At 68.9% G+C, this 55,201-nt stretch carries 57 protein-coding genes, 1 pseudogene and 1 riboswitch (2 of these 59 only partly in view); of the genes and pseudogenes, 28 read left to right on the top strand and 30 right to left on the bottom strand.

The features are described from left to right. The 8 genes from A6A40_RS27160 to A6A40_RS27125 all read right to left on the bottom strand — a co-directional run. Positions 1-946 carry the 5' portion of a glycosyltransferase family 4 protein gene (locus A6A40_RS27160; RefSeq protein WP_108548924.1) on the bottom strand. The gene continues 203 nt to the left of window position 1, outside the view, so the window shows 946 of its 1,149 coding nt (coding positions 1-946); its start codon is at positions 944-946; the stop codon falls past the left edge of the window. Between the two features lie 2 nt (positions 947-948). Beyond that, a complete protein-coding gene (locus tag A6A40_RS27155; RefSeq protein ID WP_108548923.1) occupies positions 949-2,190 on the bottom strand; it encodes a glycosyltransferase family 4 protein in 1,242 nt (413 codons plus the stop codon). Next, complete coding sequence (locus A6A40_RS27150) at positions 2,187-3,482, bottom strand: glycosyltransferase family 4 protein (protein ID WP_108548922.1); 1,296 nt, start codon at positions 3,480-3,482, stop codon at positions 2,187-2,189. The genes A6A40_RS27155 and A6A40_RS27150 overlap by 4 nt, the downstream gene beginning before the upstream one ends. A 7-nt stretch (positions 3,483-3,489) precedes the next feature. Further along, a complete protein-coding gene (locus A6A40_RS27145; protein ID WP_108548921.1) occupies positions 3,490-4,455 on the bottom strand; it encodes a GDP-L-fucose synthase family protein in 966 nt (321 codons plus the stop codon). Positions 4,456-4,529: 74 nt separating this feature from the next. Then, the gene (locus tag A6A40_RS27140) at positions 4,530-5,525 is read right to left on the bottom strand and encodes an NAD-dependent epimerase/dehydratase family protein (RefSeq protein WP_108548920.1); all 996 of its coding nucleotides are present in this window, start codon (positions 5,523-5,525) and stop codon (positions 4,530-4,532) included. A 33-nt stretch (positions 5,526-5,558) separates the two neighbouring features. Further along, positions 5,559-6,914 (bottom strand): nucleotide sugar dehydrogenase, encoded by a 1,356-nt coding sequence (locus A6A40_RS27135; RefSeq protein WP_108548919.1) that lies wholly within the window; start codon positions 6,912-6,914, stop codon positions 5,559-5,561. Positions 6,915-7,331: 417 nt separating this feature from the next. Beyond that, entirely contained in the window at positions 7,332-8,795 is a 1,464-nt protein-coding gene (locus tag A6A40_RS27130; RefSeq protein WP_108548918.1) for a flippase, read from the bottom strand. A gap of 132 nt (positions 8,796-8,927) precedes the next feature. Beyond that, positions 8,928-11,084, bottom strand: a complete 2,157-nt coding sequence (locus A6A40_RS27125) for a GumC family protein (RefSeq protein WP_236784075.1) — start codon at positions 11,082-11,084, stop codon at positions 8,928-8,930. Between the two features lie 392 nt (positions 11,085-11,476). Between A6A40_RS27125 and A6A40_RS27120 the strand changes: the two genes are divergently transcribed. From A6A40_RS27120 to A6A40_RS27115, 3 genes are all read left to right on the top strand, one after another. Further along, positions 11,477-12,184 (top strand): Crp/Fnr family transcriptional regulator, encoded by a 708-nt coding sequence (locus tag A6A40_RS27120; RefSeq protein WP_108548916.1) that lies wholly within the window; start codon positions 11,477-11,479, stop codon positions 12,182-12,184. Positions 12,185-12,277: 93 nt separating this feature from the next. After that, positions 12,278-12,454 (top strand): hypothetical protein, encoded by a 177-nt coding sequence (locus A6A40_RS30840; RefSeq protein WP_158279380.1) that lies wholly within the window; start codon positions 12,278-12,280, stop codon positions 12,452-12,454. A gap of 125 nt (positions 12,455-12,579) precedes the next feature. Then, on the top strand, positions 12,580-12,768 hold the full coding sequence (locus tag A6A40_RS27115; RefSeq protein ID WP_236784074.1) for a YgaP family membrane protein: 189 nt from the start codon (positions 12,580-12,582) through the stop codon (positions 12,766-12,768). Between the two features lie 79 nt (positions 12,769-12,847). Here the strand turns inward: A6A40_RS27115 and A6A40_RS27110 are convergent, their stop codons facing one another. Then, on the bottom strand, positions 12,848-13,417 hold the full coding sequence (locus tag A6A40_RS27110; RefSeq protein ID WP_108548915.1) for an ActR/PrrA/RegA family redox response regulator transcription factor: 570 nt from the start codon (positions 13,415-13,417) through the stop codon (positions 12,848-12,850). A gap of 36 nt (positions 13,418-13,453) precedes the next feature. Continuing rightward, the gene (locus tag A6A40_RS27105; RefSeq protein ID WP_108548914.1) at positions 13,454-14,845 is read right to left on the bottom strand and encodes an ActS/PrrB/RegB family redox-sensitive histidine kinase; all 1,392 of its coding nucleotides are present in this window, start codon (positions 14,843-14,845) and stop codon (positions 13,454-13,456) included. Between the two features lie 78 nt (positions 14,846-14,923). Here A6A40_RS27105 and A6A40_RS27100 point away from each other — a divergent pair, with 78 nt between their 5' ends. Genes A6A40_RS27100 through tenA form a run of 3 tightly spaced genes read left to right on the top strand, consistent with a single transcriptional unit; the run spans position 14,924 to position 17,307 of the window. After that, positions 14,924-15,733, top strand: a complete 810-nt coding sequence (locus tag A6A40_RS27100) for an ABC transporter ATP-binding protein (protein WP_108548913.1) — start codon at positions 14,924-14,926, stop codon at positions 15,731-15,733. Continuing rightward, entirely contained in the window at positions 15,720-16,571 is an 852-nt protein-coding gene (locus tag A6A40_RS27095; protein WP_108548912.1) for an ABC transporter permease, read from the top strand. The genes A6A40_RS27100 and A6A40_RS27095 overlap by 14 nt, the downstream gene beginning before the upstream one ends. Before the next feature lie 49 nt (positions 16,572-16,620). Next, on the top strand, positions 16,621-17,307 hold the full coding sequence (tenA, locus tag A6A40_RS27090; protein ID WP_108548911.1) for a thiaminase II: 687 nt from the start codon (positions 16,621-16,623) through the stop codon (positions 17,305-17,307). A gap of 33 nt (positions 17,308-17,340) precedes the next feature. Here tenA and A6A40_RS27085 read toward each other — a convergent pair whose 3' ends face one another. From A6A40_RS27085 to A6A40_RS27070, 4 genes are all read right to left on the bottom strand, one after another. Then, positions 17,341-18,291 (bottom strand): lipid II:glycine glycyltransferase FemX, encoded by a 951-nt coding sequence (locus A6A40_RS27085; protein ID WP_108548910.1) that lies wholly within the window; start codon positions 18,289-18,291, stop codon positions 17,341-17,343. Between the two features lie 64 nt (positions 18,292-18,355). Further along, on the bottom strand, positions 18,356-18,934 hold the full coding sequence (locus A6A40_RS27080; RefSeq protein WP_108548909.1) for a manganese efflux pump MntP: 579 nt from the start codon (positions 18,932-18,934) through the stop codon (positions 18,356-18,358). Between the two features lie 82 nt (positions 18,935-19,016). Further along, a riboswitch (yybP-ykoY riboswitch) is annotated at positions 19,017-19,143 on the bottom strand. 26 nt (positions 19,144-19,169) lie between these two features. After that, positions 19,170-20,516: a guanine deaminase gene (guaD, locus tag A6A40_RS27075; protein WP_108548908.1), complete on the bottom strand. Its 1,347-nt coding sequence runs from the start codon at positions 20,514-20,516 to the stop codon at positions 19,170-19,172. Positions 20,517-20,565: 49 nt separating this feature from the next. Next, a complete protein-coding gene (locus A6A40_RS27070; RefSeq protein ID WP_108548907.1) occupies positions 20,566-21,753 on the bottom strand; it encodes a urate hydroxylase PuuD in 1,188 nt (395 codons plus the stop codon). Positions 21,754-22,376: 623 nt separating this feature from the next. On the opposite strand from A6A40_RS27070, the gene A6A40_RS27060 reads away from it, so the two are divergent. From A6A40_RS27060 to A6A40_RS27050, 3 genes are all read left to right on the top strand, one after another. Next, positions 22,377-22,733 (top strand): Hpt domain-containing protein, encoded by a 357-nt coding sequence (locus tag A6A40_RS27060; protein WP_236784073.1) that lies wholly within the window; start codon positions 22,377-22,379, stop codon positions 22,731-22,733. A 137-nt stretch (positions 22,734-22,870) separates the two neighbouring features. Beyond that, on the top strand, positions 22,871-23,251 hold the full coding sequence (locus tag A6A40_RS27055; RefSeq protein WP_108548906.1) for a hypothetical protein: 381 nt from the start codon (positions 22,871-22,873) through the stop codon (positions 23,249-23,251). A 159-nt stretch (positions 23,252-23,410) separates the two neighbouring features. Then, positions 23,411-23,785, top strand: a complete 375-nt coding sequence (locus A6A40_RS27050; RefSeq protein WP_108548905.1) for a response regulator — start codon at positions 23,411-23,413, stop codon at positions 23,783-23,785. A gap of 13 nt (positions 23,786-23,798) precedes the next feature. Here A6A40_RS27050 and A6A40_RS27045 read toward each other — a convergent pair whose 3' ends face one another. Continuing rightward, positions 23,799-25,001, bottom strand: a complete 1,203-nt coding sequence (locus A6A40_RS27045; RefSeq protein ID WP_108548904.1) for an NnrS family protein — start codon at positions 24,999-25,001, stop codon at positions 23,799-23,801. Between the two features lie 133 nt (positions 25,002-25,134). Here A6A40_RS27045 and A6A40_RS27040 point away from each other — a divergent pair, with 133 nt between their 5' ends. After that, positions 25,135-26,364 (top strand): winged helix-turn-helix domain-containing protein, encoded by a 1,230-nt coding sequence (locus tag A6A40_RS27040; protein ID WP_108548903.1) that lies wholly within the window; start codon positions 25,135-25,137, stop codon positions 26,362-26,364. A 144-nt stretch (positions 26,365-26,508) separates the two neighbouring features. Here A6A40_RS27040 and A6A40_RS27035 read toward each other — a convergent pair whose 3' ends face one another. Further along, a complete protein-coding gene (locus tag A6A40_RS27035) occupies positions 26,509-26,988 on the bottom strand; it encodes an Lrp/AsnC family transcriptional regulator (RefSeq protein WP_014189594.1) in 480 nt (159 codons plus the stop codon). Between the two features lie 137 nt (positions 26,989-27,125). Here A6A40_RS27035 and A6A40_RS27030 point away from each other — a divergent pair, with 137 nt between their 5' ends. Together A6A40_RS27030 and A6A40_RS27025 are read left to right on the top strand one after the other, a co-directional pair. Next, the gene (locus A6A40_RS27030) at positions 27,126-27,743 is read left to right on the top strand and encodes a DedA family protein (protein ID WP_167562535.1); all 618 of its coding nucleotides are present in this window, start codon (positions 27,126-27,128) and stop codon (positions 27,741-27,743) included. Between the two features lie 121 nt (positions 27,744-27,864). Continuing rightward, a complete protein-coding gene (locus A6A40_RS27025; protein WP_108548901.1) occupies positions 27,865-28,554 on the top strand; it encodes an alpha/beta fold hydrolase in 690 nt (229 codons plus the stop codon). Here A6A40_RS27025 and A6A40_RS27020 read toward each other — a convergent pair. Continuing rightward, positions 28,551-29,291 (bottom strand): AraC family transcriptional regulator, encoded by a 741-nt coding sequence (locus A6A40_RS27020; RefSeq protein WP_236784072.1) that lies wholly within the window; start codon positions 29,289-29,291, stop codon positions 28,551-28,553. The genes A6A40_RS27025 and A6A40_RS27020 overlap by 4 nt on opposite strands. 184 nt (positions 29,292-29,475) lie before the next feature. Here A6A40_RS27020 and yddG point away from each other — a divergent pair, with 184 nt between their 5' ends. Beyond that, complete coding sequence (yddG, locus tag A6A40_RS27015) at positions 29,476-30,423, top strand: aromatic amino acid exporter YddG (protein ID WP_108549005.1); 948 nt, start codon at positions 29,476-29,478, stop codon at positions 30,421-30,423. On the opposite strand, the gene A6A40_RS27010 is transcribed toward yddG, so the two are convergent. Then, positions 30,420-31,787 (bottom strand): nucleobase:cation symporter-2 family protein, encoded by a 1,368-nt coding sequence (locus A6A40_RS27010; RefSeq protein ID WP_236784071.1) that lies wholly within the window; start codon positions 31,785-31,787, stop codon positions 30,420-30,422. The genes yddG and A6A40_RS27010 overlap by 4 nt on opposite strands. Positions 31,788-32,056: 269 nt before the next feature. On the opposite strand from A6A40_RS27010, the gene A6A40_RS27005 reads away from it, so the two are divergent. The 3 genes from A6A40_RS27005 to A6A40_RS26995 are packed head-to-tail and all read left to right on the top strand — an operon-like array spanning position 32,057 to position 34,413. Further along, on the top strand, positions 32,057-32,395 hold the full coding sequence (locus A6A40_RS27005; protein ID WP_108548898.1) for an acyl carrier protein: 339 nt from the start codon (positions 32,057-32,059) through the stop codon (positions 32,393-32,395). A 1-nt stretch (position 32,396) separates the two neighbouring features. After that, on the top strand, positions 32,397-33,758 hold the full coding sequence (locus tag A6A40_RS27000) for a GH1 family beta-glucosidase (protein ID WP_108548897.1): 1,362 nt from the start codon (positions 32,397-32,399) through the stop codon (positions 33,756-33,758). 55 nt (positions 33,759-33,813) lie between these two features. Next, entirely contained in the window at positions 33,814-34,413 is a 600-nt protein-coding gene (locus A6A40_RS26995; protein ID WP_108548896.1) for a class I SAM-dependent methyltransferase, read from the top strand. 141 nt (positions 34,414-34,554) lie between these two features. Here A6A40_RS26995 and A6A40_RS26990 read toward each other — a convergent pair whose 3' ends face one another. The 6 genes from A6A40_RS26990 to A6A40_RS26970 all read right to left on the bottom strand — a co-directional run bounded on the left by A6A40_RS26990 (position 34,555) and on the right by A6A40_RS26970 (position 39,237). After that, a complete protein-coding gene (locus A6A40_RS26990; protein WP_108548895.1) occupies positions 34,555-35,142 on the bottom strand; it encodes a HutD/Ves family protein in 588 nt (195 codons plus the stop codon). A gap of 58 nt (positions 35,143-35,200) precedes the next feature. Beyond that, positions 35,201-35,902 (bottom strand): hypothetical protein, encoded by a 702-nt coding sequence (locus A6A40_RS26985; RefSeq protein ID WP_236784070.1) that lies wholly within the window; start codon positions 35,900-35,902, stop codon positions 35,201-35,203. Between the two features lie 232 nt (positions 35,903-36,134). After that, positions 36,135-36,299 (bottom strand): hypothetical protein, encoded by a 165-nt coding sequence (locus A6A40_RS30835; RefSeq protein ID WP_158279379.1) that lies wholly within the window; start codon positions 36,297-36,299, stop codon positions 36,135-36,137. Between the two features lie 276 nt (positions 36,300-36,575). Next, entirely contained in the window at positions 36,576-37,625 is a 1,050-nt protein-coding gene (locus A6A40_RS26980) for a YihY/virulence factor BrkB family protein (RefSeq protein ID WP_108548893.1), read from the bottom strand. A 12-nt stretch (positions 37,626-37,637) separates the two neighbouring features. After that, positions 37,638-38,501, bottom strand: coding sequence for a DUF3618 domain-containing protein (locus A6A40_RS26975; RefSeq protein ID WP_108548892.1), 864 nt, complete (start codon positions 38,499-38,501; stop codon positions 37,638-37,640). Between the two features lie 136 nt (positions 38,502-38,637). Beyond that, the gene (locus A6A40_RS26970) at positions 38,638-39,237 is read right to left on the bottom strand and encodes a HupE/UreJ family protein (protein WP_108548891.1); all 600 of its coding nucleotides are present in this window, start codon (positions 39,235-39,237) and stop codon (positions 38,638-38,640) included. 227 nt (positions 39,238-39,464) lie between these two features. On the opposite strand from A6A40_RS26970, the gene A6A40_RS26965 reads away from it, so the two are divergent. The 6 genes and pseudogenes from A6A40_RS26965 (at position 39,465) to A6A40_RS26940 (ending at position 45,925) form a co-directional block, all read left to right on the top strand. After that, a complete protein-coding gene (locus A6A40_RS26965; RefSeq protein ID WP_108548890.1) occupies positions 39,465-40,661 on the top strand; it encodes a nickel-dependent hydrogenase large subunit in 1,197 nt (398 codons plus the stop codon). Positions 40,662-40,766: 105 nt separating this feature from the next. After that, the gene (hypB, locus tag A6A40_RS26960) at positions 40,767-41,837 is read left to right on the top strand and encodes a hydrogenase nickel incorporation protein HypB (RefSeq protein WP_108548889.1); all 1,071 of its coding nucleotides are present in this window, start codon (positions 40,767-40,769) and stop codon (positions 41,835-41,837) included. A 17-nt stretch (positions 41,838-41,854) separates the two neighbouring features. Further along, complete coding sequence (locus A6A40_RS26955) at positions 41,855-42,100, top strand: HypC/HybG/HupF family hydrogenase formation chaperone (protein ID WP_108548888.1); 246 nt, start codon at positions 41,855-41,857, stop codon at positions 42,098-42,100. Positions 42,101-42,301: 201 nt separating this feature from the next. Beyond that, positions 42,302-43,348, top strand: a complete 1,047-nt coding sequence (hypE, locus tag A6A40_RS26950) for a hydrogenase expression/formation protein HypE (RefSeq protein WP_108548887.1) — start codon at positions 42,302-42,304, stop codon at positions 43,346-43,348. Between the two features lie 259 nt (positions 43,349-43,607). Continuing rightward, positions 43,608-44,204, top strand: a pseudogene (locus A6A40_RS26945) (sugar transferase); the annotation flags it as partial. A gap of 293 nt (positions 44,205-44,497) precedes the next feature. Beyond that, complete coding sequence (locus A6A40_RS26940; RefSeq protein ID WP_108548886.1) at positions 44,498-45,925, top strand: S41 family peptidase; 1,428 nt, start codon at positions 44,498-44,500, stop codon at positions 45,923-45,925. Positions 45,926-46,003: 78 nt separating this feature from the next. Here the strand turns inward: A6A40_RS26940 and A6A40_RS26935 are convergent, their stop codons facing one another. After that, positions 46,004-46,768: a 4'-phosphopantetheinyl transferase family protein gene (locus A6A40_RS26935; protein ID WP_108548885.1), complete on the bottom strand. Its 765-nt coding sequence runs from the start codon at positions 46,766-46,768 to the stop codon at positions 46,004-46,006. Between the two features lie 103 nt (positions 46,769-46,871). Here A6A40_RS26935 and A6A40_RS26930 point away from each other — a divergent pair, with 103 nt between their 5' ends. From A6A40_RS26930 to A6A40_RS26915, 4 genes are all read left to right on the top strand, one after another. Further along, positions 46,872-47,852 carry a phosphoribosylaminoimidazolesuccinocarboxamide synthase gene (locus A6A40_RS26930; protein ID WP_108548884.1) on the top strand — a complete coding sequence of 327 codons (981 nt, stop codon included), beginning with the start codon at positions 46,872-46,874 and terminating at the stop codon, positions 47,850-47,852. 13 nt (positions 47,853-47,865) lie between these two features. Continuing rightward, the gene (locus A6A40_RS26925) at positions 47,866-48,819 is read left to right on the top strand and encodes a D-2-hydroxyacid dehydrogenase family protein (protein WP_108548883.1); all 954 of its coding nucleotides are present in this window, start codon (positions 47,866-47,868) and stop codon (positions 48,817-48,819) included. Positions 48,820-48,899: 80 nt separating this feature from the next. Continuing rightward, on the top strand, positions 48,900-49,598 hold the full coding sequence (locus A6A40_RS26920) for a phosphatase PAP2 family protein (protein WP_335645209.1): 699 nt from the start codon (positions 48,900-48,902) through the stop codon (positions 49,596-49,598). A gap of 108 nt (positions 49,599-49,706) precedes the next feature. Continuing rightward, entirely contained in the window at positions 49,707-50,183 is a 477-nt protein-coding gene (locus A6A40_RS26915) for a hypothetical protein (RefSeq protein WP_108548881.1), read from the top strand. A gap of 30 nt (positions 50,184-50,213) precedes the next feature. Here the strand turns inward: A6A40_RS26915 and lhpI are convergent, their stop codons facing one another. From lhpI to A6A40_RS26895, 4 genes are all read right to left on the bottom strand, one after another. Beyond that, the gene (gene lhpI, locus A6A40_RS26910; RefSeq protein ID WP_108548880.1) at positions 50,214-51,116 is read right to left on the bottom strand and encodes a bifunctional Delta(1)-pyrroline-2-carboxylate/Delta(1)-piperideine-2-carboxylate reductase; all 903 of its coding nucleotides are present in this window, start codon (positions 51,114-51,116) and stop codon (positions 50,214-50,216) included. A gap of 35 nt (positions 51,117-51,151) precedes the next feature. Next, positions 51,152-51,535, bottom strand: coding sequence for a dihydroneopterin aldolase (locus A6A40_RS26905; RefSeq protein ID WP_108548879.1), 384 nt, complete (start codon positions 51,533-51,535; stop codon positions 51,152-51,154). Between the two features lie 88 nt (positions 51,536-51,623). Continuing rightward, positions 51,624-52,706, bottom strand: coding sequence for a site-specific DNA-methyltransferase (locus tag A6A40_RS26900; protein ID WP_108548878.1), 1,083 nt, complete (start codon positions 52,704-52,706; stop codon positions 51,624-51,626). Between the two features lie 89 nt (positions 52,707-52,795). Next, positions 52,796-53,449 carry a ribonuclease HII gene (locus A6A40_RS26895; RefSeq protein ID WP_108548877.1) on the bottom strand — a complete coding sequence of 218 codons (654 nt, stop codon included), beginning with the start codon at positions 53,447-53,449 and terminating at the stop codon, positions 52,796-52,798. Positions 53,450-53,620: 171 nt separating this feature from the next. On the opposite strand from A6A40_RS26895, the gene A6A40_RS26890 reads away from it, so the two are divergent. Then, the gene (locus tag A6A40_RS26890) at positions 53,621-54,118 is read left to right on the top strand and encodes a YchJ family protein (protein ID WP_108549003.1); all 498 of its coding nucleotides are present in this window, start codon (positions 53,621-53,623) and stop codon (positions 54,116-54,118) included. Between the two features lie 256 nt (positions 54,119-54,374). After that, entirely contained in the window at positions 54,375-54,986 is a 612-nt protein-coding gene (locus A6A40_RS32285) for a cold-shock protein (RefSeq protein WP_108548876.1), read from the top strand. 87 nt (positions 54,987-55,073) lie between these two features. Here A6A40_RS32285 and A6A40_RS26880 read toward each other — a convergent pair whose 3' ends face one another. Beyond that, on the bottom strand, positions 55,074-55,201 hold the end of the coding sequence (locus A6A40_RS26880; RefSeq protein ID WP_108548875.1) for an ABC transporter ATP-binding protein. It continues 1,582 nt past the right edge of the window; 128 of the gene's 1,710 nt are visible here — the last part of the coding sequence; its start codon lies off the right edge, out of view; its stop codon occupies positions 55,074-55,076.

The raw sequence follows: 55,201 nt of genomic DNA, 5'->3' as shown, positions 1-55,201 counted from the left end.
CGAAATCGGCATTCTGCGGCACCAGCCCGTCGGCCGGGATGTCGGAGCCGATGCAGCCGCGCTCATAGGCCAGCACCGGCACACCGGCCGCCATCGCCTCGAACAGGACCAGCGGCTGAGCCTCGTTCCGGTAGCGGGTCGGGAAGACGAAGACATCGATGTCGCGGTAGAAGGCATCCTTGGCCTCGCCATGGACCGGGCCGTGATACTCGACCGCCCCGTCGAAGGCCATCAGCCCGGCGGCGATCATCGCATTGTCCTTCGGCTTCAGCCCCGGACCGGCCAGCACCAGCTTCGCGTCCACCCCGTCCAGTTGCAGGGCGCGCAGCAGCGCGAACAGCGTGTCCAGCCCCTTCTCGCTGCACAGGTTCGACAGATGGCCGATGCGGAGGGGACCGTCGCGCCGCGGACGCGGGGCGGCGTCGGGGGTGGAGAAGATGGCGTTGGACATGGTCATGCAGCTGCGCGCCGCCGGATAGATCGACTGGAAGCGCAGCTGCATCGCCGGGCACAGCAGCACATGGGTGCAGTCCGTCCCGGCGACCCTGGTCAGCAGCCGCATCCGCCATGTCGGTTTGCTGATGGTGGCGAAGGAATGATGGTGCAGCACACGCTCATAGCCGAACAGGCGCGCGGTGCCGGCGAGCGCGGCGGTATAGAGCGCCCCCCAGCCGGAATCGACCGGCATGTAGAAGCGCCGGTCGGCCTTCCCCACTCCGGCGGTGAGCCGGCCCATGGCGCCGAACACCCGCGTCATCTTGCGGAGATGATAGAGGGCGCCGCCGCCGTTCCAACCGGGCGACAGGTCGGCGACCTCCACGCGGCTGCGCCCCCGCATGCGGTCCTGCAGACGCTCCAGCACCAGGGCCGTCACCCGGCTCATCCCATCCACCGGCGGCGGCAGGCGCCCGGAGACGACCACATGGGTGCGCGCGTTCCGTTCCATCGTCAACTCCCGGTCAGGGCCGCTCCGGCGGACCGGCCATGCTGGCCACCCTCCGGGTCGGCGGAATAGTCGGACACATAGTCCCTGTCCGCGCTGCGCTCCGCCTTCGGGCCGCCCAGCGCCACCACGGCCTTCTCCACCGACCGGGCGAAGAAGCTGGCATCGGCCAAGGCCTGGAAGGGCCGCCCGTTCAGGCTCAGGCGGCGCCATTCCTCCTCGTCTCCCGCGACCGACAGCATGTAGCGCGCCAGCCCCTCGGGGTTGTCCGGCTCCACGATGTGGCCGTTCAGCCCGCTGCGGATCAGCACGTCGCGGGCGCCGCACTGGTCGGACAGGATGGTCGGAACCCCCATGGCCAATGCCTCGTTCACCACCAGGCCGAACTGCTCCTCCAAGGACGGCAGCAGCAGGCACAGCGTGGACCCCAGCGTTTCCGCGATCCCCTTCTCCTGCAGGAAACCGCGGAAGACGATCGATCCGTCCAGCCCGCGCCGCGTCACCTCGGCCCGCAGGTCCGGCTCCAGCGGACCGGATCCGCAGAGGTGGAGCGGTCGGGCGGCGGGACCGGCCAGCCGCCGGTAAATGTCGTAGGCTTCGACCGCCCGGAACAAGTTCTTCTTCGGGACGAAGCGCGCGATGATGGTGAAGTGGCGGTCGGCGAAGGGTACTCCGCCAGGGGCCGGCTCCATCCCGGACAGTCGGCGGATGCGGTCCAACGACAGCGTGTCGTACCCGATGTAGAGCCGGTCCTTCGGAAGTCCCAGCAGACGGAAGTAATCCACCGTGCGGTGGCTTCCGCCGATCCCCGCCTGATAGGGGGAGTAGAAGACGCTCTTGACCATCTCCCGCCACAGGATGCGCGGCTTGTCGTCATACTTGGACGCGTTCATGTTGATGACCTTGCGCCCCATCAACCGCATGGTCAGGGCAAGCGCGAAGACGTCCGGATCCTCGTAATGGCACAGGAAGACGAAACGCGCGTCGGCGCGCCGGCATTCGCGCAGCAGGGCGCGGTAGACCGCGGCCTTCGACAGGTCGGCCTTCGATTGGCCGGGGAACAGGGTGATCTTGCGGAAATTCTGCCCGGTTCCGGTCGAATCCCAGGCGTAGGTATGCGATTTCGACCCGACCTCCAGCCCGACCACGTCATAGACATGGCCCAGCCGGTGGCCGACGGCCTCCAGCCGGTCCATGTGGTAGGGGCCGAACATCTCCCAACTGAAGACCAGCACGGGCTTCTTCATGCTGCCTCTCCCAACAGAAGGCGGGCGTAGCGGTCGAGCGCCACCGCGCGGGTGGCATTGGCCTCCACCCAGGCACGGCCGCGGCGTCCCATCGCGGTGGCGCGGGCAGGGTCGGACAGCAGCGCCGCCACCGCCTCCGCCATCGCGCGCGGCTCCTCCGGCGGGGTGCACAGGAAGGCGCCGACCTGCGCCTCCAGCGTGGCAAGCGCCGACCCCGGCAGGCAGGTGCTGACGAAGGGCCGGCCGGCGGCGAGGATGGTCACCGCCTTGCCGGGCATGGCGAAGGCCGCGCCCTCGGGCCGCTGGGGCACGAGATGGACGTCGCCCTCCGCCATCGCCTCGTTGAGCTGGTCCTTGGGCGCCAGCGGCTGGAAGATCACGTTGCCGAGCCCCATGGTGCGGGCGCGCGACTTGAGCTCCTCCTCAAGGCCACCCTGCCCGCGCATCTTGATGCGGGCCTGCGGCATCAGCTCCGCGAGATGGCCGGCCATGTCCAGCACCTGCTCCAGCCCCTGCTTGCGGGCGAAGGCGCCGCTGTAGAGCGCCGTCGGCGGCTGGTCGGGGCGCGGCAGCGGGTGGACGGCGTCGGCATCGACATGGGGCGGGATCACATGGATCGGCTTGGTGACGCCCAGCTCCTCCAGCACGCCGCGCATCGGCTCCGACAGGACGACGATGGCATCGGCGCGGTTCAGCGCCGTGCGCTCCATGGCGCGGATCGCCCTGACCGCCGCCTTGCCGCCCATGCCGAGCGCGCCGGCAAGGCCGGACTGGATGTCGTGGACGATGGCGACATGGCGGCCGCCCGGCGTGGTCAGGCGGTCGGCGACGGCCACCGACAGGATCGACGGGCAGAGCGACAGCACCGCGTGGTGCCGCCCGACCCGGCCGCGGGCGAGTGCGGCGGCGAAGCCGGCATGCAGCACGCCCTCGTGGATCAGGCGGGCCTTCATGCCGCCGCCGGCCGGCGGGATGGTGGGCAGGCGCTCGATCAGCACCCCGTCCACCGTCCTGCTGTCCTGCGACCCGTCGGCATAGCCGTCATAGACCGTGTTGCCGGGATAGTTGGGCCGCGCGGTCAGCACGGTCGTCTCCGCCCCGGCCGCCGCGAAGGCGGTCGCGAGGTCGGTCATCATCGGCGCGCTGCCGGCCGGCTCCGGCCAATAGCTCTGCGCCACCAGCAGCAGCTCCTCCGGCACGGGCACGTCCGACAGGGAAAGCGAGCTGGGAGAGGCCTTGGAGGCTGGCCGGTCGGTGACCGGCTCCCGCAGATGGATGGAATCGTCCGGCATCGGGGCTTTACTCCGCAGCCTGCTTGGAAGCTTGGCGACGGTTCGGAGCGGCGTTCTCCAGGAACCAGTCGTAGGTGCGGCGCAGCCCCTCCTGCAGCGACACCTTGGGGCGCCAGCCGGTGGCGAACAGGCGCGACACGTCCATCAGCTTGCGCGGGTGGCCGTCGGGCTTGCTCAGATCGTGGGTCAGCGTGCCGGTGTAGCCGACGGTGTCGCGGATCAATGCTGCGAGATCGGCGATGGCGATGTCGTCGCCGGGGCCGACATTGATGATCTCCTCGCTCTCGTACCGGTCCATCAGATGCAGGCAGGCATCCGCCATGTCGTCGACATAGAGGAACTCGCGCCGAGGCGTGCCGGTGCCCCACAGCGTGACGGTCTGGTCGCCGGCCAGCTTGGCGTCATGGAAGCGGCGGATCATGCCGGGCAGCGCGTGGGAGGTTTCGGGATCGAAATGGTCGCCGGGGCCGTAAAGGTTGGACGGCATGGCGCAGATGGCGTTGAAACCGTACTGGCGCCGGTAGGCCTGGCACATGGTGATGCCGGCGATCTTGGCGACGGCGTAGGGCTTGTTGCTCGGCTCCATCGGGCCGGACAGCAGCGCCTCCTCCTTGATCGGCTGTTCCGCATGCTTCGGGTAGAGGCAGGAGGAGCCGAGGAAGAGGAGCTTCTTCACGCCGGCGCGCCATGCGGCGTCGATGACGTTGGACTGGATCAGCAGGTTGTCGCGGATGAAGTCGCCGCCGAAGCGGTCGTTGGCGAGGATGCCGCCCACCTTCGCCGCGGCCAGGATCACATGCTCGATCCCCTCGCGGTCGAAGAAGGCGCGCACCGCCGCCTGGTCGGTCAGGTCGAGCTGCGACCGGTCGCGGATCACGAGGTCGGTGTGCCCGGCCTCGGTCAGCCGCCGCAGAATGGCGGACCCGACGAGTCCCCGGTGGCCGGCGACGAAGATACGGCTGTTGCGGTCCATGCGGGCCGTCTCCTNCCTCGAAGAGGGGGAGGGTTAGGGAGGGGGCAGAGAACTGGAGGGGTCTAACGCCCCCCCTACTCCGCCGCCTGCCCTATGCGCCCCAGATCCGCCCGTGCGCGCTCGGCATACCACTCCACCACGCCCGGCAGGCCGGCGGAGAGCGGGATGCGCGGGGTGAAGCCCAGTGCGGTCAGCCTGGCGATGTCGGGGCTGCGGCGGTCGGTGCCGCCGGGAGCCGCAGGACCGGGCATCACCTGGGCCTCGCGGCCGAGGCAGGCGACCGTCTGGCGGGCGAGGTCGGCGATGGTGACCTCCTCCGGGTTGCCGACATGGTAGATGCCGAGATGCTCGCCCTTGTCGACCACCGTCACGATGCCGTCGATGGCGTCGTCGATGTGGACGAAGGCGCGGGTCTGGCGGCCGTCGCCCTGGATCTGGAAGGGCACCGGCCCGTTCGGATGGCCGGCGATGGCCTCCACCGCGCGGCGGGAGAATTCCGGCACCACATGCTCCCAGCCCATGTCGGCGCCATAGACGTTGTGCGGACGGAAGATCGCCACGCGGTCGAAGCCGCTGCGGCCCCAATTGACCGCCAGCAGTTCCGAGATCAGCTTGGAGCCGCCATAGCTGTAGCGGGCGTTCAGCACGTCCGGCACCACCAGCGGCACATCCTCCGGCGTCGGCACCATCGGCGGGGTCTGGTAGGCCTCCGAGGAGGAGGCGACGACCAGATCCCCCACGCCGTCGGCGCGGCAGGCGTCCAGCACGTTCAGGATGCCGCGCACGCCGACGTCCAGCACCACCTCCGGCTTCTCGTAGAAATGCCTGGTGCCGTTGACGGCGGCCAGATGCAGCACGCCGTCGACCCCCCGCACCGCCCCGCGCACGGCGTCGGCGTCGCGGATGTCGCCCTGGACGAACTCCACGTCGTCCAGCACGCCGGCCAGCCGCCCGGTATGCCCGCGCGAGTTGTCGTCCAGCACGCGGACGCGATGGCCGTCACGGACCAGACGCTGGACCAGGGCGGCGCCGATGAAGCCGCTGCCGCCGGTGACGAGATAATGTTTCATGTCGGTTCGATTCCTCTTCAGGCCCGGATTCCGTCAGGCCACATGCGCGTAGCGGGCTGCGCCATGGCTGCCGAGCGCCACGTAGGCGGTGCCGTCCGGCAGATCGACATCGCGGCTGTTGAAGTTGTTCCAGAAGTCGTAGATCACGCCCGGACGGTCCATCCGCTGGGCCAGATCCGGCAGCGGCATCGAGGTGAAGACCGGGTGGTTGTTCAGGATCACCGCCAGATTGGCGCCGGACACCGCCTCGGCCATGTTGGCCGCCGGCTCCAGCCCGAAGGAGCGGATGTCGTCGGGCCGCACCACCGCGTCGAAGCCGCGCAGGCGGGCGGTGGGGAAGCGCTGGCGCAGCTCCTCCAGCACCGGCTTGGCCATGGTGCCGCGCAGATCGTCGGTCGCCGGACGGCCCTTGAAGGCGAGGCCCATCAGGCTGATGGTCGGCACCTGCGGGAAGCCCTGCATCGAATTGGCGAGCTTGCCGAGGAAATCGGCGACCTCGACCGGCTGGCTTTCGTTGACCAGACGGCCGGCGGCGGTGATCGCCATCTCGACACCGACCTCGCGCGCCGCCTCGATCAGGATGTGGGGGTCCTTCTCCAGGCAGGGACCGCCGACCGGGCCGGGCAGCGGCAGGTTGGTGCGCGGATAGCCCAGCTTGCCGGCGCGCGCCACCTCGACCGCCGAGATCTCCATGGCGTTGCACAGCTTGGCGATCTCGTTGGAGAAGGCGAAGGTGACGTCGCGGTAGGTGTTGTCGACCAGCTTGATCAGCTCCGCCGTCTCCAGGGTGGAGACCTTGACGGTGGTCGGCGTCAGGATGCCGAAGATCTGCGCCGCGCGGGTGGCGACGTCCAGGCTCTCCGCCCCGATGATCTGCGGCAGCTGGTTCAGCTCCAGCAGCGCCTGCCCTTCCAGCGTGCGTTCCGGGCAGAAGGCGATGTCGAACTGCTTGCCGGTGGCGCGCAGGATCGGCGCCACGATGTTGCGGGTGGTGCCCAGCTTCACGGTGGAGCGCAGGATGACCAGATCGCCGTCATGCAGGCAGCTGGCGACCTGACGGGTCGCCGCCTCGATCATGTCGGTGCGGACCCGGCCGTCCTTGCCGAGCGGCGTACCGACCGTGATGATGAAGACGCTGGCCTTGCTGCAATCCTGCTGGTTGCGGCTGAAGGTGAAGCGGCCGCGTGCGATGACGTGGCGCAGCTTCTCCGTCAGGCCCGGCTCGTGGAAATGCGGGTTGCCCTGGCCGAGCTTGTCGAGCACGTCCTGCCGCACCTCGACTCCATGCACCTGGAAGCCGGCGTCCGCCATCGCCACCGCCAGCGTCAGGCCGACATAGCCGAGCCCGAGGACGCAGACGTTACGATCGGAAAAAGTCTTGGGAAGCATCGTCGCTCCTGCCGTTTGCTGAGCCCCCGCCACCGGCGGCGGGGCCTTGGAGTTTGGAGACGCCCCGACTGCCCTGCCCTGTCTCCAAGGATGCAGACGGAGAAACCTCGAAATTCGAAATTGTTTTCTTGTTGTGACTTCGCCGTGACGATGAAGTACCTCGTTACCGGCGTTGTGCAGCGCGAAGTGTTTCAGAAATCGCCATCAGATGAAAAGACCATGATTGCAGATCACAGCCGTATTAATGGTACTAACCCCCGCCGCGCGCGAATGAATGCTTGGAGGCACCAACAGAGACGTTCGAAAGTGGTGCAATAGGCACTTTCCATTCCAGCGTCCGAAAAGCGAAGGCCGGCATTGCAAACTTGTCGGGTTCGATCGCCGGAGCGGACAACCGGACCGTCACGCCCCCCTCCCTCATGCCGTGGCGCTGGTCAGCCGGCGCAGCCTCTTCGGGCGCACCAGACCGGTCAGGACCGACACCAGCGCATAGACCGCGACCATTGCCGCGCTGCCGGCGGCGAAATGCACCAGCGCCGGCATGCGGTCGAAGAACGGAGCGCCGACATGGGCCAGGGCGAAGGCCGTCGCAATGGCGGCACCGGCGCACAGCATCGCCCGCGCGGCGATACCGGCATACAGTTCGCCGACCGCCCGACGATGGATCCAGGCGATGGCGACGGTGGCGGCCAGTTCCGCGGTGAAGGTTGCCATCGCCGCGCCCTCGATGCCGTAGCGGGGGATCCACCAGATGTTCAGCAGGGCGTTCAGCGCGCCGCCCGACAGCATGGCGACCATGTAGCCGGTCTGCCGGTGCCACACGAGCAGCGGATTGCCCAGGATCATGTTGGCGTAGACCACCGCCGAGGCCAGCATCAGCAGCCGCAGCGCCAGCGTCGCCGGGGCGTAGGCGTCGCCGAACAGCGTGCCGAGGATGGACGGCGCCAGGGCGAAGCCACCGGCGATGACCAGCCCGCCGACCGCCAGCATGACCCCGGCATAGGCCCGCATCCGGTCGCGCATCGGCCCGATCTCGCCATAGGAAGCGGCCAGCTGCGGCAGGAAGGCGTTCATGACGATGTTGCCGACCAGATTGGCCAGGGTCTGGATCTTCACCGCCGCGCTGTACCAGCCGACCTCGGTGTGCGGAGCCAGGAAGCCCAGCATCACCACGTCGAGATGGGTGAAGATCGCCCAGGCGAAGACGCCGACCGCCATCGGCGCCGCCGCCGTCAGGATCTCGCGCCACACTGTCAGATCGATCCTCGGACGCAGCCTGCCGAAATCGCGGCGGAAACGGCCGATCATGATCAGCGCGTTGACGGTGATGGATCCGCCGGTGATGGCGGCCGCGGTGATGGCGTCCTCAGGGCCACGCACCAGGAGGAAGACGAGAAGCATGGAGCCGATCGAGGTCCCGATCTCCCGCGTGGCGATCACCCCCATCTTCTCCGTCGCCTGGTAAACAAAGTCGAGCACCAGGGCGTTCCCGAGCAACTGGACCGCCTGCACCAGAAGAACCGCCTTCACCTCCATCGGCTTGTCCAGCGACAGGATGAAGACTGCGTAGACGGCCCCCACGACCAGGGCCAGCACGGTGCGCAGCGTCAGCACATGCTCCGACAGTTCCGCTGCCCGGTCGCGATGGTCGTTCCGATCGCGGTCGCGCGCGATCTCGCGGATGGCGTAGGTGGACAGCCCCATGTTCACGAACAGGGCCGCATAGGCCATGAGCGACGTGCCGAACCCCAGAACGCCGAAGCTGTCCGGCCCCAGCACCCGCGCGGTCCAGGCGGCGGTGACCAGCCCGCTCGCCATCGTCGCCGCCTTCGCGGCGGCAAGGGCGCGGATGTTCCGGAAGATGCGGTGGCCAGCGGACATTCACAGGCTCTTTTGTGGTGGAAACACTTTTCGAGACGCAAGGCGGAACGGCCTCTCCCGCTCTCGGTCGGCCGATCGGACCGGCCTTCGACCGGCCGAGGGGCGGTCCGATTGCGGGAGAGGGGGCGTTCCTCAGTTCGCGTAGTAGCGGCGGTAGCCGTGATACCGGCCGCTGTCGGGGAACTCGTACTGGGCATGGCGCCGGGTATCGACCTGACTGAACAGGACGCCCACCACCTCGCCGCCGGCCTCGACCACTTCCTTCAGGCCGGCCATGGCGGTGCCGCGCTTGGTCAGGCCCCAGCGGACGATGAAGACGGTCTGGTCGGCGAGAGCCGCCAGCAGCTTGCCCTCCGACACCGCCAGGACCGGCGGCGAATCCAGCACCACGCGGTCGTAATTGACGGACAGGCGCGACAGCAGCTGGTGCATGCCGGACGAGCCCAGGGCATCCTGCGGCAGCGACCTGCCATGGCCGGCGGAGATGACGTGCAGGCCGGTGCGCGGATCGACCTGGATCGCGTCCTCCAGCGCCGCGGTGCCGGCCAGCACCTCCGACAGGCCAAGGGTGTTGGCCATGCCCAGCATCTCGTGCAGGCACTTCCGCCGGAGGTCGCAGTCGACCAGGATCGTCCGCTGGCCGGCGTTCGCGCAGGTGCGGGCGAAGGCCGCGGCGACCGAGCTCTTGCCCTCGCCCGGAACCGACGAGCTGAACAGGATCACCCGGTGCCGCCCGTCCGGATTGGCCAGCAGCAGCGAGGTGCGCAGGTTCTGCATCGATTCCGCAAAGGCGGAGACCGGCTTGTCGACCACATAGCTGGCGGGCGACCCGCCGAAGCGCGGAATGCGCGGCACGATGCCCAGGCTGCGCACGCCGGTCGCCAGCTCGAACTGGTGCGGGCTGCGGAAACCGCCGTCGGCCCGTTCGCGCAGCATGGCAAGAAGCACGCCCAGCGTGCCCGACGCCACCAGCGCCAGCAGCACGATCAGCTTGCGGTTGGGTTGCGACGGGTCGAGCGGGATCGACGCCTCCGACACCACGCGGGCATCGGGCTGGCGCATGTCGGTCTGTGCCGCGATCTGCTGCGAGCGGGTCAGCAGCGACTCGTACATCGCCTGCGCGGTGGTGGCGTCGCGTTCCAGGGTGCGCAGGCCGACGGTCGCCTGCTGCTGTTCGTTCTGCTTGGCCTCGGCCTGATCCAGGCTGGCCTTCAGCCCTTGCTCGCGGCCCTTCGCCAGTTCCACCTCGTTGCTGAGGTTGGAGACGATCTTGCCGACATCGGACTTGATCTGGCCTTGCAGGTCGCGCAGCTGGCTCTGCAGGGCCTGCAGCATCGGGTGCCTGTTGCCGTAGCGGTTGGTGGCGTCGGCGATCTGCCGCTGCAGATCGACCTCGCGCTCGCGGAGCGCCTGGATCAGCGGGGATCCCAGCACGTCGCCGACCGCAGAGGCGCCGCGCGGCGAATTGGCCATCGCGGTGACGTCGCGCAGCTTGGTCTCGGCCTCCTGCCGCTTGGTGCGGGCCAGGATATAGTCGGCGTTCAGCTGGCTCAGCTGCTGGCCGACCACGGTGCTTTCATTGACCGACGAGGTGGTCAGGCCATGCTGGGTCCGGTACTTCTCCACCGCGTCGCCGGTTGTCTGCGCTTCCCGCCGCAGGTCGGCCAGCCGTTCCTCCAGCCATTGGGTGGCGCGCTTGGACGCCTTGAACTTCTCGTCGAGCTGATCGACCAGATAGAGGTCGGCCATGGTGTTGGCGATCAGCGAGGCCTTGCGCGGGTCCTCGCTGTCGAAGCTGACGGCGATGACGTAGGAGCGTCCCTGCGGCCGGACCGACGTGTTGTCGAGCACCTCGTTGACCACCGAGGTCAGATGGTTGCGCTCGATCTCCTCGGGCGACAGCGGCACGGCGCCGGTCTGCTTCCAGCTGTCGGGAATCCAGTTGCGCGGGTTCAGCGCCGCCACCCATCCCGGCGGCGGCGGCCGCAGCGAGGCGTTGAATTCCGGATCGTTCATCAGCTTGAGTTTCGCCACCACCTTCTCGGCGAAGGCCGGCGACTTCAGGATCGCGACCTCGCTCTGCAGGGCGCTGATGTCGGGCGTCATGTCGGAGACCACGCCTTCGAAATTGAGGACGGTGTTCTTGCGGTGCTCGACCATGATCAGGGTCTCGGCCGTGTAGAGCGGCGTCATCCGGAACGCGGCAAGCACCGCCAGTCCGGTGCCGACCACGATCACCGTGCCGATCAGCAGCTTGTGCCGCCGCAGCAGCCCGGTGGTCCGGCGCACCGCGCTGGCGGCGCTGGCCGACAGATCGTAGGAGATACCGGGGGAGACGGAACCTGGACCCCGCCGAGACTCAGGGTTATTGCGTCGGGGTTGTTCCTGAAGTTCCTGGGTGGCCAAGGGGTCCTCCTCGCGTAACGACCGAATGCGCGGCCATAGGACCGTCCGATTGTCCGATCCGCCTCTTCGGACAGCGGCTGCTGTCCGGCGGGCAGGCTCGGCGGTTCGTCCGATTGGCTGAAACGCAGTGTTAGTCCAGCCGTTGCATCGGCCATCCAGTGCATGCGGCGAGCAATGGGCGCGCAGTGGGTAGCCTTCCTGACCCTGTTGCGCTGCGGTATGGACCGCAGGGACGGGGCGGAGGATAATGGGGGGTACTCGGAAGGACAGGGTCCATGACGAACGAACGGGCGGGCGAACGGGCAGGCTGGGCCGCGCTGATCCCCACGCTCTTCCCCAGGCTGGCAGGGCTCGAACCGGACCAGGCCGCCTTTCTTGGCAACGCCGGCCGGCGGGTGAACGTTCCGCGCGGAACCGTGCTGTTCCGTGCCGGCGACCGGTGTCACACCTTCATGATGGTGCTGGATGGCACCGTCCGGGTGCAGATGGCGTCGGAAACCGGGCGGGAGATCGTTCTGTACCGCGTCTCCCGCGGCGAGACCTGCATCGTCACCACCGCTTGCCTGCTGACCGACAATCCCTACAGCGCCGAGGCGGTTGCCGAAACCGACATCGACGCGGTGGCGGTGGCGGCCGGCCCATTTCACGATCTGGTGGCCCGCTCCGCCGCCTTCCGCGACTTCGTCTTCGCCTCCTTCGGCAACCGGCTGACTGGCATGATGATGCTGATCGAGGAGGTCGCCTTCGGACGCGTCGATCTGCGCCTCGCCCGCTTCCTGGCGGACCGCCGCGATGGTGCCGGCGGGCTGGACATCACGCATCAGACGCTGGCGGTGGAACTGGGAACCGTGCGCGAAGTGGTGAGCCGCCAGTTGAAGGAGTTCGAGCGCCGCGGTTTCGTGGCGCTGTCGCGGGGCCGCATCCAGGTGCTCGATGCGGCGGCCCTGCTGGATTTGAGTCGATCGACAAACTATGACTTATGACATACGATCACCACACCATACGCATAAATACTGATACCGTTTATCTGGTGAATGGCATAGGATTTAGTCGGTCTTTAGTCGGAGAAATCCATCATGCCGCACCGTCAGGCAACTGCGACCGCTTGCGTCATCCGACAAATCCGCAATCTCAGCCGTGAAAGCCATGACCTGCATGCACGGGAAACCTTGCTGCGGGTCGAGCGCAGAATGATCGAAATGCTGGAAGACTGGATGGTTCCGGGACAGTCGGACTCCAAACCGCTTTCCTGAGCAGAACCGGCACTCATTCATTGATCTCCGGCAGTGTGACTCCGTCACAGACCGAAAGCGGCACCGGGCATACACCGGAGGCATCATTGTCTGAAAGGGCAGGTGCCGCCATGAATTGCCGCAATATGGGCCCGGTTGATCGCGCGCTGCGCGCCATCGTCGGGCTGATCCTGATCTCGCTGACCGTCGTCGGGCCTCAGACCCTGTGGGGACTGGTCGGGCTGGTGCCGCTGCTGACGGCGGTCGTCGGCTTCTGCCCGGCCTACACGCTGCTGGGCATCAAGACCTGCCGCACGGAGGACCGCACCGCCTGACGGGCGCACCCGCCGGACATGCGAACGGCCCGCCAAACATGGCGGGCCGTTCGCATGTTCTCCCGGACCTTCGCGGCGCTCAGGCGCGCGGGGCGTGCTTGTTCAGGATGCGCTGCAGGGTGCGGCGATGCATCTTCAGGCGGCGCGCGGTCTCCGAGACGTTGCGGTCGCACTGTTCGAAGACGCGCTGGATATGCTCCCACCGCACGCGGTCGGCCGACATCGGGTTCTCCGGCGGCTGGGGCAGCGGACGGCCGTCGGCCAGCAGGGCCGACTCGACGGCGTCGGCGTCGGCGGGCTTGGGCAGGTAATCGACCGCGCCGGCCTTCACCGCCGCGACGGCGGTGGCGATGTTGCCATAGCCGGTCAGCATGACGACGCGGGCGTCGGGGCGGGCGTCGCGCAGGGCGGACACCACGTCCAGCCCGTTGCCGTCGGCCAGCCGCAGGTCGACCACCGCGAAGGCTGGTGCGGATTCCTGCGCCACCTCGATGCCGAGCTGCACGCAATCGACCGCGACGACGTTGAAGCCGCGCTTCTCCATGGCACGGGCCAGCCGTGTGCGGAAGGGGGCGTCGTCGTCGACGATCAAGAGGCTGCGGGTGACATCGCCAGTGAATGTCAGTTTGACGGCATCGCCCGACAGCATGTCATCGGTTGTTTTGAGGGTGTCCACCGTGAAACCTCATTTCTTGGCGTTGATGGTCTTCCAGCGCACGGAAATCCGCGCACCCGTTCCGCCCAGAGTGGAATGCCCGCGGGCGGCCTGGTCAGCGGGCGGGGTGCCGGCCGGCGGGTTGTTGGTGTAGCGCACCGTCGCGCCGGTCTTTTCCAGCAGCGTCTGCGCGATGAAGATGCCCAGGCCCATATGCCCGCCGCCCGTCTGCCCCTTGTGGCCGGAGCGTTCGCCCCGCACCGACAGGTACGGTTCGCCGATGCGGCCCAGCAGGTGGGACGGAAAGCCCGGACCGTCGTCCATCACGGTGATGGTGATGCCGCGGCCGTCCCAGGCGGCGGCGACCGTCACCTTGTGGCGGGCGAACTGGTGGGCGTTCTGGATGAAGTTGCCGATGCCATGGATGATCTCCGGGCTGCGGCGCAGGAAGGGCTCCTCCGCGTCGCCGACCGGATGCGGCTCCACGACGAAGTCGATGTGGCCCAGCCGGTGCGGCGCCGCAGCGGCCTCGATCAGCGTGGTCAGCGGCAGCCGTTCGAACGGATCGCCGCCGTCGGCCTCGGGCTTGCGCGCCAGATCGGCGAGGATTTCGCGGCAGCGCATCACCTGACTCTGCAGAAGCTCGACATCCTCGCCATAGGGGCTGTCGGGCGGCAGGTCGCGCGCCAGCTCCTTCGCCACCACGGCAATGGTTCCCAGCGGCGAGCCCAGCTCATGCGCGGCAGCGGCGGCGAGCGCACCCAGGGCACCGAGACGCTGTTCGCGGGCAAGCGCCACCTGCGAGGCGGCAAGCGCGTCGGCGAAGCGCCGCGCCTCGGCGGCAACGCGGAAGACATAGCCGGCGATGAAGACCGACGACACCGACAGCGACAGCCAAACGCCGAAGGCATAGAGCGGCGCCATGGAGCGCACCGGCTCCTCCCACGGCAGCGGGAAGTGCCAGAGGGCGAGCGCGGTCAGGCAGATCAGATTCAGCCCGGTCAGCAGCACCGTGCTGTAGCGCGACAGGATGGCGGCACCCACCGTCATCGGCGCCAGCAGCAGGATGGCGAAGGGGTTGCTCAGGCCGCCGGTCAGATAGAGCAGCAGCGTCAGCTGCAGCATGTCGTAGCTGAGATACAGCGCGGCGTCGCGGTCGGCCAGCCGCAGCCGGCCGCCCTGCTGCGCCATCGCCACCACATTCAGCAGGGCCGACGCGCTGATGGCGGCCAGGACCGGCCCCAGCGGCAGCGGGAAGCCCAGCCCCAGGCTGACGAATCCGACCGCCGCCAGCTGCCCGATCACCGCGACCCAGCGGATCAGGATCAGCGTGCGCAGCGTGATGCGGCCGTCGGGCTGCGCCCATTGCGCCGGTGCGGCGGCCGGAACCGGGACGGGAAATACGCTGGCGAGCGTCACCATGATCCATACCCCTGGCCCGCATGCCCGTTGTCCGCATGCCCCTGGCGGTTGCGGCTCCTGCCGCCATATTGTGTGCCCATGACCGAGCGAACCATTCCACAGCATCCGCCCGCGATCCGGGTGGTTGGGTTGACCAAGCGCTTCCCCACGCCCGGCGGCGGGGAGGTGACGGCGGTCGACGCCATCGACTTCACCGTACCGCGCGGCAGCGTGACCGGCCTTCTGGGCGGCAACGGCGCGGGCAAGACGACGACCATCTCGATGCTGCTGGGGCTGCTGCTGCCGACGGCCGGGACGGTGGAGATCCTGGGCGTCGACATGGCGCGCCATCGGCATGCCGTGCTTCCGCGCATGAACTTCTCCTCCCCTTACGTCGAGCTGCCCCATCGGCTGACGGTGCGGGAGAACCTTACCGTCTATGCCCACCTCTACGGTTTGACATGCGTCAAAAAGCGCGTCCGGGAATTGTCCGAGCATCTTGACCTGACGCGTTTTCTCGATCGCCCCTCCGGCGGGCTGTCGGCGGGGCAGAAAACCCGCGTGGCGCTGGCCAAGGCGCTGCTGAACGATCCGGAGCTTCTGCTGCTGGACGAGCCGACCGCATCGCTCGACCCCGACACCGCCGACTGGATCCGCACATATCTGGAGCGCTACCGCGCCCGCACCGGCGCCACCATCCTGCTCGCCTCCCACAACATGCTGGAGGTGGAGCGGCTGTGCGACGGCGTGCTGATGATGCGGCAGGGGCGGATCGTCGACCGCGGCGCCCCGTCCGCCCTGCTCGCCCGCTATGGCCGCCAGACGCTGGAGGAGGTGTTCCTGGACATCGCCCGCGCGTCCGACGGCGCAACGCTCCTGGCCGGGGAGGCCGCCGATGCCGCCGAATGACGCGACCGCTTCCCCGCCGATCCCGCGGGCCGACTTCTCGCTGCGCCGGGTCGGCGCCATGGTCCTGCGCTACTGGTATCTGCTGCGCGGGTCCTGGCCGCGCATCCTGGAGCTGGCCTATTGGCCGACCATGCAGATGATCCTGTGGGGCTACATCAACCAGTTCATGGCCTCATCCAGCGGCGGCGGCAGCGGCTGGGTGGCGCAGGGGGCCGGCGTGCTGGTCAGCGCCGTGCTGCTGTGGGACGTTCTGTTCCGCGGCCAGCTCGGCGTTTCCATCTCCTTCCTGGAGGAGATGTGGTCGCGCAACCTGGGCCATCTGTTCGTCAGCCCCTTGCGCCCCGGCGAATGGGTGACGGCGCTGATGACCATGAGCCTGCTGCGCACCCTGATCGGCGTGCTGCCGGCGGCGGCGCTGGCGATCCCCTTCTTCGGCTATTCGGTCTTCGCGCTGGGCCTGCCGCTGGCCGCTTTCTTCGCCAACCTGATCGTGCTGGGCTGGTCGCTGGGGCTGCTGATCGTGGCGCTGATCCTGCGCTACGGCATGGGGGCGGAGGGGCTGGCCTGGATCGTCGTCTTCATGCTGGCCCCGGTCAGCGCCGTCTATTACCCGGTCTCGGTGCTGCCGGCCTGGCTGCAACCGGTGGCGCTGGCCCTGCCGTCGGCCCATGTGTTCGAGGGCATGCGGGCGCTGGTGTTCGAGGGTGCCCTGCGCTGGGACCATCTGGCCTGGGCGGTCGGGCTGAACGCGCTCTACATGGCGGCCGGCATTGCGGTGTTCCTCTACGCCTTCCGCCAGGCGCGGGTGCGCGGAGCGTTGCTGCAAACCGGCGAATGATCGCTAAACTGGGCAACCGAAACCGTCAGCGACACCGGAGACCGCAGTCATGACCGCCCCCGCTTCCCGCCCCGACCTGTTCGACCGGCTCGTCGCCGAGTCCCGGCCGGACTGGTCGGCCTATGTCGACCACGCCTTCGTGCGCGGGATGGGCGACGGGACGCTGCCGCAGGCCTGTTTCCGCCATTATCTGGTGCAGGATTACCTGTTCCTGATCCATTTCGCCCGCGCCTATGCGCTCGCCATCTACAAGGGCCGTGACCTGCGCGAAATGCGGGCGTCGCTGGGCGGGCTGAAGGCGATCCTGGACATGGAGATGGACCTGCATGTCGGCCTGTGCGCCGGTTGGGGCCTGTCCGCCGCCGAACTGGAGCAGGCGCCGGAGTCCAAGGCGACCATGGCCTACACCCGCTATGTGCTGGAAACCGGACTGCGCGGCGACCTGCTGGATCTGCATGTGGCGCTCAGCCCCTGCGTCATCGGCTATGCCGAGATCGGCCGGCGGCTGGCCGGGTTGCCCGGCGCTCTGGACGATGCCAACCCCTACCGCGTCTGGATCGCGGAATATGCCGGAGAGCCCTATCAGGAGGTGGCGCGGGCGGCACGGGAGAATTTGGACCGGCTGGCGGCCGACGGGATGACGGAGGCGCGCTTCCCGCGGCTGCTGACGGTGTTCCGGCAGGCCTGCCGGCTGGAGGCGGATTTCTGGGAAATGGGAATGACGCTGGCGGGGTGAGGGTGGCGTATGGGGGGAGCGCGTCGGCCGCCGTCAGCGGTACAGGCCGACCGTCTCCACCTTTTCCCCGCCCAGGCCGAGCTTGAATTCGGTGACGCCCGGCGCATCGTCAGGGTTGATGCCGCCGAGATCGAGCGTGGTGACGCCACGAGTCTTCAACTCTGCGATGGCCCGCCACAGCACGAGCCGCATGGCGTTGCTCTTGCGCCCGGTCTCGCTCGACCAGCCGATCTGATAGGTCGCCGCCTGCCCATGGATGAACAGCAGCGCCGCCGCCGCCGGTTCCTTTCCGGCAAGCGCCGTGATCATCAGCACGCCGCCGGCCTTGTGCATTGCATTGCGCAGCCGGACGATCAGTGGCCCAGAGGCGCTGCGGTATCCCTTGCTCTGCGCCTGCTTCTGGTCCTGGCGGGCCAACCACGGGAGGTTCTGCGCCGCCGGATCGACGTCGAGAACCAGCCCGGCCGCTTCGGCGGCTTTCAAACCCTTGCGCCATGAGCCGGCGAAACGGGCTCGGATCGCCTCCAGATTCGGCGACAGGTCGATCCAGACCGTCTGGTAGCCGGGGCCGATGCGGCGGAAGCCGCAACGCTCCAGCACCCCCGCCATCTCCGGCGTGGCCGGCAGCTCGGGCAGGAAACTGACGCGGCTGAAGAGATGGTTGGGGTATTCGCGCCGCAGCAGCCTGAACGCGGCCTCGGCGACATCCGGGGACGGCGTGTCGCCGAACCACAGGGGCCCGCGGTGGATATGGGTCTGACGGAACAGCTTCAGCGCACGGCGCTGCAGCACCTGCACCAGCCCGATCGGCTGCCCCACGTAGTGGATCAGGCCCAGGCGCGGGACATAGCCATGCGTCTTCGCCATCGCGCTCGCATAGCCGAAGCTCTGCGGCAGGGTCGAGCACGGGATCGCGGCGTAATGCCGGCCCCATTCGCCGACGGTGCCCTCGTTCCACAGGATGGTGACGGCGGGAGAGGTCATGGCAGAAGGTCCGTCAGCGCTCGGGCCGCAGCGGAGGATCGTGGAGGAGAGCGGTCGCGGCGTCTCACCCCAGCGTATGCTCCAGCAGGATCTTGGCCCCCAGCCCGATCAGCACCACACCGCCGGCCATCTCCGCCCAACGCCCCAGATGCGCACCGGCGGCTCGCCCGATCAGCACCCCGCCGAACGCCACCGCAAAGGTCACGGCACCGATCAGGGCCGAGGTCGTCACCATGTCCACATCGACCAGCGCCAGACCCGCCCCCACGGCGGCGGCGTCGATGCTGGTGGCGACGGCGGTGGTCAGCAGGGCCAGCCATTCGGACCGCCCGCTGCGCACCGGGCCGCAATCCTCCGCGCCCTCATCCTCGCCGCCCATGATGGCGTTGCGCAGCATCGCGCCGCCGACCGCAAGCAACAGACCGAAGGCGATCCAATGATCGACCGATTCGACGAGGCTGGCGAAGGCGATGCCGACGCCCCAGCCGACCAGCGGCATCGCGAACTGGCAGGCGCCGAACGCCGCACCCACGCGCACCGCCTCGGGCAGGCCGGCACGGCGCGAGCAGGCACCGCGGCCAAGCGCCGCGGCGAAGGAATCCATGGACAGGCTGAAGGCGAGCGCGAGGGACGTGGCGATCATGGCTATTCCCGGGCCAGACAACTCAGTGGAACCGGACGGACTCCGGCTGGCCGCGGAGATGCCCGATCCACTGGTCTCGCCGGGTCGGCACTCTGGCCGCCGTGCGCGCCATGGCGGAAACGGCCGGAGGCCGGAACCATCCAAGTCTGTTGACGCGAACCCCGCCCGGTCGAATCGCCGGCGGGTGGCTACTCCCCAATGATGGCGAAAGTCGTACAGGGGCCGGCTGCCGGGGTCAAGCGCCCGATTGCCGCAGATGCGAATTGCGGCCGCGCAGATAGGTTGCGGCCACCGACCGGTCGTCGCCCAGCGTCACCTGGATGAACAGCTCCTCCTCCAGGTCGCCGTCGACCGCGTTCATGCGATGTCGCATAGCCGGCGTGGCGGCGGGGTCGAGCACGACGAGGTCGGCCCAGCGGCCGGGCTCCAAGCTGCCGATCTCGTCGGCCATGCCCAGCGCCTCGGCATTGCCGCGGGTCATCCAGTGCAAGGCAGCGAGCGCCGGCAGGTTCCGGCGCCGCAGCTGCAAGACCTTGTAGGCTTCCGCCGCGGTGCGCAGCATCGAATAGCTGGTGCCGCCGCCGACATCGGTGGCGATGGCGGTGCGCACCGGCCGCTGCGGCTTCGACAAGGCGTCGAGGTCGAACAGGCCGCTGCCGATGAACAGGTTGCTGGTCGGGCAGAAGACGGCGACCGACCTGCTGTCCGACAGCCGGCCCATCTCCGCCTCCGAAAGATGGATGCAGTGGCCGAACAGCGAGGTCGGCCCCAGCAGACCGAATCGGTCGTAGACATCGGTGTAGTCGCGGGCGCCGGGGAACAGGCGGCGCACCTCGGCGATCTCGTCGGTATTCTCGGACAGGTGGGTCTGCATGTGGACGCCGGGATGCTCGCGCAGCAGCGCGCCCGCCGCCTCAAGCTGCGCCTCGGTCGAGGTGATGGCGAAGCGCGGGGTGACGGCATAGCGCTGCCGCCCGCGACCGTGCCAGCGGCCGATCAGATCCTTGCTGTCGCGGTAACTGCTCTCCGCCGTGTCGGTCAGGGCGGGCGGGGCATGGCGGTCCATCATCACCTTGCCGGCGATCAGCCCGGCGCCGCGCGATTCCGCCTCGGCGAACAGGGCGTCGACCGACTGCGGGTGGACCGAGCCGTAGACCACCGCCGTGGTCGTGCCGTTGCGCAGAAGCTCGTCCATGAAGAAGGCGGCGTTGGCGGCGGCGTGGGCCGGATCGGCGAAGCGCTGCTCCTCGATGAAGGTGTATGTCTCCAGCCAGTCGAGCAGCTGGGCGCCATAGGAGGCGATGACCTGGGTCTGCGGGAAATGGATGTGGGTGTCGATGAAGCCCGGCAGCACCAGCTTGCCGCTGTGGTCGTCGACCGTCACCCCCTCCGGAACCCGGCTGCGCAGAGCGGTCCAATCCCCGAGCTCCAGGATCCGCCCGTCGGCCCCGACCAGCAGCAACCCGTCCTCGTGATGGCGCACGGCATCGAGGTCGCCCGGCCCGGCCGGGGCGCGGTGGAAGCTGAGCAGGCGTCCGCGGATGGCGGCGGACACCGGGGGGACGATGGACTGGTCGGGCATGGGGCTCCGGTTCGCGTCGAAAGCAAAGGGGAAAGGCTGTGAGGGAGAGTTACTTAATGTCCCCGGACCAGGCCGCCAACACCGCACGTTCCTGGGGCGTCATTCCGGTGATGTTGGCGGGGGGCATGGCGCTGCTGAACCCGGCCTGCAGGCGGATCTGCCCGGCATGGCGGCGGATGCCGTCGCCCTCCAGAATCACGCCGCGCGGCGGGGTGGCGATGCCGTCCCATACCGGCTGGGCGGCGTGGCACATGCTGCAGCGGGTGGCGACGATCTCCTCCACCTGGGCATAGCCGACCCCGGCCGGCGCAGCGGCGGCCGTGCCCATCGTCGCCGGGCCGAAGGTGCTGAGCCAGACGCAGGCCAGCATGCCGGCGGCGGCCACCCCCCAGGTCCACCAGGGAGTCGGCTTGCCGGCATGGCGGCTGTTGAAGAAGTGGCGGATCGCGGTGCCGACCACCAGCACCAGCGCCACCATCACCCAGTTGTAGCGGGTGGAGCTGACCAGCGGATAATGGTTGGACAGCATCAGGAAGACGACCGGCAGCGTCAGGTAATTGTTGTGCAGCGACCGCTGCTTTCCCTTCTTGCCCAGCGCCGGATCCGGCGTCTCGCCGCGCAGCAGGGCGGCCACCGTCCTGCGCTGGTTGGGGATGATGATCATGAAGACGTTGCAGGCCATCATGGTCGCCATCAGCGCGCCGACCTGCAGCATGGCGCCGCGTCCGCTGAAGATCTTCGTCATGCCCCAGGCGGTCGCCACCAGCAGCACGAAACCGGCGGCCGCGAGCGCCCTGTCGTTGCGGCCCAGCGGCGACTTGCACATCAGGTCATAGGCGACCCAGCCCGCCACCAGCGCCGCGACGCTGATCGCCACCGCCTGCCAGTGACCGAGCGCCATCACGTCCTGGTCGATCAGGAACAGGTCGGCGCCGCGGTAATACAGCACGCACATCAGGAAGAAGCCGCTGAGCCACGTCGCATAGGATTCCCATTTGAACCAGGTCAGCTCCTCCGGCAGCTGCGGCGGGGCGACCATGTATTTGGTCATGTGGTAGAAGCCGCCGCCATGGATCTGCCAGGCATCGCCCGCCGTCCCGGCCGGTGCGCCCGCGCGGCGGCGCAGCGAGGCGTCGAGATGGATGAAGTAGAAGGACGATCCGATCCAGGCGATGGCGGTGATGACGTGCAGCCATCGCGCCAGGGCGTTGATCCACTCCCACAGGATGGGCTCCATCACACGCGCGCTCCTTCCGGTCAGGGTCCGGGACTGGACACTCCGGCGCGGAGTCTACGGCGAGTGAGCGGGTGCGGAAAACCTTGCTCCTGTCCCAACAGCTTCAAAAAATGGCGAAAGATCGGAGATCGGCACCGCACCGCCTGCGATGGCGATGGCGATGGCGATGGAAGAAGATGCTCCCGACCGGCCCATGGCACTTCACCCGCCAGTTCGGCCGGTACGGGAAGCTCCTCCCCCTCCTCGCGGCGGAGCATCCAGACCAGCCAGCGTTCGGTATGGATCAGGAGGCGCCGGGTTTCCACGCTGTCGCAGCTGCGGCTGTGTTCACGCAACAGGCGGATGGCGCGGCAAATGGCGGATCGAGGGTCGGCGGATCGTTCCGGCACGGCGGCTTCCCTGGTGGGCGATGAGGTTCATCGACACATAGCGGACCAAACCGCAACCAAAGCGTGATCTTTCTTGGCCCAACGCCTGCCGCAGCCGGCCCGGTCCAGCCCTGTCCGCCTGCGCTTGCCCCTATCTGCAGCATTTATCCAATGTTATATCTTCCGGCATAGTTCCTGGGTCGGAACGCTGCCGCCCCCACGGCCGTCTGCCAACCCGCTGCCCCGGAGGTTGCGATGACCGACATGCCCAACGCCCAGGATGCCGACCTCCTCGACGAGGAACAGGTCTCCCTCCTGCTGGAGGTGCTGACCGCCGAGGACTGGAGCGCTTCGCTGGACGGTTTCACCGACAACGGCCGCAAGACCATCGACAGCATGATCGCCCAGGCCCGCGCCGGGGAACCGCACAACCGCACGGCACACACGCTGAAGGGCACCTCGCTGAATCTCGGCGCGGCGGCGCTCGGCCGGCTGGCGAAGGAGCTGGAACAGGCACCCGCCACCTCGGTCCTGGTGCAGGCGGAGCGGCTCTACGACCTGCTTGACCGCTCGCTGGGCGCCTTGCGCGCCCGCAAGCCCCAGGGCGCCTGAATGAGCGACTGAACGGATGGGCGGACGGCAGGGCCGGCACCGACAGGCAGTCCCGCCTCCCACGTTCGGACAGGTATGCGCGGCACAAAAGTCTTCCTGCGGCGTTGTCCATCCGGGACCACGACCAGAGAGGCGACATGAGCGAGCTTGCGGACGATCTCGACCGGACGGACGGCCTGCGGACCGAAAAGGTGCGCGCGTCGGTGCAGGCCCCCCTGACGGCAGCCGGCTTCAAGCCCATGGAGCTGGGAGACGGTTGCCATGCCTGGTATCGGCGTTCCGATGACGGCACCCATGCGCTGATCTCGCACAACAATGCGCTGGACGGCGACCCGGCGGTCAGGGACTGGATCGTCGGCCAGTATGGCGAACGCGGCGGCTTCGTCGAGGTCGGCGGCCTGCCGCTGTCCCGCGCACTGGAGGGGGCGGACGTTCTGCCGTCGCCGGTGCGGCCGGACGGGTCCGTGGTGGAGGCGCTCTATCCGTCCCTGCAACAGGCGCTTGATGATCTGGGGTGATAGTCCAACCGCAGCTTGCGATGGCCCAATGGGCGATGACCAAGGTCGGGATGGACAAGCGGACGGCCGAACGGAAAAGCTCACGCCGGTTGCCGCGCGGGATTTCGGTCCCCATGTCCGGCTTGACCATCGCCCAGACCAGCAGCGAGCCGCCTGTCCATGGAAGCCGACCAGCCCAAGCCCTTGCGCATCCTGCTCGTGGAAGACGAGCCGCTGGTGGCCATGGCCATCGAGGATTCGCTGGAAGTCCAGAATGTCGGCGTCGTCGGCCCGGCCGGCACGGTGGCCGAGGCGCTCGACCTGATCGCCGAGGGGGGGATCGATGCGGCCCTGCTCGATGTCTCGCTGCGCGGGGAGCGCGTCGACAGCGTCGCCGACGCGCTGAGCGCCCAGGGGATCCCTTTCGTCTTCACCACCGGCCATGGCGCCGCCGGCCTGCCGAAGGGCCACCAGGACCGCCCCGTCCTGACCAAGCCCTTCCGCGAGATCGAGATGACCGACGCCATCGACCGCTATTTCCGCGGCCGCGCCTGACGGCTGATCGGCCTCAACCGGGACGGCCGTCGGCGCGGGGCGCCAGCAGGACGGGGGCGTAGGCGGCCAGATACAGGGTGAAGGCGGCGACCCAGCCATAGCCCGACCATTGCAGCGCCGCCCACACCCACTCCACCGGCAGCATCGGCGAGACGGTGCGGGCGACCGCCGCGACCGTCAGCAGCACATAGGCGGCGACCGTCAGCCGCGACACCGCCAGCGGACGGCCGGTGTGCCCCAGCGAGGCGCGGCTCATCACCGCCAGGATCAGCGTGGCGAAGGCGCCGACCGTCAGCGCATGGGTTCCCGCCGCGGCCGGCACGTCGGCAAGCGCATGCAGCCCGCGCAGCAGCAGCGCCACCGGCACCCACAGATAGCCGACATGCAGGATCCACAGGATCGGCGACCGCCAGGCCTTCCAGCCCTGCCAGCCGGCCAGCCGCACCGTGTGGGCCACCGCGGCGGCAAGCGCGATCAGCCCCGCGACCGCGGATTCGGGCGCCACCATCGCCACCGGGATCAGCGCCAGCGTCAGCACGAGGGTCGCCCGCTCCACCAGCGGCCATGAGCGCACGCCAAGCCCGGCGCGGCCCAGCCCGTTGCGGGTGAAGGCCGGCAGGATGCGCCCGCCGATCACCGTCACCATCATCAGCACGATGCCGAGGCCGAGCGCGAATCCGGCCTCCGCGCCGCCGTCCAGCAGGCCGAGCCATTCCAGATGGATCAGCAGGTTGGCAGCGGTCAGCAGCCCCAGCAGGATCAGGAAGGCGCTGTTCCGCCACTTGCCGGCGGCCACCAGCGGCCGGGCGAGCGCCACGCCCAGCCCCGGCAGGAAAGCGATATCGATCACCGCCGCCACCGGTTCCGGCACTCCCGCCCAGGGGAACACGGCGACGCGGCCGGCCATCCACAGGGCTGCGAGCGCCATCAGCGGCGCGCCGGCCACCGCCTTGGTGCCGGTCCAGCTCGGCACGGCGGTCAGCAGGAAGCCGGCGACGGCGGCGACCACCATACCGAACAGCATCTCATGCGCATGCCAGGCACTGGCGGCGGCGGCATGCTGCGGCCACTCCCCCGTCACCAGAACGCCCAGCCACGCAGCGAGCATCCCGACGGCGGCCACGCCGCTGAACAGGAAGAAGAAGCGGAAGCCATATTGGAACAGGATCGGGATCGCGGGACCGTCGTCGCGGCCGGCAAGACTGGGTGAGGACATGAACGGGGACTCCCCAAAACGGGTGCTGCAATGCAGGATTGACCGCCAGCGTGAGCCCCGCGCCCCGTCCCTGCCTTGACGAAAATCAAACGCATTTGCAAGCTCGTCCCCCGTCTCTTTTGCGTTCAGGCCGATGCCCCGTCCCGACAGCCTGTCCCTGCGTGAAGCCCGCCGCGTCGCCATAGCGGCACAGGGCTTCGCCAATGGCGCCTCCGATGCAGAATCCAAGGCCGCGACGGTGGAGTCGCGCCATGCCCGGCGCATGATCGGCCGGCTGGGGCTGGTCCAGATCGATTCGGTCAATGTGCTGGTGCGCTCCCATTACCTGCCGCTCTTCTCGCGGCTGGGGCCGTACGAGGCGGCGCTGCTCGACCGTCTGGCCTATGGCGGCAAGCGCCGGGCGCTGTTCGAATATTGGGGCCACGAGGCCTCGCTGATCCCGGTGGAGCAGCAGCCGCTGTTCCGCTGGCGCATGGCGCGGGCCAAGCGCGGCGAAGGGATCTATGGCGAACTCGCCCGCTTCGCCGTCGAGCGCCGCGCCTACATCGACTCCGTGCTGGCGGAGGTCGCCGCGCGCGGACCGATGGGGGCGTCGGAGCTCAGCGGGGCCGGGCGCGGGGCCGGCGGCTGGTGGGGGTGGAGCGACGGCAAGCGGGCGCTGGAATACCTGTTCTGGGCCGGCCTCGTCACCACCGCCGGGCGGCGGGGTTTCGAGCGGCTCTACGATCTGCCGGAACGGGTGCTGCCCGCCGCCATCCTCGACACCCCGACGCCGGAGGAGGCCGAGGCCCAGCGCGCCCTGCTGCGCATCGCCGCCCGTGCCCATGGCGTGGCCACCGAACGCGACCTGCGCGACTACCACCGGCTGGATGTCGCCGACGCCCGGCTGCGCATCGCCGAGCTGGTGGAGTCCGGAGACCTGATCCCGGTGACGGTGGAAGGCTGGGACCGCACCGCCTACGTCACCCCGGACCTGCGCATCCCCCGCAAGGCCCCTGCCCGCGCCCTGCTCTCCCCCTTCGATTCGCTGATCTGGGAGCGGCAGCGCACCGAACGCCTGTTCGGCGCCCGCATCCGGCTGGAGATCTACACCCCCGCCCACAAGCGGGAGCATGGCTACTACGTGCTGCCCTTCCTGATGGACGAGCGCATCGCCGCCCGCGTCGACCTGAAATCCGACCGCAAGGCCTGCACCCTGCTGGTCCAGGCCGCCCACACCGAACCCCACGCCAACCCCGAGGCCGTCGCCCCGCCCCTGGCGGCGGAACTGCGCCGGATGGCCGGATGGCTGGGGCTGGAGCGCGTGACCGTCTGCGGCGGAGGCGATCTGACGCCGGCTTTGGCGGGGGCTTTGGAGAGCTGACAGGCCTTCTNTGGATCCCCGCCTTCGCGGGGATGACGCAAAGTTCCTGTTGTTCCAGAGACTTAATGTCGCTCCAAGATCTGTGCATACCGTAGCCCGGAGGCGGGGATGACGGCCGGGAGAAGTCCTGGCATTCGCGACCCATCACTCCAGATGATCCAGCGGCAGCCGGGTCTCGAACTTGACCTCCTTCAGGGTCACGCTCGATTTGACGTGCGACACGGCGGGAATGGAGAAGATGCGTTCGCTGAGGAAACGGCCGTAATCCTCGGTGGTCGGCACGACGATGCGCAGCAGATAGTCGGCATCGCCGGTGACGGCGAAGCATTCCAGCACCTGCGGCATGCCGGCGATGGCGGTCTCGAACTGTTCGACCGCATTCTCCTTGTGGCGTTCCAGCGTGACATGGGCGAAGACGCATTCGCCGAGCCCCAGCTTGCGCGGGTCGAGCTGAACCGTGTAGCGGCGGATGACGCCGATATCCTCCATCGACCGCACCCGGCGCCAGCAGGGGGAGGCCGACAGGCCGACGGTGTCGCCCAACTCCTGCATGGTCAGGCGGGCATTCTCCTGCAGGGCCGCCAGAATTCCCTTCTCATGCCGGTCGAGCTTGATCGTCGCCATTCCGTCTCTCTTCAATCCGCACCGGGAACCATCATCTAGGGGAACATATGCCGGGCGGGCGGCGACTGCGAGTCCCCCCGGCGCAACCAATCGGCCCGTCCGGTGTTCTCCGGTCGGGCAGACACAGGAGGATGGGTGTGTTCGACTGGATCGTGAGGATGGTGGAGCAGACCGGTTATCTCGGCGTGGCGCTGCTGATGTTCGCGGAGAACCTGTTTCCGCCGATTCCATCGGAGCTGATCCTGCCGCTGGCCGGCTTCACCGCCGCGCGAGGGGACATGAGCCTGCCCCTGGTGGTCGCCGCCGGCACGGCCGGCGCGCTGGCGGGCGCGCTGTTCTGGTACGTCATCGGCCGTTGGGTCGGCAGCGACCGGCTGAAGCACTGGGCCGAACGCCATGGCCGCTGGCTGACCATCGCCCCGGACGAGGTGGACCGGGCAAGCGCCCATTTCCGCGAGCATGGCGGGCGGGCGGTGCTGATCGGCCGGATGATCCCGGCGGTGCGCACGCTGATCTCGATCCCCGCCGGCGTCTCCGGAATGGCGATTGCCCCCTTCCTTCTCTACACCGCCCTCGGCACCGTGATCTGGACGACCTTCCTCACCACCGCCGGCTATCTGCTGGAGGACCGCTATCAGCAGGTCGCCGGCTGGCTGAACCCGGTGTCCAACATCGTCGCGGTGGGCATCGCCCTCTGGTACGCCTACCGCGTCGCCACCTTCGGCCGGCGCACCGCCCGTCAGCCGGCCGAGTAGCGGCGCCGGGTTTCAGCCCAGAGGAATTCCATCAAGAGGAAAACTCCCCCTCCCCGGCTGGACGCCGCCGCAGCCCGCATGCTCTCCCTGCCGGGTCCGACCGCCAGCGGGAGCATCGCCCATGAGTTCCACCCCGACAATCATCCTCGTCCACGGCGCCTTCGCCGACGGCTCCTCCTGGGGCCGGGTGATCCCCCGCCTGCAGGCGGAAGGGCTGGCGGCGGTCGCGGTGCAGAACCCGCTGGTCTCGCTCGACGACGATGCCGCCCATGTCCAGCGCGCCATCGACCGGACGAAGGGGCCGGTGCTGCTGGTCGGCCATTCCTGGGGCGGGGCGGTCATCACCCAGATCGGCGATCAGGAGCGGGTGAAGGCGCTGGTCTATGTCGCCGCCTTCGCCCCCGACACCGGACAGTCGCCGAACGACACGCTGAAGCCCTTCCCGCCATCGGCCGGCCTGTCCGGCGTCTCGGTCGACAGGGGCCGTTTCCTGACCCTGACGCCGGAAGGCATGGCCCGCAACTTCGCCCAGGATCTGGCCGCGGAGGAGGCCGCCCTGCTGGCCGCGACCCAGGGGCCGGTGGCCGCCGCCTGCTTCGCCACCAGGGTTTCCGCCGCCGCCTGGAAGGCCAAGCCCGCCTGGTACATCGTCGCCACCCAGGACCGCATGCTGCCGCCGGACTTCCTGCGCGCCACCGCCGGGCGCATCGGCGCCCGCACCGTCGAGGTCGAGAGCGGCCACGCCCCCCACCTGTCGCGCCCCGACGCAGTAGCGGCGGTGATCGTCGAGGCGGCGCGCTCCGCCACCTAACCGCCGTTCCGCAGTGCCCCCGGCGTGGTCCCGCGCCGGCGGCGCAGGCTGCGGGTCAGGGCGCTCTGGTCGGAGAATCCCACCGCCACCGCCACCTCCGCCAAGGGCAGTTGGCCGGCACGCAGCAGCGCCTCCGCCCGGTCCAGCCGCAGCTCGGCCAGCCGGCGGGCCGGGGTGGTGCCGGTCTGCGCCCGGAAGCGCTCATGGAACCGGCTGGGCGCCAGCCCGACCGCAGCAGCCAGCTCCGCCACCGTCAACGGCTCCTCGCAGCGCTCCGCCATCAGGGCCAGGGCGCGCTCCACCGGGTCGTCCGGCACGGCGGGGGTGGGACGGCGCGACTCCAGGGCGCGGAGCAGCAGCCCGGCGGCATGATGCGCCTGCACCGGGTCGAGCGGCCGGTCGGCCGCCTCCGCCGCCAGATAGCGCACCAGGCCGTCCAGCGCCGTGTCGATGGCGAAGAAGGCGTCGCAGGCATGCACCGCGGCCTCCGGCACCAGCCCGCCGGCCGGCACGTCCAGCACGACGAAGCGGTTGGTCCCGGCGCTGCGGAAACTGTGCGGCATCCCGTCCGCCACCAGCACGCCGCGCCCGTCGCCCACCCGCCCCTGGGCTCCGCCGACCTCCATGTCGAGGGTCCCGGCGATGGGCAGGACGATCTGGTGATGATCATGCGCGTGCCGCCGTTCGAACCCGTCGTAACTGCGGGTGCTGACGCTCGGCCGATGCGGGGACGCCACGCCGTCGGACTCCTGGGGAACGGGTTGGAGCGGCCATGCTACGCCGTCAGCCCCGGAGCGTACAGGCACACATAGGATCCCTTCCGCCGGAGAACCGGTCAATCCCGGCCGGAGCCCCGGTCAAGACAGCGTGCCGTTCACCGGCTATGGTCGCCCGATCCACGCCAACCGACCGATCCCCATCATGCCCGCCTCAACCGCCGCCCGCCCCGCCCTGCCCGACCGCCGTGCCGTCAACCGCGCGACGCTGGTCGGCTTCATCGCCATCCTGCTGTGGGCGACGCTGGCCCCGCTGGCGACGCTGGCCTCGATGGTGCCGCCGTTCCAGCTGGTGGCGACCTCCTTCCTGCTGGCCTTCCTGGTCGGCAGTTGCTGGACGGCGCTGCGCGGCGACAACCCCTTGCGCTATTTCCGCCAGCCGCCGGCCGCCTGGGCGCTGGGGGTGGGGGGGCTGTTCGGCTTCCACTTCCTCTATTTCATGGCGCTGCAGGCGGCGCCGCCGGTCGAGGCCAACCTGATCAACTACCTGTGGCCGCTGCTGATCGTGCTGTTCTCGGCATTGCTGCCGGGGGAGCGGCTGCGGGCGTGGCATGTCGGCGGCGCCATCGCCGGGCTGGCGGGAACCGCGCTGCTGATCGTCCGCGGCGGAAGCGGCGGCCTGGGCGGCGCTCTCTCAATCGATCCGGCGCATCTGCCGGGGTATGCCGCGGCCCTGGGCAGCGCCGTCACCTGGGCTGGCTACTCGGTGTTGCGCCGCCGGCTGGGCCAGATCGGCGAGGCGCCGACCGATGCCGTCAGCGCCTTCTGCCTCGTCACCGCACTCCTGTCGCTGCTCTGCCATCTGGCGCTGGAACAGACGGTGTGGCCGGAGACCGCCGCCGGTTGGGGAGCGATGCTTCTGCTGGGGCTGGGTCCGGTGGGGGCGGCCTTCTTCGTCTGGGATTACGGCGTGCGCCACGGCGACATCCGGGCGCTGGGGGCGCTGTCCTATCTGGCGCCGCTGCTGTCCACCCTGCTGCTGGTGCTGTTCGGCCTCGCCGCCAATTCGGCGATCATCTGGGTGTCCTGCGCCCTGATCGCCGGCGGCTCGCTGCTGGCCAGCAAGGACCTGCTGCGGCGGAAGTCCTCTTAGGCCTCCGCCCCCTGCGCCGCCGTGGCGACGTCGTGGCGGGCGCGGTCGCCGGTCGCCAGACCGTTGAAGTACCAGTTCAACGCCACCGCCGTCAGGGTGCCCAGCAGGATGCCGCTGTGCAGCAGCGGCGACAGGAAGGCCGGCATCTGCGAGAAGAACTTGTCCGACACCAGCGGGATCAGCCCGACGCCGACGCTGACCGCCACGACGATCAGGTTCTCGCGCCGGTTGGCGTAGTCGACCTGCGACAGGATCCGCACGCCGGTCGCCGCCACCATGCCGAACATCACCAGCCCGGCGCCGCCCAGCACGAAGGCCGGCACCGACGCCACCACATGGGCCAGCTTCGGCAGCAGCCCCAGCAGAAGCAGGATCAGCCCGCCCGCCGCGCAGACCCAGCGGCTGCGCACGCCCGTCACCCCGACCAGCCCGACATTCTGCGAGAAGGACGTATAGGGAAAGGTGTTGAAGACGCCGCCGATCAGCGTGCCCAGCCCGTCGGTGCGCAGGCCGCGGACCAGGTCCTCCTGCGTCACCGGGCGGCCGACCATGTCGCCGACGGCCAGGAACATGCCGGTCGACTCGATCATCACCACGATCATCACCAGCGACATGGTCAGGATGGCGATGGGGTCGAACACCGGCAGGCCGAACTGGAAGGGCTGGACCAGCGCCACCCAGGGCGCCTCGGCCAGACCGCTGAAATTGACCATGCCCAGCGCCATCGCCAGCACCATCCCGGCCACCAGCCCCAGCAGAACCGCGACATTGCGGACGAATCCGCGGCCATGCTTCATCAGGGCCAGGATCGTCACCAGCACGAAGGCGGCCACGCCCAGGAAGGCCGGATCGCCGAAGCGCGGGTTGCCCACCCCGCCGCCGGCCCAGCCCACCCCGACCCGCATCAGCGAGATGCCGATGATGGCGATGACGCTGCCGGTCACCACCGGGGGGAACAAAGGCAGCAGCCGGCCGACCAGCGGCGCCGCCACCATGGCGAAGACGCCGGATCCGATCACCGCGCCATAGATACCCAGGAGCCCCAGCGACGGGTTGGCCGCCATCGCCACCATCGGCCCGACGGCAGCGAAGGTGACGCCCATCATGATCGGCAGCCGGATGCCGAACCGCCAGACCCCCACCGCCTGGATCAGCGTGACCACGCCGCAGGCGAAGAGATCGGCGTTGATCAGCATGGCGATCTGGTCCTTGGGCAGCTTCAGCGCCCCGCCGATGATCAGCGGCACCGCAACGGCCCCGGCATACATCACCAGCACATGCTGCAGCCCCAGCGCCAGCAGCCGCCAGGGCGGCAGCACCTCGTCGACGGGATGGGCGGCTGTTCTGTCGGTGGCGCGTGTCATGGCGCAAGCCTCGCTGTCCTGTTGTGCTGCATCGCGATGCATGGGGCGTGCCGCGTCGCCGCCCCCGAATTTTTTGGCATCTCCCGGACGCTCCTGCACAGTTCCTGAGCAGAAGCGTCCGGGAGATGCCCGCACAGGTGGCAAAAAACCACGCAGCTTTTTTGCCGCGTCGGGTGGAGACCGCAATGGAGGCTGCGATATTCTTTAACGAACGGTGGGTAGAGTCGCTGTCGCCTACCCCTTTCGCGCAACCCGGACAGAGCGTCGCGATGAGCAAGTCGATCGAAGGTGTATCCAACTGGATGCACATGTTCCGTTGGATCGTGAAGCTGATCCGCGACGAATACGGGGTGGACGAAGCTCTGCTGACCCGGAATGCGACGCTGGAAACCGACATCCAGCTGTCGATCGACCAGATCGAGCAGGTTCTGGAATACATCTCCGAGAGCTTCGACATCCGTTTCCCCGAAGGGACGCTGGACGAACTGGTGAAGCTGGAGGAGCTTTGCCTGTTGGCGAGCTGGATCAAGGGCTATTACAAACGCCCAGAGTTCATTTCCGACGAGTTCGAGAGCCGCTGCCGCGGCATCAACCAGATCGCAGCCTGAGATGACAGATCCGACCTCCCCCTATCCGCCCGGCCCCTATCCGCCCGGATTCGTCTGGGGCGTCTCCACCTCCGCCTACCAGATCGAAGGCGCGGCGGCCAAGGACGGGCGCGGCGCCAGCATCTGGGATATCCGCTGCCGCACCCAGGGCGGGGTGGTGAACGGCGACACCGGCGACGTCGCCTGCGACCATTACCACCGGATGCCGGAGGATGTGGCGCTGATGAAGGGGCTGGGCGTCGATGCCTACCGCTTCTCGGTGTCCTGGCCGCGGGTGCTGCCGCGCGGCAAGGGGGCGGTGAATGAAGCCGGGTTGGACTTCTACGACCGGCTGATCGACCGGCTGCTGGAGGCGGGGATCGAGCCCTGGCTGTGCCTCTATCACTGGGACCTGCCGCAGGCGCTGCAGGATCTGGGCGGCTGGTCGGCCCGCGACTGCGCCGGCTGGTATGCCGACTATGCCGCACTCTGCGCCCGGCGCTACGGCGACCGGGTGAAGCGCTGGATCACCTTCAACGAGTTCTCGGTCTTCACCCTGTTCGGCTATGCGATTCCCTGGGCGGCGCCGGGAATCGTCGACCGGGCGCAGCATCTGCGCGCCATCCACCACGTCAACCTCGCCCATGGCGCCGGGGTGGACGTGCTGCGCGCTCTGGTGCCGGGCGCCTCCATCGGCGCGATCCACAATCGTCAGGTCGTGATTCCCGAGACCGACACGCCGGAGAACCGCGCCGCGGCGGCGCTGCTGGACGAGCATTGGAACCTCGTCTTCTGCGACCCGCAGATCCTCGGCCATTATCCGCCGCAGACCGCCGCCGCCATCGAACCCTATGTGCAGCCCGGCGACATGGCGCGCATCGCCCGGCCAGTGGACTGGTTCGGACTGAACCATTACGGCCCGATCTTCGCCAAGGCCGATCCGGCCCGGACCTGGGGCTACGGCTGGGGCGACGCGCCGCCCGATTCGCCGACCCACGGCGTCGGCTGGGCGATCTTCCCCGACGCTTTCCGGGACGAGTTGCTGACCATCCAGCGCCGCTACCGCCTGCCCATCGTGGTGACGGAGAACGGTTGCGGCGGCAGCGACACCGTCAGCCCCGACGGCGCCGTCCACGACCCGCACCGCATCAACTATCTGACCATCTACAACGCCGCGATGCGCGATGCGATGGCCCAGGGTGCCGACGTTCAGGGATATTTCGTCTGGTCGCTGCTGGATAATTTCGAATGGGGCAGCGGCTATGGCCAACGCTTCGGCATCGTCCATGTCGACTTCCAGACCCTGGCCCGCAGTCCGAAGGACTCGGCGCGCTGGTACGCGGACCTGATCCGGTCGGCGAAGGCTCAGGGCCGGCTTCCATAAGGTCCAAAACCTTCCGGCCGCGGTCCGGAACCAAGATGGGTTTGGAGAGGACGTGATGATCAAGGGAACGCAAGGGTACGGCGACAACGCGCCAGCACTGGCGGAGCAATACGAGAGCATCACATTTGCCGATGTCCATCATGAGGTGATGCATCTCTTTCCCTCACCGCCCGCGCGGGTCCTTGACGTCGGGGCGGGGTCGGGTCGCGACGCCGCAGCGCTCGCCATGCTGGGCCACAGGGTCGTTGCCGTCGAGCCGACCGCTGCGCTTCGACAGGAGGGTTTGCGCCTTCATGGCGGGAAGCCCATCGAATGGGTCGATGATCATCTTCCCGATCTTCTACAGCTTCATCGTCGAAAGGATCGCTTCGATCTCATCCTTTTGACGGCTGTGTGGATGCATCTGGACATTCAAGAGCGGCGAACAGCCATGGAATCCCTAGCGGGACTCCTCAGTCCGAATGGCCGGATCAGCATGTCGCTGCGTTATGGGCCGGTGCCTGAAGGACGGAGGATGTTCGAAGTCTCGGCAGACGAAACAATTGAGCTTGCAGCTTTGCACGGGCTGGACGCGCTCCATGTCACGGAGCGAAGCGATATGCTCGGGCGGCCGAACATCCGCTGGGCTTTCGTTGTTCTTGAGACGCGGACATGACTGCGGCCCTTCGCAGCCCGTTCACGAAGTCGATTTGACCGGAAAAGATCTGGAAAGAGGGTGGCCGTGGTGTGGTTGAGTGGCAGGCGAGATTCACCCTTGCCGGTGAATCACGACAGGCGCTCAGACGCANCGACAGGATCAAGAGCCGCTGGTATAACGCCGCCGGATCTCCGCACACACGCCCTCCGCCCCGTCCGGCACGTCAATCTGTGCGGCGGAGTCGCGCAGAAGCAGACTATGCCCCTGGGCAAGCAGTTGGGGTTCTCCGCCGTCGAGGGTTACGGACAGGGTGCCGACAAGCGCGTGGACCAAAACCACCCCGCCATCGGCGCGATGGAGGGCCGGGCCCGCATGCAGGGTCAGCGTGCCAGTGGCCGAGGCACGGTCGAGCATCAGGTTCACGTCGCGGATGGGGCCGGCCAACGGCTCGCACCACACCGCCGCTTCACCGCGAAAGGCGAAGGCGGGGTCCAGGCGGCGGCGCTCGACCGGGGGGGTGCCATCGATGGACAGGCGCATGCCATCGCCCTCCACCACGGCGATCAGGCGGTCATAACCGGGAAAAGCCGAAAACGGGCCGGGTTCGACGACGTCGGCGATGCTGACCCGCCACAGGAACCGGCCGTCCGCGGCCGGCTCCACCGCAAGTTCTGTGGTGACGCCGCCGCCATTCTTCCAGGGAACGCGGCGGTGATCGGCGGGGCTCAGAAGGGTGATGCTGGCCAACGTCAGGCTCCGGCACGGATGAACTCCGCACCGTCATAGCACAGCCGGAGCCGAAGCCTCAGGCGAAGAGGTTGAAGCTGCCCATCAGCTTCTGCGTTCCGGTCTGGCCGGTGGGGATCGAATTCAGGCTGCCGATGGCGCTGTTCAGCCCGTCCAGCGTCGCCTGCTGCCCCGTGGTCAGCGCCGCCGCGCCGGTGTCGCCCTTGGCTGGAGCCTTGGCCACGGTGTCATAGTCCTTGCTGTAGTTCCCCATCACCAACTGCATGGCGTAGTTCTTGGGGTCCTTGTCGGACTGGCCCTTGTCGCGCGTGACGCGCAGGGTGTAGTCGCCCTTGTCGACCGTCAGGTTGCCGGCCTGCAGCTTCTTGAAGGCGTCGTATCCGTCACCGGATTTCGGGTCGCTGTCGGCCAGAACCCGGCCCAGCCGGTTCATCAGTTGGACGCGCACGCCGTCGTCGCCGACCTGGCCCATGGTCATCTCACCCTTGGAGGTGACCTTGAACTTGTAGAAATCGACCTTGTCGTTCGCCGACAGCGTACTGGCGACGTTCAGACGCGTGGTGTTCTTGGCCAGAACGCCGATGTCCGTGGCGCCGGCCGTGGTGGTCAGCGGCGATTTGTTGACTGTCTTGGAAAACTCCTGGACATCGCCGACGGCCTGATTGCTCTGCGAACTCTTGATGGCCTCGACCGCGTTCTTGATCGACGCGTTGAGGCTGGACACCATAGAGCTGACGCTTGAGAGAGCATCATCCGCCATGATCCGTCATCCTTCTTCCGATCCGACCAACACACCGAAACCCGAAAGCGCGGATTCGGGTGCCGCCGAGGATTACCCACCAGGTCGCGGCCGGCTGCGCCGCCACCCGGACACATCTGCCCTAAGGGAGTATACGACAACAGCCGGCAGAACATAGTCAGGATTCGTGATTTCTTTGATCCAAAGCTGGGATGCAGGGCCCGCAAGCCGGAATCGCCGGCCCGGTCGCGGCTCAGGATCGCGGCTTTCCCTCCATTCCCGCATTCGGTGCGGTGTGGGCGGCGGCAGCGGCGGCCTGTACGGCCGCCGGCTGGGCCGACTCGGAGGCGTCCGGCTCATCGGCCAGCGGGCAATGGGGCGGCTGGGTGGGGCCGGTGACGACATCGAAATCGAACATGACAACCTCTCTTGCGGATGATGAGGCCGCCCGGTTCGCCCGTGTTCGGATTTTGAGGATGTGCAGCCCTTCAAGGGCCGGGGTCACAAGCACGAAAGCCGCCGCGGGTCGGTCCGGGCGGCTTCGGGAATGAGCGACAGATGCGCGTTCCTAGGCCGCCGGACGAAACCAGCGGCCAAAGTATCGGGAGCGTCCGCAGGACGCGATGGAAAGCACCTGTTGCATGGGAGCCACCATAGCGCACGGCCGCTGCCCTGCCAAGGGGCATTTCCGCCGTCAGCCCGCCTTGCGTTCGCCCACCGTGTCGGCGACATAGGCGTCGCGCTGCCCCAACGGACGGGCGGGGTGGCCGTTGCGGGCGGTCGTGTCACGGGCGGTCTGGTGCTCGATCTCCGCGTTCAGCTCGGCCCCCAGCAGCACGACATAGGAGGTCAGGTTGAACCACAGCAGCAGCACCACGACCGCGCCGACAGACCCGTAGGTCTCGTTGTAGCTGCCGAAATTCGACACATAGATGGAAAAGCCCAGCGACCCCAACAGCCAGACCAGGGTTGCCGTCACCGACCCCCAGCTGACCCAGCGCCATTGCGGCTCCCGCCGGTCGGGGGCGTAGCGGTAGAAGACGGCAAGCCCCAGGATGATCGCCACCGCGAGGATCGGCCAGCGGGCGAGGCTGGCGATCCAGCCGACCGGCGTTTCCTGCAGCCCGACGATGGCGATCGCGGCCGGCACCGCGACGATCATCACCATGGCGACGATGACGAACAGCAGGCCGGCGACCGTCAGGGACATCGACAGCAGTGCCAGCTTGATGATGCCGCGCGTCTCCTGCTCGCCATAGGCGATGTTGAGCGCCGTCACCATCGAGTTGGTGCCGCGCGACGCGCTCCACAGGGTCAGCAGCAGGCCGAAGACCAGCCCGAAACCCAGCCCCTGGGACGGGGCGGTCGCCACCTTGCGGGCCTGGTCGCTGACGATGGACAAGGCTTCCGGCGGCAGCAGTCCGCCCATCTGGCCCAGTTGGGTCTCGATCATTGCGGGGTCGGCGACGAGGCCGTAGATGGAGACGAGCGCCGCGATGGCCGGGAAGATGGCGAGCAGACCGTAATAGGCGACACCCGCCGCCAGCATCGACAGGTTGTCCTTGCTCTGCTCGTCCCACACCCGCAGCAGGATGTCCTTCCATCCCTGTCTGGGAATGTCCGACGGGGTTTCCGCCGACCGCCCGCGCCCGCCCCGGCTTCCGCCGCGCGCATCGTTGGCGGCGTGATGCCCGGTCACACGGTTCCGGCGCTCGTGGTAATGGCGGCGGCTCAACCCCAGCATGACCCGCCCTCCTCAGACCACGGCTTCGCGCAGCGCGCCGACGCGGTGGCGGGCGGTCTCCACGGCATGGAACTGGGCGCCGATGACGACCTGCAGGTGATCGTCCGGCGCATCGCGCAGGGCGTCGCGGAACAGGGCCAGCGTCCCGTCCAGCCCGATTTCCAGCCGCGCCAGCAGGTCCCCCCGCCCGGCCGTTCCGCCGATGCCCGCCACCACGCTGCGGGCGCTCGCTTCCGCCAGGCCGTGCAGCGGCGACCAGACCAGTCCGCCATCGCCCGCGGTCTCGATCCAGCCGCCGCCGTCGCGCAGTTCGGTATCCAGCGCCATGGCGCTGCGGTCGAGCTGGTCGGCCAGAGCCTCCAGGCGGGAGGACAGGGCCGGGTCGGCGATGGTCATGTCGGCGCGGCGGAAGGCGTCAGAGCCGTCGCGGCAGGCGGCGATCAGGTCGGTCAGCAGATGGCGGCCGCGCGGGTCCAGCTGCCGGCCACGGGAATCGTAATCGTCGAACTCCGTGGTCGACTCCGGCGTGCGGGCGACTGCCCAGGCGAGCCAGAGGGCGCCGACGCCCATCAGCGCCACGGGAACCGGGTTGGCGCGGACGGCGCGGGCGATCCGGCCGGACATGCCGTCGCCGCCGCCCTGGATGACGTCGCGCACCACCTGCACCACCCCGCCCGACATCTGGCCGGGCGACAGGCGGAACTCGATCTCGTCGATCACCGCGTCCATGCGGGCGCGGATCGACTCGATCTCGTGTTCGATCTCTTCGGGCCGGCGGTTCTGTGTCGCCGTCGTGGCCCCGGCAGCGGCCGCGTGGTCGGACGGAACCGACGCGGACGGAGCGGCGGACGGAATGGCGTCGTTGTGGTGGGTCATGCCGGACGTCTCCTGTGGGGACTGCCGGCTTGCAACACCGGGGGGAGGCGATTGTTCCGGCCAGACCTGCACAGGCAAAGGGCCGGAAGGTCTCCCTCCCGGCCCCGTCGTGAAGAACGGAGTCCTCGGCCTGCGATCAGGCCAGCGTGACCAGCGCCACGCCGCCCAGCCCGATGGCGGCACCCAGGCCGCGCAGGACGAGCCCGCCCTTGCCCTCGCGGGCGACGCCGCGCAGCGACAGGGCCACGGCGACGCCGGCCCCATGCAGCAGGGCGGTGGCGAGGGCAAAGCCCAGACCGTAGAGCAGCGGCTGCGCCGCCTCCGGCATCTCGGCCCCATGGGCGTGGCCGTGGAACAGCGCGAACAGGGCGACCGCCGCCAGCGATACCGGCAGCGACAGGCGCGACTGCGCGGCGACCAGGGCGCCCAGCACGATGACCGAACCGGCGATCCCCAGTTCCACCGCCGGCAGGCCGATCCCGGCCATGCCCAGCAGGCCGCCGCCGATCATGGCGGTGACGAAGGCCGCCGGCAGGGCCCAGAGCGCCGCGCCGCCGCGTTGCGCCGCCCACAGCCCGACCGCCACCATGGCCAGCAGATGGTCCCAGCCGCCGACCGGATGCAGGAAGCCGTGGACGAAGCCGGCGTCATGGGCACCGAAGGTATGGGCGTCGGCGACCGCCGGCAGCACCAGCCCGGCCAGCAGGACGGCCGAGGCGAGGGAGAAGCGTTTCATGGACAAGCATCCTCTGATGTCGTGTCGCGCCGGCCACGGCCCTCCCGTCCGACGCATGGGAAGCCCGGCTCTCTGGCGCGGTTGGTGCGAAGTGTATCAGAAAGCGTCATCTCGGCCATGACCGAGACGCCGTCTCCGCCCCGCCGGATCTACGTATTTTGACGCAGGTCAATGAGTTGCATCCCGGTTCCGTCAGGATAGGCCCGCCGCCGCCCCAGGACTTCACCATGACCGCAGCCACATTTCCCGCAGAGGGATCGGTATCCGTCCGGCTGCGGCTCGACAGCAGATCGGGCGCTGGCAACATGGGCGCCGCCATCATCGGCCGGTCCGAGGTCGCCGCCCGGCGCCCGCGCGCCGTCGTCGCCCTGGTCGGCCGCCGGGCGGAGGAGGCGGTGCGGCTGGCGCCCCTGCTGTTCAGCCTGTGCGGCACCGCGCAGGGACTGGCCGTCGCCCGCGCCTGCGAAGCGGCGCTGGGCATCGATGCGGGCACGCAGGAGACCGCGCGCCGCCTGCTGAGCGATGCGGAAGCCCTGGACAGCCACGGCTGGCAGGCGGTGGTGGAATGGCCGGCGCGCCTCGGCGTCCCTTCCCGCCCGGCTGCCCTGCGCGCCCTGCGACAGGCGGTTTCCGCGGTCATGCCGGCGCTCTATCCCGGCAAGGACGGCGTGCGGCCGGGCGGCGGCGTCCTTCGGCCCGATGGAGCGGCCCTGCGCGCCGCTCTGGACCGGATGGACGCCTGGCTGGCGGAGGAGGTCTTCGCCGGACCGCCGCCTCGGGATGCCGACGACCTCGCGCGCTGGGCCGGCCATGGTGCCAGCGATGCCGCGCGCCTGGCCGCCCGGCTGCTCGGCCCCGGCCTGGCCGGCTGGGGGGCGGGTGACATCCCCATGCTCGGCGAAAGCACACCGGACTGGTTCGCCGCGGCGCTGTCCGGCGACCCGACATTCGCCTCCCGGCCACGGTACGAAGGCGGTCCGGCGCTGACCGGCCCGCTGGAACGGCAGGCGGCGCATCCGCTGGTCGCTTCGGTAACGGAACGCTTCGGCAACGGGCTGGCCCGGCTGTTCGCGGCGCGGCTCGCCGATCTGGCCGAGCTGCCGCGGCGGATGGAGGCGGCCATCGCCGATCTGCGCCCCGCCGATCCGTCGATGGCGGCAGGTCCGGCTCCGGGATCGGGCTGCGGCGTGGCGGAGACGGCGCGCGGGCGGCTCGCCCACTGGTTGCGGCTGGACGAGGCGGGGCGGATCGCCGATGCCCGCATGGTGGCCCCGACCGACTGGAACTTCGCCCCCGACGGCCCGCTGGCCCGCGGACTGGCCGGTGCCGAGGTGCGCGGCCGCGACGATGCGGCGGAGCGGGCGCGGCTGCTGGTCGCGATGCTCGATCCCTGCGTCGCCTGCGGCATAGAGGTACACGAATGACGATCTCTTGCCGAAGCGGACGGCTCGTCGGATGATGGATCGCCGGACGGACAAAGCGATTGCCTTGCGAAAAGCGGGGCGGACCGAAGAGTGGGAGAGCGCGTGATGTGCACGGTTTGCGGTTGCGGAGAAGGCGAAACCCGGATCGACGGCAAGGCCACCGATGCGGAGCATGAGCATATCGGCCCGGATGGCAAGGTCTACCGGCACCGCCATGGCGACGGGCACGGCCATGGTGACGGGCACGGCCATGACGGTGGGCACGGCGTGGCTCACCACCATGCCCACCACCATCACGATGACACCCACGAGCATGTCGCCCCCGACGGCACGGTGTTCCGCCACAGCCATGCCGATCACGGGCACCACGATCATGACCACGGGCACGATCATGGCCATGACCACGCGCATCACCATCACCGCCCCGACCGTCCCGACGCCATCGACGGCGGCGCCGCGCTGAACCAGCCGCGGCTGATCACCATCGAACGCGACATCCTGGCGAAGAACGACGGGCTGGCCGCCGTCAATCGCCGCCGCTTCGCGGAGCGCGGCGTGTTCGTGCTGAACCTGATGTCCAGCCCCGGTTCGGGCAAGACCACCCTGCTGACCCGCAGCCTGACCGACCTGAAGGGCCGCTTCCCGGTCGCGGTGATCGAAGGCGACCAGCAGACCAGCTTCGACGCCGACCGCATCCGCGCCACCGGCACCCCGGCGGTGCAGGTCAACACCGGCAAGGGTTGCCACCTCGACGCCTCCATGGTGGCGCAGGCCGCCGACAAGCTGGCGGCCGAGGGCGGATTCGCCGGGGACGGGGTGCTGTTCGTCGAGAATGTCGGCAATCTGGTCTGTCCCGCCGGCTTCGACCTGGGCGAGACTCACCGCGTCGTCGTGCTGTCGGTGACGGAGGGGGAGGACAAGCCCCTGAAATATCCGGACATGTTCGTCCGCGCCGACCTGCTGGTGGTCAACAAGATCGACCTGCTGCCCCACCTGACCTTCGATGTGGAGCGCATGATCGGCTACGCCCAGCGCCTGAACCCGTCCCTGGCGGTGATCCAGCTGTCGGCCACCACCGGCCAGGGGCTGGAGGAGTGGTACGACTGGATCGCCGACGGTCTGGCGGAAGCCCGCGCCGCCCACACAGCCGCCCACCCCGCTTCCACCGCCGTCTGACCGGAAGGACCGCCGCCATGTGCCTTGCCGTCCCCGCGCTCGTCACCGCCCTGCTGCCCGACGACCGCGCCACCGTCAGCCTCGGCGGCGTCACCTCCACCTGCTCGCTGGAACTGGTGGAGGATGTCACCGTCGGCGATTACGTGATCGTCCATGTCGGCTACGCCCTGTCCCGCCTGGATGCCGAGGAGGCCGAGCGGACACTCGCTCTCTTGGCCGAGGTCGCGGACGCCGAGGTGAATGGCGCCGAAGCCGCGGCCTAGTCACACCTGCTTCGACAGAAAGCCACGCCCGCAATCAAGCACGTCATCCCCGCGCAGGCGGGGATCCAGGAAGCTCCGAAATAAAGCCGCTGAACCGGCTGGATTCCCGCCTTCGCGGGAATGACGGCGCACCAAAGGCAAGGGTTCCCGTATCGCTTCCACGGGGGCTTCCTCTCCAACCGACCACCCGGACCACCCGCCATGACCGACCGCCGCCTCTTCACCCGCAAGCTCGACATCGCCCGCGGGGCGGTGGACATGACCCACGGCTCGGGCGGCAAGGCGATGGCGCAGCTGGTGCGCGAGCTGTTCGCCGCCGCCTTCGCCAACCCGTATCTCGACCAGGGCAACGATCAGGCCGCCTTCGACGTGCCGGGCGGGCGCATGGTGATGACGACCGACGGCTTCGTCGTCTCGCCGCTGTTCTTCCCCGGCGGCGACATCGGCTCGCTGGCCGTCCACGGCACGGTGAACGACGTCGCCATGGCCGGAGCCGTGCCGCTGCACCTGACCGCCGGCTTCATCATCGAAGAGGGCTTCCCGCTCGCCGACCTGAAGCGGGTGGTCGACAGCATGGCCGCGGCGGCGCGCGAGGCCGGGGTCGCCATCGTCTCCGGCGACACCAAGGTGGTGGAGCGCGGCAAGGGCGACGGCATCTTCATCACCACCACCGGCATCGGCATGGTGCCCCCCGGCGTGGCCCCCTCCGGCGACCGGGCGCGGCCGGGCGACGCCATCCTGGTCAGCGGCACCATGGGCGACCATGGCGTCGCCATCATGTCGACCCGCGACAATCTGGGCTTCGAGACCGCGATCCTGTCCGACAGCGCGGCGCTGAACGGGCTGGTCGCGGCGATGGTGGCGGCGGTGCCCGACGTGCATGTGCTGCGCGATCCCACCCGCGGCGGGCTGGCGACGACGCTGAATGAGATCGCCCACCAGTCCGGTGTCGGCATGCGGCTGCGCGAGGCCGACATCCCCGTTCGGGCGGAAGTCACCGCAGCCTGCGAATTGTTGGGGCTGGATCCGCTCTACGCCGCCAACGAGGGTAAGCTGATCGCGATCTGCGCGGCGGAGGAGCGTGACCGGATGCTCGCGGCCATGCGCGGCCACCCGCTGGGACGGGATGCCGCCTGCATCGGATGTGTGGTGGAGGACCCCCATCGCTTCGTTCAGATGGAGACCCGCTTCGGCGGCCGCCGGATCGTGGATTGGCTGAGCGGAGAACAGCTTCCCCGGATCTGCTGACCCGTACCGGCGGGCTAACCCACCCTTTCCAAAGATCCTGTCCCTTCGGCAGGACCCCTTTCGCGCGCTGGCCGTTGCCTCTCTCGGATGGTCCTATGCTCTGACCACAGACGTTCAGCGACGAGAGATTATTATGGCGTTGTCCAACATCGCTCTTCTGGGCGCACCCCGCCTGGACCCCGGCCGCATGGCAGGCACCCGGTCGGCGATGCAGGCGATGGACCGGTTGCCCGGTTGCCCGCCCCTGCACAGGCACCGGGTGAAACGGGCCTTCGACATCGTCGGTTCGCTGGGGCTGCTCGCCATCTTCGGGCCGCTGATGCTGGTGCTGGCCTGGATGGTGGCCCGTGACGGCGGTCCGGCGGTGTTCGGCCATCGGCGGGTCGGCGCCGACGGCCGCTCCTTCACCTGCCTGAAGTTCCGCTCGATGGTGGTGAACTCCGCCGAGGTGCTGGAGCGGCTGCTCGCCACCGACGAGACGGCGCGCACCGAATGGCTGGCGACGCGCAAGCTGCGCAACGACCCGCGCATCACCCCGGTCGGGCGTTTCCTGCGCAAGTCGAGCCTGGATGAGCTGCCGCAGCTGATCAACGTCCTGCGCGGCGACATGAGCCTGGTCGGCCCCCGCCCGATCATCGACGACGAGGTTCCCTATTACCGCGCCTGCTTCCCCTTCTACACCCGCTGCCGCCCCGGCCTGACCGGGCTGTGGCAGGTCAGCGGCCGCAGCGACGTCGACTACGTGCGCCGGGTCCAGCTCGACACCGCCTATGTGGTGGGCTGGAGCTTCTGGACCGACATCGGCATCATGCTGCGCACCGTGCGGGTGGTGGTGAAGGGCAGTGGCGCCTACTGAGCCCCCTCCTCCCCCCCTTCCGAAAGCACTCATCCCTTCACACCGGTCGCGCGTCCCATCGGGGCGCGCGACATTGCCGTTTGCGCACACCATTTCCGGCAGGGGTCTTGTTCCTGCGCAGGAACAAGACCCCTGCAACCGTCCCTGTTGCATGACACGCTTGCCGAATCCGGGGTGGACTTTGAGAATGGCGGAACGACGTGCTAGGGTCGGGCCAACCGGCGAAACCCTGGTATAAGTGAACGATGAGCGTAAGACCGCCGGCCGGACCGGCCAGTCAAGAGGGGCCTAGGATGGCGAAGCTGCTGGCTGCCTTGCTGCTGATGATGGTGGCGATCGGGCCCGCCTGCGCCGTGGCGCCGACCAGCCGTGCCGACACCGTTGCGGCGCTCGACCGATACCGCGCCGATTTCGCGAAGATCCGCGGCTATGGATCTCTGTCCGCCGCCGACCGCAACTATGTCCTCTTCTCCGATGCCATGCGCCGCGTTCTGACGGAGCATGTGAAGCCCTTCGATCCGCAGGTGCTGGTCGACAAGGCGGAAGAGGGCCTGAAGAAGAAGAAGGCGGAGAACCCGCGCGCCAGCGACCGCATGCTGACCGAGGCGGCGCTGGACAGCATGCTGGGTTCGCTCGATCCCTATTCCAGCTTCCTCGACAGCGAACGCTACCGCTATCTGCGCGAACAGACCCAGGGTGAGTTCGGCGGGCTCGGCATCGAGGTGACGATGGACGAGGAGAGCGGCCTGATCAAGGTCGTGTCCCCCATCGACGGCTCGCCCGCCGCCCGCGCCGGCCTGCGCAGCGGCGACCTGATCGCCCGGATCGACGACGTGGCGGTCAAGGGGCTGAACCTGCACGATGCCGTCGCCCGCATGCGCGGGCCCGTCGGCAGCTCGGTCGCCCTGTCGATCCGCCGCCCGCCGGCGACCGACGCCAACACCCGCGTCTCGCTGACCCGCGCCATCGTGAAGATCCAGCCCGTCCGCTACCGGCTGGAGGGCAACGTCGCCTATGTCCGCATCGCCACCTTCAACCAGTCGACCTCCTCGGCGCTGGATGCTGCGGTGGAGGACATGCGCCGGCAGGCGAAGGGCCGGCTGACCGGCGCCGTCATCGACCTGCGGAACAACCCCGGCGGCCTGCTGGAGCAGGCGGTGCAGGTGGCCGACCGTTTCCTGGAGACGGTGGACATCGTCTCTGTTCGCGGCCGCGATCCGGAGGAATCCCGCTCCTACCGCGGCACCTCGGGCGACCTGCTGGCCGGGCTGCCGGTGGTGGTGCTGATCAACAGCGGCTCGGCCTCGGCGTCGGAGATCGTGGCCGGCGCCCTGCAGGACCATCACCGCGCGCTGCTGTTCGGTTCGCGCTCCTACGGCAAGGGGTCGGTGCAGACGATCTCCTCGCTCAGCGTCGACACCGGCATCCGCCTGACCACCGCCCGCTACTACCGCCCGTCGGGGGCGCTGGTGGACTGCTTCGGCGTCTCGCCCAACCTGGAGGTCAAGCCGACCCACGGCAACACCGAGGAAACCCACCCCGACCCCGCCACCTGCGATCCAAACGCCCCGGTCCCGCCCAAGCCGCAGGTGTGGATGGCGCAGGACATGTGCCCCGACGTGATGGACAAGGCCCCGCGTCCCGACGACGACCGTCCGCTGGAATGCGCCGTCTCCGCCATCCGCAACCGCCTGACCGGCACGCTGGCCGGAGGGGAGTGAACCGGAAAATCCCCTCTCCCCCCCAGGGAGAGGGGCATTCGCGACGGAGCGGCGCTGCTCGACCTTGAAGTATTTTTCCTAGCCCACGAACGCTGCATCCATCGCCCGCGTTTCCACCGTCCAGCCCGTCCCGTGCGCCGCGATGGCGGTGACGGTGCCCGGCAGCACCCGGCGGTCGAACAGGCACCAGTCCGTCGGCAGGCCGACATCGCTCCGCAACCCCTCGCCGATTTCCAGCAGGGCCGGCGGTGCGCCGGGCGTCACCTCCACCGCGAACTGGTCGAGCGGCATCGACAGCCCGACGCCGGCCGCCTTGATGAAGGCCTCCTTCCGCGTCCAGGCCAGCAGGAAGCCCTCGTCCCGCCCCTCCGGCCCCAGCGCCTGCAGGGCGGCACGCTCGGCGGCGTGGAAGAAGCGGTCGGCGATGCCGTCGGCGCTCTCGATGGGCCGCAGCCGTTCGATGTCGACGCCGATCCGCCCCTCCGCCGCCACCGCGATGGCGAGGCTGTCCTCGCTGTCGCTGAGGTTGAAGGACGGGCCGCCGGGCAGCGCCGGCTTGCCGTGCGTGCCGTAGTCGAAGACCAGCGCCGCCGGATCGCGGCCGGTGAAACGCCCCAGCAGAAGCCGCAACAATCCCCGGCGCAGAACGAAGCGGTCGGTCAGCCGTTCCATCAGGAACCGGTCGGCGCGCTCCAGCTCGTCGGCGGACAGCAGGGCGCGCATCGCCGCTTTCTGCGCGGCCAAGCCCGTCAGATCGGCGAACCAGACGCGGACGACTCCGGGCTTCAGATCATAATCGCCGGCGCACCCGCCCGCCGCCATCGTGATGCTCACGTCATGCATCGGACAGCGATCCTCCCTCTCAATTTAGCGTCCTGGCTCCGGCAGGGGTTTGGGGTATCATGCGCGCCTCTCGCATCCGCCCCTGCATCCGGACCAGGATCCCATGGTTGACACCGCCCTGCTTGCCCCGCACCTGACCAACGTTCTTCGCGACGCCTTCATCGCGGAGCTGCCCAATCATTACCGCGGCAAGGTGCGTGAAAACTACGACCTTCCGGATGGGCGGCGCATCCTGATCACCACCGACCGGCTGTCGGCCTTCGACCGCGCCCTGACCGCCATCCCCTTCAAGGGGCAGGTGCTGACCCAGACCGCGCGCTTCTGGTTCGAGGCGACCAAGGACATCTGCGCCAACCACGTCCTGGAATACCCGGACCCCAACGTCGTGGTGGCGAAGCGGCTGACCATCATGCCGGTCGAGGTCGTGGTCCGTGATTACATGGCGGGCACCACCGGCACCTCGATCTGGTCGATGTACAAGCAGGGCCGGCGCGAGATGTACGGCCACATCTTCCCCGACGGTCTGCGCCAGAACCAGAAGCTGGGCACCCCCATCATCACGCCGACCACCAAGGCCTTCGACGCCGGCCATGACGAGGAGCTGACCGCGACCGAGATCGTGGAGCGCAACCTGCTGACCCGCGCCCAGTGGGACGAGGTGTCGGACAAGGCGCTGGCCCTGTTCGCCCGCGGCCAGAAGATGGCGGCGGACCGCGGCCTGATCCTGGTCGACACCAAGTACGAGTTCGGCTTCGACGAGGACGGCAACATCCTGCTGGCCGACGAGATCCACACCCCCGACAGCTCGCGCTACTGGTTCGCCGCCAGCTATCAGGAGCGGTTCGAGGCCGGCGAGAAGCCGGAGAGCTTCGACAAGGACTTCGTCCGCAACTGGGTCGTCGCCCGCTGCGATCCCTACACCCAGGACGTGCCGGAGATCCCCGGCGACGTGGTGCTGGAAGCGGCCCGCGTCTACATCGAGGCCGGCGAGACCATCACCGGCCGCCCGTTCGAGGTGCCGGCGACCGCCGTCCCGATCCTCGACCGCATCCGCGCCAACCTGGCGCCCTACTTCACCAAGTAAAGAGCCGGGCTCCATGCGCGTCGCCATCCTCGACGATTACCAGGGGGTCGCGCACGACCTCGCCGACTGGTCGCAGTTGCCGCCGGGAAGCGACCTGACCGTCTTCGACAAGCCGCTGGGCGATGAGCTGGCGGTGGCGGCGGCGCTGGAGCCCTTCGACGTGCTGGTGATCATGCGGGAACGCACGCCGTTCCCCGCAACCCTGATCGGCCGGCTGCCCAAGCTGAAGCTGCTGGTCACCACCGGCGCCCGCAACAACGCCGTCGACCTTTCGGCCTGTGCCGCCCGCGGCATCCCCGTCTGCGGCACCCGCATGGTCGGCACACCGACGGCGGAACTGACCTGGGGCCTGATCCTGGCGCTGGCCAAACGGATTCCGGCGGAGGAGCGGGCTCTGCGCGAGGGGCGCTGGCAGACCGGACTGACCGGCGATCTGGCCGGCAAGCGGCTCGGCCTCGTCGGTCTCGGCAAGCTCGGCACCAGGGTCGCCCAGGTCGGCCTGGCCTTCGGCATGGAGGTGGCGGCCTGGAGCCCCAACCTGACCGACGAGCGCGCCGCCGCGGCCGGCGTGACCCGCGTCGAAAAGCGCGATCTCTTCGCCACCTCCGACGTGGTCAGCGTCCATCTGGTGCTGAGCGAACGCACCCGCGGCGTGGTGGGCGCCGGCGAGATCGGCGCGATGAAGCCAACGGCCTTCCTGGTCAACACCTCGCGCGCCGGGCTGGTGGACGAGGCGGCGCTGGCCCATGCGCTGCGCCACGGCCATATCGGCGGCGCCGGCATCGACGTCTTCCCCATCGAGCCTCTGCCGAAAGACAGCCTTTGGCTTGACCTTCCCAACACGGTGCTGACGCCCCATCTGGGCTACGTGACGCGGGAGAATTACGCGGTGTTCTACCGCGACGCGCTGGAGGACATCCTGGCCTGGAGGGCCGGTTCACCGGTGCGGCTGCTCTCTCCCGCCTGAACGGGAAACAGAGGCGGAGGGCACCGGTGAGCTGGAGCGGCAGGGTCGGAGACGGTTTCCGCGGCGGTTTCTGGGCAAGGGTGAGCCGGCATCAGTTGGGCATGCTGGTCGGCATGTCGGTGATCGCCGGCCTGCTGTTCGGCTTCGTCGAACTGGCCGGCAAGGTGATGGAAGGCGAAACCAGCGCCTTCGACAAGCGCCTGCTGCTGGCTCTGCGCGATCCGTTGAATCCCGACCAGCCCGGCGGCCCCTGGTGGTTGGCCCGGATGGCGCGCGACATCACCTCGCTCGGCAGCACCACCATCCTCACCATCGTCACCGTCGCCACGCTGGGCTTCCTGCTTCTGCTGCACAAACGGGCGGCGGCGCTTCTGGTGCTGGTGTCGGTCGGCGGCGGCGGGACGCTCAGCACCCTGCTGAAGATGCTGTTCGACCGCGCCCGCCCCGATCTGGTGCCGCACGGCGATCAGGTGATCTCCGCCAGCTTCCCCAGCGGCCACGCCATGCAGTCGGCCGTGGTCTACCTGACCCTGGGCGCGCTGCTCGCCCAGTTCGTCGAGGGACGGCGGACCAAGGCCTATCTGCTGACCTGGGCGATGCTGCTGACGCTGGTCATCGGGTCGAGCCGCGTCTATCTGGGCGTCCATTGGCCGACCGACGTGCTGGCCGGCTGGAGTGTCGGCGCCGCCTGGGCGGCCTTCTGCTGGATGATCGCCGAATGGCTGCAGAGGCGCGGCGCGGTGGAGCAGGACCGGCCGGAGGCGACGGCGGGACGCTGACGGACAGGCAACCGGGGGTGCATCGCACAAAAGGTTAACAAGCGGGTTGAATAGGACCGCGTGCCCGTCGATAGTGTCGGCCCTACCTCTTTCGGATCAGGCCGCACCATGCCTCACGGCACCCTCGACCGCGAAACCCTTGAAGCCGTCGGCGTCCTTGCCCGCGCGGTGGAGCGCGAGCGGGTGCCCGGCGTCCTGGAGTGCCGCCTGCTGGCCAACGCCCTGAAGCGTACGCTGGACAGCGGGCGGGAACGCGAGCTGACCGAGGCGTCGCGCGTGTTCCGCACGCTCGACGCCGACCTGCGCGACCGCATCGTCGCCCGCGCGCGGGTGGAGGCCCAGCAGGCCCGTGCGCAGGCAAAGGCCAAGACCGCCGACCACGATGTGGTGACCCAGGAAATCCCGTCGCTGCCCCGCCGGGCGGTCGAACCGAAAGCGCGTGCGGGCTCCACTTTCCTGGCGGCTCTCAACGGCCTGCGTCCGGCCGCGACCGCCGGCAGCCGGGGCGCGGCCCGCGACCGCCTGCGCGCCGCCGTCGACTCCCAGCGCCGGGTCGGACAGCGGACCGAACCGACGCTGGAGTGATGGGAGGCGGAGGCGGCTCGGGCCGACGCCTTACCCCTGCCGCAATGCGCAGCGCGCCGCGGCCAGATCCCACGCCGCGCAGCCGACGCTCTTGAACAGGCGCGGACGCCCATCCGTCGCCCGGCCGTCCAGCGCATCGACCAGCGACTTCACCGTCGCCCAGTCCGCGCCGGCCTGGATGAAGTCGCCGGCCTCGTGGCGGGCGCCGGCGGGATCGTCGACGAACAGCTCGCTGCCATGGACGGCGGTCGGGCCGAACTCCGCCATTTCCGGTTTGAAGGCACCGACGCCGACCAGCAGGCGGTCGGGACGCGGCGTCTCATCATAGATGGGGGACAGGCTGGTGGTGAGTGCGATCACCACCTCGGCGGCCGGATCGACCGGACCGCTCATCGGCCGCAACTCCACCCCCTGGCCCTCCTGCGCCGCACAGAAGGCGGCAGCGCTGCCGATGCTGCGGCTGTGGATGTCGACGCGGATGCCGGGATAGAGCGCCGCGAGCGCCGCCACATGGCCGGCCGACTGGGTGCCGGCGCCGAGCAGCGCGACATGGCGCGGGGCCGGGGCCAGAGTGCGGATCGCCAGCATCGACACCGCGGCGGTGCGGCGCGCGGTGACGGTCGGGCCGTCCAGGATCAGCTGCGGCGCGCCGGTCGCGGCGTCGAAGGCGCTGACCACGCCATGGATGGTCGGCAGACCCTTGGCACCGTTGCCGGGGTTGACGTTCACCAGCTTGTGGATGGCGATGTCCGCCGCCGTGGCCGGCATCGACAGCAGCACGCCGCCATCGGGCAGTGGCAGCACCTGCCGTTCCGGGCTGGCGATGCGGCCGGCGGCATAGTCGCGGGCGGCAGCGGCCACCGCGTCGCACAAGGCGGGGAAAGGAAGGCGGGCGGCGGTCTGTTCGGCGGTGAGCACGGCGAGCAAAGACACGGTGTGCGGCTTCCTCTTTATGGGGCGGGAAACGGTCAGGCGCGGGCGCGCTCGATCTCCACGCCGACGCTGGCGGCGTCGGGGAAGACGTCCAGCTTTTCCACCCGAACCTTGGCCATCGTCACCCGCGCGTCGGCAAGACAACGCTCGGCGATGCGCTCGGCCAGCGTTTCCACCAGCGTGACATGACCCTGGGTGACCACGCCCTTGACGATGGTCGCCATGTCCTCGCCGGTGACACCGGGAGCGATCACCTCGAGATCCAGGTTCAGGCGGATGCGCTGGGGTTTCGCCCGTTCATGGGCATAGACGCCGATCAGCGCGTCCATCACCAGATCGCGCACGAAACAACGGGTGGACAGCGCCGCCGGGGCCGAGCGCGGCAGCGGGGCGGTGACGGTGGCGAAGAGCTTGTTCATGGGCGAAAGCCCTAACACGGCGGCGCCACCGCTGCCAAGCAGCCGACCGGGACAACGCCCATGCCGGACGGACAGGTCTGGGGCGGACTCAGTGCATCTCCGAACGGATGCGCTCGCGCAGCACGTCGATCGGGCGCAGATCCTCGCCCTCCTCGTAATGCCAGAAGGTCCAGCCGTTGCAGGCCGGCAGGCCGGCCATGGCGGCGCCCACCTGATGGATCGAGCCGCGATGGTCGCCGCGCGGGCCGGAACCGATCAGCGTGCCGTCGGCGCGCACGCGGGCGGCGACACGGCGGCGCTGGTCGAACAGGGTCGAGCCGGGGCGCAGCAGCCCGCGTTCCACCACCCAGCCGAAGGGGATGCGCGGGGCGGCGCGCTTGGGCGGGGTGTCGAGGATCGCCGCCTCCGGCGCCTCCTCCACCGCGTCGATGCGGGCCTGGGCCGCCTTGACGTAGGTGTCGTCACGCTCCAGCCCGATCCATTTGCGGCCGAGCCGCTTGGCGACGGCGCCGGTGGTGCCGGTGCCGAAGAAGGGATCCAGCACGACGTCGCCGGGACGGGACGAGGACAGGATCACCCGGTACAGCAGCGATTCCGGCTTCTGCGTCGGATGGGTCTTCTTGCCGTCCTCGTCGCGCAGGCGTTCGCCGCCGCTGCAGATCGGCAGCAGCCAGTCGCTGCGCATCTGGAGATCCTCGTTGAGGCTCTTCATCGCGTCGTAATTGAAGCGGTAGCGCGCATCCTTGTCGCGGGCCGCCCAGATCATCGTCTCGTGGGCGTTGGCAAAGCGGGTGCCGCGGAAGTTCGGCATCGGGTTGGTCTTGCGCCAGACGATGTCGTTCAGAATCCAGAAGCCCAGATTCTGCAGCGTGGCGCCGACGCGGAAGATGTTGTGATAGCTGCCGATCACCCACAGCGAGCCTTCCGGCTTCAGGATGCGGCGGGCGGCCGTCATCCAGTCGCGGGTGAAGCGGTCGTAGGTCTCGAAATCGTCGAACTTGTCCCACTCGTCATCCACCCCGGCGACGCGGGTGTGGTTCGGCCGCAGCAGCTCGCCTCCCAACTGCAAGTTGTAGGGCGGATCGGCGAAGACGAGATCGACCGACGCGGGCGGCAGATCGTTCATGAGAGCGATGCAATCGCCGACCAGGATACGGTTTTCAGGGAGCATTTTACGACCGGCAAAGAACTGGGACTCGGCCGGACAATGAGTCGCGCCCGAGTCGCCGTCAACAGCTTTCTTTGCCAAGTGACGACGGCTCAGCCGCTTAGTGCCTTTTGCCGTTTCACTGGTGCAAAACTGACTCGGTGATGCGGCGTGACACCATGGCGGGTCAGCGCGTCCAGATGCTCTGGCGTCGGATAACCGGCATTTCGATCCCATCCATAGTGGGGATACTGGACCGACAACCGCAACATCTCGCTGTCGCGCGCCACTTTGGCGAGAATAGAGGCGGCAGCGATGGACTGGCTGCGGCTGTCGCCCTTGACCACCGCCACCCTCTCGCACGCGATATCCGGGGTGAATTTGCCGTCCACCAGCGCCGCGTCGGGCGGGGCGCCGGGCAGCGCCTGATAGGCCCGCTTCATCGCCAGCAGCGTCGCCTTGTGGATGTTCAGCTCGTCGATTTCGGCGGCCGACGCCTCGGCGATGGCAAAGGCCAGCGCATGCGCCCGGATCGCCGGCTCGATCACCTCGCGCAGACGGCGGGTGACGGCCTTGCTGTCGTCGATCTGTACGGCGATCTCCGGCGGCAGCCCTTCGGGCGGCAGCACGACGGCGGCGGCGACCACCGGGCCGCAGAGCGGTCCGCGCCCGACCTCGTCGATGCCGCAGACGCGGCGGCCGGGACCGAAGCCGGCCTCCAGCGACAGGTCGGGGCGTGCGCGGGGCACGGCGGCTTTGCGGGGCATGGGCGGGCGGCCTTCAGGAAGGGGGTGGGATGGGGCCGCTTGATAGCGGCAGCGGATTCCGGGCGCAAGGCCGTGGCCGCTTGCGTCAACCAAGCTCTTGAGAAGCGGCGCACGGCTGCGCTATGGATGCGCCCCGCGACGCCGGACCACGCCATCACCCGAGAGCAGGCCATGACCGACACGACCCAGACCGCCGCTGAATGCCCCTGCCGTTCCGGCAAGCCGCTGGACGCCTGCTGCGGACCCTATCTGGCCGGCATGCCCGCCCCGACGGCCGAAGCGCTGATGCGCTCGCGCTATTCCGCCTTCGCCACCGGCAACATCGATTACCTGCACGACACGCTGCTGCCCAGCACCCGCGACGACTTCAACCGTGAAGAGATCGAGACCTGGGCCAAGAACAGCGTCTGGACCGGCGTGGAGATCCGCTCCACCGAGGCCGGCCAGCCCGGCGACAGCGACGGAATCGTGGAGTTCGTCGCCCGTTTCAGCATGAACGGCAAGCCGATGACCCACCACGAGACCAGCCGCTTCACCCACCAGGACGGCCGCTGGTTCTATGTGGAGGGCCAGCTGGGCGCCCGCCCGCGCAGCGGCCCCAAGGTCGGCCGCAACGACCCCTGCCCGTGCGGCAGCGGCAAGAAGTACAAGAAGTGCCACGGTGCCTGAGCCTGCGCGCGTGACGGCTCAAGCCCTGAGTCGCGGTTGAGTCGTCACGCTGCACCTGCACAATTTCGGCGAAATCGCCCCGTCCCGCCCATCCATTGGGCGGCGGCGGTGTTTTTGTTGTGCGCGCTCCGTCGAATCGCGCAATGACGATTGAATTATGGGTCGGAACCGATCATCCTTCGATCGCCCTGTTCCGGGTCTCCCTCTTTGGTGCCTTGCCGGGATGGGGTTTAACACGACAGATGAGACGATACTGATGTTCGACCGTCCGCAGCGCTCTTCCTTCCGCGCTCCTGAAATCACCCAGCGCGACATCCGCGCCACCGTCAAGTGGTTCAACGCCACCAAGGGCTTCGGCTTCGTCACCCCCGACGACGGTTCGCCCGACGCTTTCCTGCACTCCACGGTTCTGCAGTTCTGCGGACACGACAGCCTGCCCGAAGGCGCCACCATCACCTGCGATCTGTCGCGCGGCCCGAAGGGCCCGCAGGTCGCCACCATCCACGCGGTCGACACCTCGACCGCCGCTCCGAGCCGTCCGTCCCGCGCCCCGCGCGAGCGTGACAGCTGGGGCAACGACGGCGGCTATGGCGGCGGCAACAGCTACGGCGGCAGCCGCGGCGGCTACGGCGCCGACAGCTACGGCGATTCGGACAGCGGCGAGCTGGTCGACGGCACGGTGAAGTGGTTCAACGTGTCGAAGGGCTTCGGCTTCATCGCCCCGTCCACCGGCGGCAAGGACATCTTCGTGCACATCCGTGCGCTGGAGCGGTCGGGCATCAGCGGCCTGGACGACGGTGCGCAGGTCCGCGTCACCATCCGCCAGGGCGCCAAGGGCCCCGAGGCTCAGCGCATCGAGATGGCCTGATCTCTCATCGGTCGTTGTGATGTGAAAAAGCCCCCGCTCCGATGGAGCGGGGGCTTTTTCATGTCCGTAACGCGGCGATGAAGCGCGTTAGGAATCCAGGAAAGGCGCACCGCCGTCGAGCGCGGTGTCCCAATAGTGGCAGGCCACATGGTGGCCGGGCGCCACCTCCTCCAGCGATGGGACAGCCTGGGCACAGAAATCGCGGGCCAGCGGGC

The sequence above is a fragment of the Azospirillum humicireducens genome, from assembly GCF_001639105.2.
In the GTDB taxonomy this organism is placed as follows: Bacteria; Pseudomonadota; Alphaproteobacteria; order Azospirillales; family Azospirillaceae; genus Azospirillum; species Azospirillum humicireducens.
Note: the sequence above shows the minus strand (reverse complement) of the source record. Positions and strands in the feature narration are given on the sequence as shown.

Coding starts and splice junctions, on each gene's coding strand:
- A6A40_RS27155 (WP_108548923.1), bottom strand. CDS start 2,190: ATGAAGAAGCCCGTGCTGGTCTTCAGTTGGGAGATGTTCGGCCCCTAC.
- A6A40_RS27150 (WP_108548922.1), bottom strand. CDS start 3,482: ATGCCGGACGATTCCATCCATCTGCGGGAGCCGGTCACCGACCGGCCA.
- A6A40_RS27145 (WP_108548921.1), bottom strand. CDS start 4,455: ATGGACCGCAACAGCCGTATCTTCGTCGCCGGCCACCGGGGACTCGTC.
- A6A40_RS27140 (WP_108548920.1), bottom strand. CDS start 5,525: ATGAAACATTATCTCGTCACCGGCGGCAGCGGCTTCATCGGCGCCGCC.
- A6A40_RS27135 (WP_108548919.1), bottom strand. CDS start 6,914: ATGCTTCCCAAGACTTTTTCCGATCGTAACGTCTGCGTCCTCGGGCTC.
- A6A40_RS27130 (WP_108548918.1), bottom strand. CDS start 8,795: ATGTCCGCTGGCCACCGCATCTTCCGGAACATCCGCGCCCTTGCCGCC.
- A6A40_RS27120 (WP_108548916.1), top strand. CDS start 11,477: ATGACGAACGAACGGGCGGGCGAACGGGCAGGCTGGGCCGCGCTGATC.
- A6A40_RS30840 (WP_158279380.1), top strand. CDS start 12,278: ATGCCGCACCGTCAGGCAACTGCGACCGCTTGCGTCATCCGACAAATC.
- A6A40_RS27115 (WP_236784074.1), top strand. CDS start 12,580: ATGGGCCCGGTTGATCGCGCGCTGCGCGCCATCGTCGGGCTGATCCTG.
- A6A40_RS27110 (WP_108548915.1), bottom strand. CDS start 13,417: ATGCTGTCGGGCGATGCCGTCAAACTGACATTCACTGGCGATGTCACC.
- A6A40_RS27105 (WP_108548914.1), bottom strand. CDS start 14,845: ATGGTGACGCTCGCCAGCGTATTTCCCGTCCCGGTTCCGGCCGCCGCA.
- A6A40_RS27100 (WP_108548913.1), top strand. CDS start 14,924: ATGACCGAGCGAACCATTCCACAGCATCCGCCCGCGATCCGGGTGGTT.
- A6A40_RS27095 (WP_108548912.1), top strand. CDS start 15,720: ATGCCGCCGAATGACGCGACCGCTTCCCCGCCGATCCCGCGGGCCGAC.
- tenA (WP_108548911.1), top strand. CDS start 16,621: ATGACCGCCCCCGCTTCCCGCCCCGACCTGTTCGACCGGCTCGTCGCC.
- A6A40_RS27085 (WP_108548910.1), bottom strand. CDS start 18,291: ATGACCTCTCCCGCCGTCACCATCCTGTGGAACGAGGGCACCGTCGGC.
- A6A40_RS27080 (WP_108548909.1), bottom strand. CDS start 18,934: ATGATCGCCACGTCCCTCGCGCTCGCCTTCAGCCTGTCCATGGATTCC.
- guaD (WP_108548908.1), bottom strand. CDS start 20,516: ATGCCCGACCAGTCCATCGTCCCCCCGGTGTCCGCCGCCATCCGCGGA.
- A6A40_RS27070 (WP_108548907.1), bottom strand. CDS start 21,753: ATGGAGCCCATCCTGTGGGAGTGGATCAACGCCCTGGCGCGATGGCTG.
- A6A40_RS27060 (WP_236784073.1), top strand. CDS start 22,377: ATGACCGACATGCCCAACGCCCAGGATGCCGACCTCCTCGACGAGGAA.
- A6A40_RS27055 (WP_108548906.1), top strand. CDS start 22,871: ATGAGCGAGCTTGCGGACGATCTCGACCGGACGGACGGCCTGCGGACC.
- A6A40_RS27050 (WP_108548905.1), top strand. CDS start 23,411: ATGGAAGCCGACCAGCCCAAGCCCTTGCGCATCCTGCTCGTGGAAGAC.
- A6A40_RS27045 (WP_108548904.1), bottom strand. CDS start 25,001: ATGTCCTCACCCAGTCTTGCCGGCCGCGACGACGGTCCCGCGATCCCG.
- A6A40_RS27040 (WP_108548903.1), top strand. CDS start 25,135: ATGCCCCGTCCCGACAGCCTGTCCCTGCGTGAAGCCCGCCGCGTCGCC.
- A6A40_RS27035 (WP_014189594.1), bottom strand. CDS start 26,988: ATGGCGACGATCAAGCTCGACCGGCATGAGAAGGGAATTCTGGCGGCC.
- A6A40_RS27025 (WP_108548901.1), top strand. CDS start 27,865: ATGAGTTCCACCCCGACAATCATCCTCGTCCACGGCGCCTTCGCCGAC.
- yddG (WP_108549005.1), top strand. CDS start 29,476: ATGCCCGCCTCAACCGCCGCCCGCCCCGCCCTGCCCGACCGCCGTGCC.
- A6A40_RS27010 (WP_236784071.1), bottom strand. CDS start 31,787: ATGACACGCGCCACCGACAGAACAGCCGCCCATCCCGTCGACGAGGTG.
- A6A40_RS27005 (WP_108548898.1), top strand. CDS start 32,057: ATGAGCAAGTCGATCGAAGGTGTATCCAACTGGATGCACATGTTCCGT.
- A6A40_RS27000 (WP_108548897.1), top strand. CDS start 32,397: ATGACAGATCCGACCTCCCCCTATCCGCCCGGCCCCTATCCGCCCGGA.
- A6A40_RS26995 (WP_108548896.1), top strand. CDS start 33,814: ATGATCAAGGGAACGCAAGGGTACGGCGACAACGCGCCAGCACTGGCG.
- A6A40_RS26985 (WP_236784070.1), bottom strand. CDS start 35,902: ATGGCGGATGATGCTCTCTCAAGCGTCAGCTCTATGGTGTCCAGCCTC.
- A6A40_RS30835 (WP_158279379.1), bottom strand. CDS start 36,299: ATGTTCGATTTCGATGTCGTCACCGGCCCCACCCAGCCGCCCCATTGC.
- A6A40_RS26980 (WP_108548893.1), bottom strand. CDS start 37,625: ATGCTGGGGTTGAGCCGCCGCCATTACCACGAGCGCCGGAACCGTGTG.
- A6A40_RS26975 (WP_108548892.1), bottom strand. CDS start 38,501: ATGACCCACCACAACGACGCCATTCCGTCCGCCGCTCCGTCCGCGTCG.
- A6A40_RS26970 (WP_108548891.1), bottom strand. CDS start 39,237: ATGAAACGCTTCTCCCTCGCCTCGGCCGTCCTGCTGGCCGGGCTGGTG.
- A6A40_RS26965 (WP_108548890.1), top strand. CDS start 39,465: ATGACCGCAGCCACATTTCCCGCAGAGGGATCGGTATCCGTCCGGCTG.
- hypB (WP_108548889.1), top strand. CDS start 40,767: ATGTGCACGGTTTGCGGTTGCGGAGAAGGCGAAACCCGGATCGACGGC.
- A6A40_RS26955 (WP_108548888.1), top strand. CDS start 41,855: ATGTGCCTTGCCGTCCCCGCGCTCGTCACCGCCCTGCTGCCCGACGAC.
- hypE (WP_108548887.1), top strand. CDS start 42,302: ATGACCGACCGCCGCCTCTTCACCCGCAAGCTCGACATCGCCCGCGGG.
- A6A40_RS26940 (WP_108548886.1), top strand. CDS start 44,498: ATGGCGAAGCTGCTGGCTGCCTTGCTGCTGATGATGGTGGCGATCGGG.
- A6A40_RS26935 (WP_108548885.1), bottom strand. CDS start 46,768: ATGCATGACGTGAGCATCACGATGGCGGCGGGCGGGTGCGCCGGCGAT.
- A6A40_RS26930 (WP_108548884.1), top strand. CDS start 46,872: ATGGTTGACACCGCCCTGCTTGCCCCGCACCTGACCAACGTTCTTCGC.
- A6A40_RS26925 (WP_108548883.1), top strand. CDS start 47,866: ATGCGCGTCGCCATCCTCGACGATTACCAGGGGGTCGCGCACGACCTC.
- A6A40_RS26915 (WP_108548881.1), top strand. CDS start 49,707: ATGCCTCACGGCACCCTCGACCGCGAAACCCTTGAAGCCGTCGGCGTC.
- A6A40_RS26905 (WP_108548879.1), bottom strand. CDS start 51,535: ATGAACAAGCTCTTCGCCACCGTCACCGCCCCGCTGCCGCGCTCGGCC.
- A6A40_RS26900 (WP_108548878.1), bottom strand. CDS start 52,706: ATGCTCCCTGAAAACCGTATCCTGGTCGGCGATTGCATCGCTCTCATG.
- A6A40_RS26895 (WP_108548877.1), bottom strand. CDS start 53,449: ATGCCCCGCAAAGCCGCCGTGCCCCGCGCACGCCCCGACCTGTCGCTG.
- A6A40_RS26890 (WP_108549003.1), top strand. CDS start 53,621: ATGACCGACACGACCCAGACCGCCGCTGAATGCCCCTGCCGTTCCGGC.
- A6A40_RS32285 (WP_108548876.1), top strand. CDS start 54,375: ATGTTCGACCGTCCGCAGCGCTCTTCCTTCCGCGCTCCTGAAATCACC.